Source organism: Kocuria rhizosphaericola (genome assembly GCF_044462205.1).
GTDB classification, from domain to species: Bacteria; Actinomycetota; Actinomycetes; order Actinomycetales; family Micrococcaceae; genus Kocuria; species Kocuria rhizosphaericola.
The window spans coordinates 1-42,027 of the sequence record NZ_JBISWK010000003.1 but is presented as its reverse complement, the minus strand read 5'-3'; the positions used below and the strand labels follow the sequence as shown (position 1 = coordinate 42,027).

Genomic DNA, 42,027 nt, shown 5'->3' with positions numbered 1-42,027 from the left:
GGGAGGCCCGCCTCAGTCATGCCGCACCCGGGACGCTGCCTGAGCAACGGAGCACCTGGACGCCGATCAGTGGTCGAGGCGTTGACCGTCGTGTCCCCGAATCCCGACGACAATTGGTCTTCGATGGCCTTCAGCGACATTCCTTCCCTGCCGGCCCTCTCAGCTACGGGATCTCTGGGACGGCCGCGGCCGCAGTACCACCGGATCACCCAGATATCGTGCGAGCCGTCCACGAACGGTGTCGTCGATCGGCCAGGCACCACCGGTGCCGCGGTCCACCAGCACCATCGTGGCCTCCGACGTGACCACAGGGGCGTGCCCCACCCGGGGGCTGATCGTGGCCGCGAGGGAGAAACTGGAGGTCCCGATGTGGGTGACCCACATCGTCACCGCCACCGGCTCAGGCGAGTACCAAAGCTCATCGTGGAACTCGACGGTCTGCTGGCCCACCAGCCTGTCGACCTGCTCATCGAGGACACCCAGCACGCCGTGGCGGTCTCCCGGTCGACCCGGTTCCGGGTAGCCGAGGAAGATCATCCGCGCCTCGTCGATCAGGCGCGCAATCGCGGTGTTCCCGACATGACCGGCCAGATTGACGTCGTCAAAGCGCAGCTGCAGGGACACGATCTGCTCATCGGCGAGAGGCATGCGGCGAGGCTACCAGCGACGAAAAAAGCGCCCAGGCAACCCCGAGGCCGAACACGCGCGAAGGTGCGGAGCGGCTCTCACTGCACGGTAGAGAACGTGTTGCACAACATCGGATCCCGAGTCCACCGCAACCTCAGATGGCAGGCATGGGGAGTTCACGGATGCGGCGGTAGAGGGTGGCGCGGGACATGCCGAGGTCGCGGGCGACCTGGGTAGCCGGCTCCCCACCGTCGATCAGCCGCAGCGCGTTACGGATCTGGGAGTCGGTGAACGTCTGCCGACGCCCGCCGAGGTCCTTGCCCGCGGCCCTGCGCTTGGCCACCGAGTCGGTGACCCGTTCGCGTTTGATTTCCAACTCCATCTGGGCCAGGGCGGCCATGACGGTGAACACCATCGAACCCATTGGGGTGGCGGTGTCCACGTCTCCCCCACCGAGGTTGAGCACCCGCAGCCCCGCTCCCCTCACCCGCAGTGCTTCGGCGAAGGCCAGCATGTTCTGCGTCGAGCGTCCCAGTCGGTCCAGTGTCGTGATGACCAGAGTGTCCCCCGACTCGAGTGCAGCGACCGCTCGGTCGAACTGCGGACGCGAAGCACGGCCTCCAGACACTCCACTGTCGACATAGATGTCATCGCGCCGCACGCCGGCACCCAGGAGGTCAGACACTTGACGGTCTGCGTACTGCTGCCGCGTCGACACTCGCGCGTACCCGATCAGCTTCCCCATATCCACCTCATCTGTCTCGCAACTGACGTTGAGTATCCGATTCTAGGGGCATGGATAAAGCACAAGGATGCGAGACAGGCCGAACCGCAGAAACATGCGGCCGCGAATTTCCCGGACGAGACGTCTTGCATCCCATGGGATGTGAGACATTCACACCAGTCGAAGTAGATCCCTGGACGTTCCACATACGGCAGACTGAGAGGCATGGCCCAATTTGAACCAGAAGACATTGCGAAACAGCTACGAGACCGCCTTCTCCACACCAGCGAGGATTCGATTGCTATCGAAGAAGTCGACCTACGAGAGGTGGAGGATCCGGACGGCACGACCTCATGGAGGGTGACTCTCTACCTCACCGCCCCTGAATCGACTCAAGAAGGATGGCCCGTTGAGGTCACCCAAAAGCTGAAAAGGAAGGCGCGACTTGCACTCGACGAAGTTGCCTCGGCCAACGATGCTTTCCTTTCCGGACCCACAGCCGTCGAAGTTTCGATGAAGGATGCCCCCGTCGACCAGGTAGCCCCCGACGATATTCCTGAAGCTTTTGACTCGCCGGAAAACTCGTCGTCAGAGGACCACAAAGCATGAGTTCTCCGATCTTGCCATCTGGGCTTATCAAAACTGCATATAAGCTTGCTGGCCGAGATGCAGGTCAAGGACGCCCCGCCCTCTCCGATCTACGCCGATCTACATCCACCGCCTATTACGCTCTTTATCACCAAATTCTGCGACATGGTGTTCTTGCAGCCGTTCCCAATGCTTCAGAGGATGATGTGGCTAACATTACGCGTTGGTTCACCCACACAGGAGTTGCGGATGCAGCGGCGTGGGTGGTTACTGCAGCTTCAAACAAACACCCGCTTAGCAAATCGGAGCGAGGACCCGTCCTACTGCTTCGCCGCGACCCCAGGCAACCCATCCAAAACGAGCTCCTTCTCGTGGCAGAGACCTTCATTGACCTCCAACGAGCCCGCCACGAGGCCGACTACAGCAGTTCATACGACCCCGTAAGGTATGCCACTGTGGACCACGTCAACTCCGCTCAAGCTGCATTGAAGGCTACGGAATCCATGTGGAGAGCACAGGAGTCCTCTAGGGTTGAACGCCAGGAATTAGCCAACTCGTACAAGCGTTTTCTCGTACTTTGCTTGAGTGCTTCGGGTGGACCTAAAACACGCTAGATGGCTTGAGTATCACGACTTAGGGAAAGACGGTGACAACCCCAAAACTAGACATGCCGGAAATGGCGGTTTGTACTGCACCCATATTCCTTACACGAGCCTGCATACCTGAAATAGAGTCCTTGGTGGTACTTCGCCGCAGAGGTAATCACCTCCCCAAGATTGATACCGTCTGCACACCGTTGATTCGGGCAGCCGATTCACCTCGTAACGCATGCCTTACGCGACTCCACGGAACCGGGGTACACCAGTCCCCCTGATGCTGGTCTCCTCAATCAGCGGTCTGGTTACGTCCCACAAAATGGTAGAGCTGGCTAGGCACGTCAGCCCGCCCCGAGCACCCCCGTGGTTGAGGTGACAACGGGTGATGGACAAACGGCCGGTAGGGGCAGAAGTGCATAAACGTGAGTCGCCAACGAACTCTCTCGCGTCGGATACCCTCTGTAAAAGACACCGTCTTGAATGGAGTAGCTCGCTCCTAATCAATCTTCAGCTAGAGAAAAAGGGAGGGGTGTGCAGTGGATGAAGGGTCGTTCGCCCTTATCGGCGCAGTGATTGGAGGCGCTGTCGGCGTTGCGGGAACTCTTCTCGCTACGCTTATCCAGCAACGAGGCGAGGACCGACGCGCCATCCGTCCAGAACTTAGAGATCTCATAGTCTCGTTTTCTGCGAATGCTAGGCGCGCATGGGACGCCGAGATATCAATGGCACATGCTTATCAACAATGGTCGGTCGGACCGGACGAAGGGCAAAATGAGCTCAAAAGAGCAGGACGACGGTGGTCAGACGCTCAGCAGGCCGCATGGGACCAACTAGCTCTTCTGCGGATTACGCATATGGGGTTGGCAGAACCAGCGGAGGCGCTGCTTCTAACCTGTCGCTTAATTACGGACCCCGAACCTGAACAAGAGGAAATTGAGATAGAAGAAGTCTATACACGAAACGCAGATGCGCGGCGTAAATTTGAGAAAGCAGCACGAAAAGTACTAAGAATCGATCAATAGCTTGTTTAAGTTAATTATAACCAGTATGCGATTGACTCCCACACTGAAATCTTGTGTGCCACAGACCTTTTAGTCGTCGACGACTTAGTGCGTCGAAATGTTTAGTTTCGGCAACTGTGAGGTCAACCTCACCGTTTGGACACTGACGGTCGTCACGCGCTTAATCAGGTCAAGGATGTAGCGGGGTTCCCCGTGTTCGGCTGCCCAGTCGTTCGGATCGTTGGTGATGCCGGACTTCTTGTCGACCTTGACCTGGTAACGGTCGATCAACCAGTCAATCCCTGACCGTGGCCCGAGCATGTACCCGTGGGACTCTGCGGGGAGGCGCTCGAGGGTGATCCAGGGGTTGTAGACGAGTTTCGACTTATCTTTGCCAGACCCGTACTTCATCTTCGTCACACGGTAGAGAGCAGCAGCATCCGTGGGAGCTCCGTCCCTGATTAGCTCCGTGAGCGGATAAGGCTCCACCATCTCGTATCCGAGGTGCAGACTGGCAAGTTGCCGACCCGTTTCGGCGAAGGCACTGAAGTCCTCGGCACTGGCGACCTTAGGGATGCGCGGAAGCATTTTCGTCAAGTCCGCGGCGTACGTGGAACGGTAGTGGGGGGAGTGCAGGATGCCGTATACGTAGTAGAAGATATCGTCCTTGGTTACTTCGTCTCCGTAGGAGGCGCGGTAGTCCGCAAGTATGTCGCTAGTAACGTTGTCGACCCTTCGGTACCCGTACTCATCGATATCGCTGGAAGAGCCGCCGAGGGCGAGCTGTCCCTCGGGCACCGTGATCTTCTCGTATGTCCAGCGCGGGAAGAACTGGGCGGTGTCCAAGGTGTGGAGGTTCGGGAGGGCATCGACGATGAACGGCGTGAATTCGAAGTGAGATGAGGGCCCTGTGAGGATGATTCCAAGGTTCTTATGCTCCGATGTTGGGAACATGGAGGGCATCAGCAGGACCATCTCGTTGAGGCCACGATCGAAGTACACGTGTTGCTTGCAGAACGGCCGGTACATAGCTAGACGAACGGCTGACGTCTTGAAATCGTGCTTCTTGTGCAAAGACAGGTCCTTGCGGAGAGCACGACTCCAATTGATGATTTTCGGATCTGCCTCAATGGCCTCGAGGGACATGGCCCCCGTTTGCACCTGTTCCACCTGGGCGTTGTAGACGTCGATCATCCGGCGCATGTTGGTTTCGACTGCGGTGCGCGAGGAGTTGTAGCACCAGGCGTCACGATTGGTGGATAGGCCGAGGCTGTAGGTCTTGAAAACAGTCGTTGCCCCGGTCGTGGATTTTTTGTCGCCTAAGGGTGTGTAGGTGGTGAACTCGGTGTTGCGTTGGCTGGTCCAGTCCCCTGCCTCGTTGGGTTCGATGACATCCCAGTCGATGGTGTTCAGGGTGGACTGCTGGATGCCGTCGAGCTTTTCTTCGCGGGTGAGGTAGTCGCCGATATCCCTGTAGTGGATACGGCAGGGACCAGTATGGGCCGGGTTCTTCACAGCCACCAGGATGGCGACGGTGTTGCGGCTGCCCGAGCCGAAGATCTTGCCGCCCTCCTTGCGGGACTGTTCTCCAGCACTCCGTTGGTTGCCCCGCAAGTTGAAGACATAGAGGCTCGAGAAATCCTCTGCCAAGGTGAGACGCAGGCCGTCGGCGGTGTTGGCGTCGATCCAACCGCCGTTGGTGACATAGGCGATGACGCCGGAGTCACCGATACGGTCGGTGGCCCAGCGGATGGCACGGATGTAGGAGTCGTAGAGGTTGCGCTTGAGGCCGGCTGAGGACCGAGCCGCGTAGGTCCGTTCGATTGCCGTGTCCAGGGTGGGGTAGGCGAGGTTGGCGTTGTTGTCGTTGGCACTGGTTTGGCCTACCGAGTAGGGCGGGTTGCCGACGATGATCTTGATCGGAGCCTCGAGCTGGACCGCGGCGCGGTCGTTATTGGCGGTGAACATCGCCGTGTCCAGCGTGTCTCCGTGCTCGCTCATTTGAAAGGTGTCCGTGAGGACGATGCCTTCGAAGGGCCGGTAGCCGCCGCCGGCGATGGCGTGGTAAGTGGCTTCGATGTTCACGGCTGCGATGTAGTAGGCCAGCAGCATGATCTCGTTGGCGTGCAGCTCGGAGGCGTACTTGCGGGCCAGGTCGTGTTCGCTGATGATCCCGGACTGCAGCAGGCGGGTAATGAAGGTCCCGGTGCCAGTGAACGGGTCGAGAATGTGCACGCCTTCGTCCGTCAGTCCACGGCCGAACTCGGCGCGGGAGACGTCGTCGGCAGCCCGAAGGATGAAGTCGACGACCTCGGTGGGGGTGTAGACGATGCCCAGGGCGTCGGCCTGCTTGCGGAAGCCGAGCTTGAAGAACTTTTCGTAGAGCTCGGCGATGATGCGTTGTTTGCCCTCGGCGTTATCCACTCCAGCCGCGCGCATGCGCACGGATTCGTAGAAGCCGGCCAGCTTCTCGGTCTCTGCGTTCAGGCCACGGCCTTCGAGGGCGGTGGCCATGGTGTCCATGACGATGGAGACCGGGTTGTGGGCGGCGAAGTCGTAGCCCTCGAAGAGGGCGTCGAAGACCGGTTTGGTGATCAGGTGCTGGGAGAGCATCGAGATCGCTGACTCAGCATCGATGCTGTCGTTGAGGTTCTCCCGCAGACCTTTGACGAATACCGCGAACTGCTCGGCTACCTCATCATCGGCCTGGTCTACGAGGGCGCGGATGCGGGTCTGCTGGGCGCCGGCGATGTCGGCGACATCCTTGGCCCAGTCCTCCCAGTAGGTACGGGTACCGACCTTGTCCACAATCTTCGCGTAAACCGCATCCCGCCACTCCAGCTCGAGATTGAGCATCCCCTGGACGCCGCGGCGCAGCGCGTCCTCCTGCTCCCGCTCCGTGGAAGTGGAGTCGGTGTACTCGTCCTCGCCGTCTCCGGCGCCGACGTGGCCGATCATCAGCTTGTCAGTGGCCTGGGACTTGTTCAGGTCCAGCTTGTTGACCATGGCGTTGAACCGGTCATCGTGAGCCCGCAACGCTTGCAGGACCTGCCAGACGACCTTGAACCGCTGGTTGTCCGCCAATGCCTGTTCCGGGGCCATTCCGGCCGGCACGGCCACGGGCAGAATGATGTACCCGTAGTCCTTATCGGGTGCTTTACGCATGACCCGGCCGACGGATTGGATGACGTCAACCACGGAGTTGCGCGGGTTCAGGAACATCACCGCGTCCAAGGCTGGGACGTCCACGCCCTCGGACAGGCACCGGGCGTTGGACAGGATCCGGCACTCCCCCTCCGGGACCGGGGCCTTGAGCCAGTCCAGGCGGTGGTTGCGTTCCAGGGCGTTGTAGGTCCCGTCCACGTGCTCCACCGAGCACCGCAGGATGTTGTCGCCGGCCGCCTCGTAGGCGTCGATGACCTCCTCGAAGGTGCCGGCCAGGCGCTTGGAGGTCTTGATGTCGCGCAGGAATGCCACGGCGCGCTGCATCGGCTTCTCCCCCGCTCCGAAGCCGCCGGCGCCGTTGTGGCCGGTGCGCTTGGCCAGTCCGTTCCAGCACCCCACGATGCGGGTGGCGTCATCGAGGGTGAGCTCGTGGTTCTCATCGGCCAGCTGTTGTTGCAGAGGCCCGGCGATGTACTCCTCATCGACCGTGAGCACCAGCACCTTGTAGTCGGTCAGCAGACCGCGCCCGACAGCGTCACCGAAGCCCAGCCGGTGGAACTCCGGGCCGTACACGGTCTCGTCGTCCATAGAGGTGAGCACCGCGGCATTCTCATTCGCCTTGGCCTTGGTCTCCTCGGCGAAGATCCGCGGGGTCGCCGTCATGTACAACCGCTTGGACCCGGTGATGTAGGACCCGTCGTGGATCTTCACGAAGTTCGACTCGTCCACCCCGGCCAGGGTGGCCCCGGTGGTGCGGTGGGCCTCATCGCAGACGATCAGATCGAACCCCGGCGCCCCCTGGGCTTGGGCGTCGTGGATGACGGGCAGGGACTGGTAGGTGGAGAACACCACCGAGACCTCTGGGTCCCCCACCTCCCCGGTGATGGCGTGGGCGAGCTTGGTGGCATCGGTGGTCACCGGGATCACCACGTCCACCGTGGAGATGTCCTCGGCCGCCCTGGAGGCCTTGGTGTCCGAGCACACCGCGTAGGAGGCCATGGGCATCGCGGTCTGGCCGGTCCACTCCCGCAGCGTCTGGGACATCAAGGAGATCGACGGGACCAGGAACAGCACCCGGAACGCCCCGGCCCTCCCCTGCTCTCGAGCGGTGACGGCCATGGTCTCCACCAGCTTCAGGGAGGTGAAGGTCTTGCCGGTGCCGCAGGCCATGATCAGCTTGCCCCGGTCGTGGGCGGTGAAGCCGGCGGTGACTTTCTCGATCGCCTCTTGCTGGTGCGGGCGCGGCTGGTGCTTGGCTGCCGGCTTGAGATCGACCTCGAGCTGGTCCTCGGCCGGCCAGGCCACGTGCCAGTCGATCGGGGCCGCGGCGATCTCCGAGAGCCCGATCCGCTGCACCGGAATGGTCTGCTTCTTGATCGTCTCCTCCGCGTTGCCGCCCCAGTGCTCGGTGGTGGAGACGATGATTCGGTTGGAGAAGTCTTCCTTGCCCGAGGCGGCTAGGAAGGAGTCGATGTCGGCCTTGGACACGTAGTGGTGGGGTTCGTAGAACTTGCACTGGATCGCCGTCCACGACCCATCACCCCGATGCCGAGCCACCAGGTCGATCCCGGTGTCGGGCTGGCCGTTACGGCCCTCCCAGTCCGACCAGCGCAGCACCCGATCGAAGGTCGAGGAGTAGATCGGGTCCAGCTCGAAGTAGCGGACCATCAGTTCCTCGAACTTCGCTCCCCGGTCGTAGTTGGTGCGCTCCTGCCGGAACGCTTCCATCACTTCATGGACCGACGTCGTCACCGGGCTCAACTCCTACAACTGGACTGCACTGGGGGCACCGACGAATCTACCGGTCAGAGGCCTCCAGCCCGTCCAAGGACCGCAGGATCGCCCCGGGCAACTGGAGCGGGCCAAGCCGGTACGGCGACCACTGGTCCTGCGTTCCCGGCTTCAGGGACGCAGAGAAGCGATACCGCCCCTGTGCGGTGGGTGTGCCCTTGCGCTGGTCGAACTCATCGCTGGGCACCAACCATGCCTGGCGCAGCTGGCCGTGTTCGTCGTCCACGGCCACGAACAGCAGCGCCAGGTCACTCCGAGGCGTGAAAGTCTGGGACCGCACGAACGCCTGGAAACGTCCACGTGCGGCCACAGTCCCGGAAAGCATCCGAGCCTTGACCTGCACCGCCAGCGTCGCGGTCCCGCCGCGCTGGTGGAACACCAGGTCCACGCCTTCGTCATCAACCATCGAGGTGGAGACGTTCAGCCGCCCTTGGGAGACCAGGATGCAGAACGAGGCGACCAGATACTCCGCGGCCTTGCCCATCCGACCCGCATTCGGCGACTTCTCCAGGTAGGAATCCATCACGCGATCCTATGGGCCGGCACAACAGGCGGCCTGTACCAGCGGCCCCCGCTGCACCAAAGGTGTCGGCTTGGCCTGATAGGACAACACCATGGACGTCAGCAGTCACGCCTTCAGCGCAGAGCCCGAACCGATCCGTCGAGTGTTCGATGACATCGTTCGCACAAATTCGTCCCCGGCCGCTCATGCGGAAAGCAGCGCGGAGTTCCTCAACCGCGTTCAGGGAACGTACTGGGATCAGGTGCGGCAACTGGTTGAGGACTGGGCGTCCCACCTGGACCGTGAGTCGTTTGCTGATCTGTCCAAACGGCTGAGGTCACCGGACCACCGGCAGTCCCAGGGGGCATTTCTGGAGCTGTACCTGCACGAATCCTTCCTCCGAGCTGGATACCGGGTCGAACCCCACCCCGTCCTGGAAGGCACCTCACGGCGTCCGGACTTCCTGGCCACCAAAGACGGGCACGGCATTTATGTGGAGGCCCGCTCCATCTCCCCCAGCAATGCCGACGTGGCCGACAGCAACCGGCTCAAGCAGGTGTACGACGCCCTGGACCAACTCGACAGCCCGAACTTCTTCCTGTGGGTCAACGTCGGAGAACAAGGGCCTCGCCCCCTACCGGCCAAGCCCCTGCGCCGGGAACTGGAGCAGTGGTTGGAGACCTTGGACCCGGACGAAGTCACTCAACAAGCTCAAGACGATTGGGGTGACGAGGGACGTCCCACCCTGGAGTGGTCCCGCGACGAGTGGACGCTCCATTTCGAGGTCATGCCGAAATCCCCCGAGGCCCGTGGTGAACCTGGCCTCCGGGCTCTTGGAGCCTTCGGCGGCAGATCCGCCGGGGTGATCGATGACGCACCGTCGATCAAACGCGCGCTATCCCGCAAAGGTTCCGCATACGGGACGCTGGCTTACCCCTTCGTGGTAGCACTGGGCACCTACATGTTTGACGATGACCACTTCCACGTCATGAACGCTCTTTACGGACGGGAAAGTGTGGAAGTCCAATATCTGCCCGACGGCCGGTCGACGACTCGATCAGTCCGTACACCGGATGGGTACTGGCGTTCTCCTGCCGGATGGCGGCGTCAGAACGTCGCTGGGGTACTGATGGTGAATCAGTTGCAGCCCTACTCCATAGGAAACTAAATACCCAACCTGTGGGTTCACCCCGACACCCGCCATGAGCTCGACGCTCTCCCCACATGGAATATGTCCATCTTGATCGGCACCGAGATCCGGAACGAGACACCTCGCACGACGCCCCTGAGCTTCTTTGATCTTCCCTCCCCCTGGCCCGCAGGAGTTCCCTTCCCTGAGCGCTGAAATCTGCATGAACCTCAGGGTTTTACGCAACAAAGGCTGAAACCTTCCTGCCAAGCCAGCGTATGGACTTCTTATAACCGCTGCACGAACCCTGCATATCAAGGTGAGGTGAGACCAGCGGTGGGAGCCGCTCTCGATAATCTCTATGTGGTCGTGTCCGTTGCCTCCTAAGTCGTTTTTAGAGTGAGTGCTTTTTCGGTAAGGTGAGTCCGCGCCTGGAAACGTGCAGCACAACAGGCGCCACCTTAGCTGCCCTCAAAGGCATGCGAGGAAGTGATTCGGTGCTGGAGATTCCGCTTGTGGGCGTATTTCAGCGAAAGACATGATGAAATCAGGGAAGGTGCCGTGATGGCCCAGAGCGTGCAAATCATTTTGGAGGACGACCTCGAGGGTGGTCCTGCTGAAGAGACCGTCCAGTTTGGCCTGGACGGCCGACAGTACGAGATCGACCTCTCCACTGCTAATGCGGAGAAGCTGCGGGAGGCCCTGCGCCCCTACGCCGCCGCTGGCCGACGAGCCCAGAGCAAGCCCACCCGAGCTACCGGGACCCGTTCCTCTTCGGGTGGTAACCCGGAAACGGCGAAGATCCGGGCGTGGGCGAAGGAGAACGGGTACGAGGTCTCCGACCGCGGCCGGATTCACCAGTCCGTCAAGGACGCCTACTACGCCGCCCAGTAGCCCTCCCCTCCCCAACGGCCAGCACTCGGCCTTCCTGACGTTCGTGACGGCGGGCCCGGTGCTGGCCAGCTATCGCTGCGACATGGCCATGGAACGTTTCGGGGCAGGACTCGAACACGGAGGCCATCACGGCGGTTCCTCCGCACGGCGAACAGCCGGTGACGAGTTGCTCGCCGTGATCGGGCACGGGGCCGCCGGCTCGACTGCGTAGGTATTTCCCCAAAAAACCCCATTTACTCCATTTTATTAATGGAGTAAATGGGGTTTTGTATGTTCGGCTAGTACTTGGGAGGGCGGCCCCGGGTCACGGTGCCTGCACCACCGAAGGGCCGCCCGTCGTTGACCTCGTCGCGGTATTGGTGGATCCGGTCGGTGATGATGCCGGCGACGAAGTCGCTGAGGGTCTGCCCGCGCTGGGCGACGTGGTTGTAGGCCGAGCGCAGTTCGGCCAGGTCGTCGATGTCCATCTGGACCTGGAGGCGACGGCGGGTGTCCGTGGCGTTCCCCTTCTTCTGCTCGGCCGCAGGCGCCGGCGCCGTCTCCTGTGGTGCGGCGGGTGCTGCGGCCTCCGGCGCCGGCGCAGGGGCGGTGGTGTCGGTGATGGAGGGGGCGACGGCGTCTTGGCCGGTGAGGAAAGTAGATTTCCGGCGGCGTCCTGCGGTGCTCATGCTGAGGGTCGTTCCTTTCGTGCCGGCCGGGTTCACCGGCGGCTGATCCTGGCCAGGTGGCGGGTGTAGAGCTCGGCCATGGACTGGCCGCCCTTGATACGGTCCAGGGCGTCACCGGTCTCGATGGCGTCGCGGATCACCGCGCGCTTGGGGATGGGCGGGTCCAGCAGCTGTTCCCCCAGGGCTTCTTGGAGGGTCAGTCGCCATTCGCGCCCGGCCAGGGTCGCCGGCTCCCACTTGTTGAGCAGCACCCCGCGGATCGTGAGGTCGGGGTTGTAGTGCTGCTGGACGGAGCCGATGGTGTCGCGCATCAACGCCACCCCGTCGGCGGCGAACAGGCCGGCCTCGGTGACCAGCACGGCCCCGTGGGCGGCCACCAGGGCGTTGACGGTGAGCATGCCCAGATTCGGCGGGCAGTCGATGATGACCAGGTCGTAGCGCTCCCCCACGCCTTGAAGGGCGCGTTGGAGGGTCCGGGCGCGCTCCTCGGTGCGGGGTGCCTGGGTGAGTTCTTGCTCGATGATCGCCAGGGCCCGCCCGACGGTGGGGGCCAGGTCCACACCGGGCCAGATGGTCGACACGATGACGTCGGCCAGGGTGACGGGCTCCTCCCCCGGCGCCTGCTGCGGGTTGATGACATCGGCGAGGCTGACCTCATCCAGGGGCAGCCGCTCGGGGGTCAGGGCGGTGGTGAGGTTGCCCTGCGGGTCCATGTCGATGGCGAGCACGCGCTTGTCCACGCGTTGGGCGGCGCGGATGAGGTGGTAGGCCGTGGTGGTCTTGCCCACGCCACCCTTCTGCAGCACGGTGGCAAGGATGTCCATACGGTGCCTCCTTTGAGTGTTTGCCTCAGTTTAGTAAATGGAGTCGTTGAGTAAATGGAATGCAGAGGTGTGTTGGCGGGTCTCAGGCGGTGATGGAGAAGTACACGCGGTAGAGGTCGTCCCGGGCGCGACAGGCGGTGGTGGTGACCTCCACCAGGTGCTCCCCGTCGAGGTGGCCGGCGTTGAGGCACGCCTCGGTGGCGGCATCGGCGAGGCGCTGGGCCTTCCGCGCCAGCACCTCGAGGCGCTGGGCGTGGCGGGTGAGCCACTGGGTGCACTTCTCGCTGTCGGCAGCGGCTTGGGCGGCCGCGCGCAGCTTCTCGATCTCGGCCAGGACTTCCTGGGCGGCGCGGGCCGCTTCTTGGGCGGTCGCCCGGAGCTTGCTGGTTGGGTGTTCGGGCTGGATGGTCATGGCGTCCTCCTGGGGGGCGGGTGGACTTCGCGGGGTCCGGGCGTGGGGGGCGCCGTGGATCTGCGGGCGACGGGTTAGTTCAGCTGGGTTCGCTGTCGCACCAGGGCGTGGAGCTTGTCCGGGCGCAGGCCGTGCCAGTGGTCGCAGACGGTGCCGTCGTCGTCGCGGACGACGGTCACGGGCACTCCCTGGTATCCCAGGCCGCGGAGGAAGTCGGCGGCCGCGGGCAGGGAGGCGACATTGATCAGGCCGAAGGGGATGTCCTTGCGGTCCATGGCCTGGCCGGCAGCCTGGCAATCCACACACCCGGGGAGGGTGTAGAGGGTAATGGTGGTCATGATGCCCTCCTGGGCTCAATGGAAGAGCAGGTCCTGGACGTAGAGGCTGTGCCCGGCGACCGCACCGTCGTCGTCGAGTACGGCAACGACTCCGGCGGTGCCGGCACCGGGAACACCGTGCGGGTAGAGCACGTGGGCGATGTCGAAGTAGTGAGGCCATCCTCGCCAACCGGTCTGACTTCGATACTTTTACCCTCAGTTTGCTCCATTACATGAATGGAGTAAATGGCGTTAATGGATGCTTTTGAGGAATAGATTGGGAACGGTCGGGCGGACAAAAACCCCCACCAACGAGCAGTCGGCTGGGATCGTCAGCATCCGCGTGGACATCACGCGTAAGGGCGGCCGTCTAAGAACCCCTGCGGACGCGGAGTAGCTCGGATCCCTCGGAGATGGACACGAGCAGCTGCTCGCGGGCGGCAACGTAATCCTTGCCCTCCGCCTCAACCTCCTGGGTCGCCGTGGATTTGATCATGCAAACGATCTTCATGCTGGGTTCCTTCTTCATGCCCACCCTGCTAAAGCTTCAGCGGGGTGGGCATGCGTCGAAGCGCGCGGATGCCGGCTCACCCCAGCCTGCTACTTCTCGTGGACCCCAGTGCTCAGAGGACGACTGAGTCGTCGGAGCTTAGAGGGCTAAGCGGACACCCAAAGCTCTCATTCTCCCTGGACACCTCTACCACTCACACCACCGAATCGGAGTATTAGCCTCAATTTACTCCAAAACATCCTTTTACCCCATCACAGTTGTACGCCACCTCGACCGCAAACAAGGTGCTGGTAGTGATCGCGGTCCAGTCCGGGCTCGTAGGTTCCCGCAGCTTCCCTTGGGCAATCATTTTGGAGGCCCGCCAGGGCCGAGGAAATGTGCGGCAGCCATCGTTCGCCAACCCGGCCCCAGGGAGGACTGTCGCCTTGGTCAGCTGGGGGAGTAGGTCAGTCCTAGTGCGGCCCAGCTAAGAAGTGCGTGTTCAGGAGACGGTGCGGAGCTCGTTCCAGTCGGTGGTGTAGCGCGGGGAGAGATCGGCTTGGCGGTTGGTCCAGGGGGCAGGGGAGTGGGCGCCGAGCCTTCCCAGGGCGAGGGTGCCGGTGCCGAAGCGGCGGTTGACCGCGTCGATGAGCTCCCCGATCTGGGCCGGCTGCTCGAGCACCCCCGGCAGAACGGGCACGGCGCCCTCGGGGGCCAAGTCCGCGCAGAGGATGCCGGCGCGCATGTAGGACATCCCGTGCATGAGCTTGGGCACCAATGCGGCCCGGGCCGCGGCCACCAGCGGAGTGGGCTCGTTGGTGGGCACCGCCAGGCGCACCTGGGCGGAGACGTTGTGCGCGGGCCCGGGCCGGTGGGGTGACGTGCTGGCGAAGACGGTGATCCGCCCGGTGACCTCGCCTTCCTTCCGGAGTCGGCGAGAGGCGCGTTGGGCGAACTCGGCCACGGCTTGGCCCACGATCTCCGGATCCCAGATCGGGTCTGGGAAGGATCGGGAGACCAGGATCTGCTGCTTGGTGGCCACCTCGTCCTCCACGGGGATGGCGGGGAACCCGTTGAGCTCCAGGACGGTGCGCATCTGCACCACGGAGAACCTGTGCCGGATGGTCACCGGGTCGGCATCGCGCAGGTCGGCGATGGTCTCGATCCCCATCGCCTCCAGACGCTTGGCCAGCCGTCCGGCAATGCCCCAGACCTCGGTGACGGGCAGGGCCGCCATGAGCTTCTCCCAGTACCCCGCCGGGGCCTGGTCCCAGTGGACGACTCCACCGGTGGCGGGCAGCTTCTTCGCGGCCTCGGTGGCGATCTTCGCCCGGGTCTTGGAGCTGGCGATCCCGATGCTCACGGGTAGTCCGACGTTGCGGGCCACGGTGGCTTTGAGCCGGCGCGCCCACCGGACCTGCTCCTCGGGTGTGCCGTCGGGTGGGAGGAGGAAGCACTCGTCGATGGAGTACACCTCCTGGCCCATCGCGTGGCGGGCCAGGAGCAGCATCACCCGCTCCGACAGGTCCGCATAGAGCTGGTAGTTGGAGGAACGCTTCTCCAGCCGCCACCGCTTCGCGTCGGCGCGCAGCTGGAACCAGGGATCGCCCATCTTGATCCCTAGGGCCTTGGCCTCCGCGCTGCGGGCGACGACACAGCCGTCGTTGTTGGAGAGCACCACCAGTGGCTTGCCGGCCAGGGAGGGCTCGAAGAGCGCCTCGCAGGAGGCGTAGAAGTTGTTCACGTCGACCAGGGCGATCACCGCAGAACACCGTCCTAGTGCAGCTTCCGCTGGTTGATGTGGCGGATTCCGTAGACCACGACACCCCAGATGTGCAGGGTCGACAGCGACGGGACCTCCACGTCGGGGTAGGCCGGGTTCTCCGGGTGCAGCACGACCCGGTCGGGGTGGACGTGGAGGGTCTTGATGGTGAAGTCCCCGTCGAGGACGGCGATCACGACATCGCCGTCTTGGGGGGTGAGGGAGCGGTCCACGAGGACTTCGTCGCCGGAGTAGATCCCGATGCCTTCCATGGAGTCTCCGGTGACGCGGAGGATGAAGGTGGACGTCACGTCTCTGATCAGGACCTCGTTGAGGTCGATCCGGCCGTCGTCGAAGCTGTCCTGGGCAGGGGAGGGGAAGCCAGCCGGGACTCGGACCAGGACCGCAGAGACCAGCGCGGGGCGGTCAATGGTGAGCGGTACTGGGTGTCTCATGCCGCCAGGATAGAACACATATTCTAAAGCTCAGCCCATAAACACAATAGACCCGTACAAATATACGGTTTGGCTGGTGCCGATGACGCGGATTCTTCCCCGCCGACCGGACACGCCAAGGGTCCGGCTACGGAGCCGAGGCGGGCGCACCAGCCGCTTCGTTTTGGCCGGCGGCGATCTGGGCGGCCCAGCGTTGCCGGAACGGCCGGCGGGGGCCAGACGCGGGGGCCGACGCGGGGACGGCCTCGGCGGCAGCCGTCCGGGCCGCGTAGCGTTCGGCGGCCGCCCGTGCTGCCGCGCGGCGCTGGGCGGCCTCGGCGGCGACACGCTGGTCGCGGGACCGCAGCGGGGTGCCGTCGGGGTGGGTCCAGGCGCGCATCCGGGCGGTGAGCCAGGCTCCGGGATTCTCGATGCCCGCTACGGTGAGGAAGCCGTAGCGGGTGCCCTGAGGCGTCCAGTCCAGGGCGGTGAGCACGTCGGCGATGGTCCATCCGGCCTCGAAGAACGGCTTGCACACGCTCACGACGTGGGCGGTGGTGAGCTGGCGCAGCACGATGGCCTCGTGCTGGAGCTCCAGGGCAGCCGCGCGCTGAGTCTCCTTCCGCGCCCGACGGATCCCCCGCCTCGTCAAAGGCTCCGTCGTCGCATGACGAGGCCACAGCGGGGCTGTACGACGGCTTAGGGCGGCGACCACCTCGCGCCGCTGCGCGGCGCGCTTTCGGGTGGGTCGCGGCGAAGCCGCGTCCTTCGGGGAAAGCTCTTCGCGCGCGTGCGGGGAAAGACTCTCCCACTTCGTGGGGACCGGGGTGTCAGTTAGTTCCACAGGCTCACCTGCCGGCTGGACGGTGTTGTGGATGAGCGCGTAGACGGGCGCCTCGCCCTGGGTGCGGCCGGTGGAGCGCGGGGTGCGGGCAGCGCTGCGGCCGGTGGCCACCACGGCCAGCAGCCCGCACTCGCGCAGGTGACGGATCACCCGCGCCACGGTGGAGCGGGAGCGGTCGATCTTCGCAGCGACCCAGTCCCAGGTCGTGCGCCAGGTGCGCGAGGCGGGGTTCTGCTGGCAGCAGATGATCTCCACCACGGCCAGCAGGTTCGCCCGGGCATCGGCACGGATCAACTCCAGGCTGGGGTGCTCCAGCACAGCCCGGCGCCAGGCGGCGACGTGCTTGGCGAGCTGGCAACCCTTGGGCACCGCCCGCAGCACGACGGCCTTGGACTGCTCGTGTTCCACCCGCACCCGCCGGCGATGTGAGGGGAACTCCCCAGCGGCCTCGAGGGCAGCGTCAGGGGTGGAATGTGACCGAAAATCGGCGTGACTGAGTGAAGAGGGGTCCATTTGCGGACGCGCCTCAGGTACACTAGGGGACACAACAGTCCCCTGGTATTGGATTCATGACAGGTTCCGATTCAGTTAGCTGTTGGAACGGCTGTCGCGAGTTTGGCGACCTGAGACAGCCGAATGACTTCGACGGCCCGCCCTGCCAGGCGGGTCGTCAGTCGTTTAAGCGGAATTAGCCAGCGGTAGGCGCGGCTCCTCCCTGTTGTCGAGCTTGTTGGACCTTCCAGCGTCGCGGTCGATCAAGGCGCCGATGTATTCGGCCATGCTGAGCCCCGCCTGGTGCGATGCTTCGATCGCCGCGCGGTGCTGTTCTGGAGACACACGCGCCATCAGGGCCACCTTGTGGCCCTGCAACTTCGGCTGCTGGTACTCGGTCATGGGTCGATCATGGCATATCGACACTGCTACCGATAGCGGTATCAGGTGTGTCTCGGTGATTTTTCATCCCTCCGGTACACGAGGCAAGCAGCGATGGCCTGAGTCATCTACGGCCAGGCGCAAAGTGCTGCGCGGCATGCATCCACCCTAATACATGTTGAACATGTTCAACATAAACATGTTCAAGTTCCGGGTAGCCTGGAGGGCATGTCTTGGCTAGGGGGAACTGGTTCCTGTTCCGACTCCGATGTGCTGGCTGAGCTGCCGGACTATCTCACCTGGGAGGGTCTTCATCTGGAGGTGCAGCGTCGGCACGGCAAGCCCATCCACATCGAGCCCGCCCCTGCGTGGTTGGGTCAGGACGTCACGGGGTTGTGGTTGGAGAAGGCTGAGCGGTCCTGGATTTTCCATGCTGCCGGTGAGAGCGAGCTGCTGCGCCGGCACGTGATCCTGCACGAGTACGGACACATCCTCCTCATGCACGGTGGGTGCGAGCTGACGCTGGGGAATGCCTTCGCCCACATCGGGGGCTCCCGGCGGATCAAGACCCTTCTCGGGCGTTCCTCGACCTGGACGGCCCAGGAGATCGCGGCAGAGAACGCCGCCACGCGGTTGGCCGCCCGGCTGACCCAGCAGGTAGATCCTCTGCTCGAGGCCTTCTGATGAGCCTTGGAGCGGTGTTGAGTCTGCTCAAAGCTGTGGCGTGCCTCTTCGCCGCCGTGGCAGTGGTCGTTCGTCTGCCACGAGTGGCGCGGCGATGCCGAGTGGACTTCGTCTGGGTGGGCACGGCGTTGGCGGCGCTGGCCTTCTCGGCCAACGGGGTCATGGTTCCCGAACGGACCGTGGATGCGTGGCTGGGTGGGGAGAACATCTTCCATTTGGTGCGCAACCTGCTCGCGCTCAGCGCCGTATGGTGCCTGCGGGCGGCCCTGGTGCAGTCCCTGCAGCGCAGGGACTGGAGCCGGTCGCGGACCATGCGGGAGGCCGCCATAGGTGGTGCCTTGCTGCTGGGGCTGACGGCAGCGTTCTTCTCGATCGACCGGGGCCCGACCTCGGGAGCGTTCATCCCGGACCATCTTGCCCAGGGCGGCACACTGGTCTACACGCTGCTCATCATGGCGATGGGAGCCTGGAACGCCGCCGATGTAGCCCGTGTCGCCTTCCGGGAACTCACCCTGCGCCGGCCGGGGCACGACCGCCTGCTGTGGCCGGCCCTGCTCGGCCTGGGTGTGGGAGGTTCTCTGCTCGTGCTCGGCTGCACGCTCGAGGCCGGCTACGCAGTCCTGGGGTATTCAGGCACGTGGGATGCTGTAGCTGTGGCCCTGCGGGCCTCGTTCGGTCCGGTCTTCCTGCCCGGGGCCGTGCTGGTGTGCTTGGCCGTGGCGTGGCTGGGTCTCTACGCCCAAGGCCGGCGCCTGAAGATGGGTCTGCGCATGGACATCCTGAGGATCGCCCCGGTGTGGGCCCAACTCGGCGCGGACCGGTGGAGCCCTGGTGGGCGCCCTCCGGGCTGGTCCAGCGCTCTGTCGGCTGATCCCCAGAAGGTTCTCTATAGTGCCGTCATTGCCGTCGAAGACGCCCTGCGGGCAGAGAACGTAGGCCTGTCGGACAAGCAACGGTGTGCCCTGCAGGCCGCCGAGAGGAGATTTGCACTCACATCATGAGCACCTCGATCGTCGTCCCCCGCTGGGAGAGAACCGCCACGGAAGCCTTCCAGCCTCCGGTGCTGCTGGCGGCACTGCTCATCGCGTTGCCCTGGGGGGCGAACCCATCTGCCGCCTCGCTGTGGTGGGGAATCAGCGCGGCCCTGATCGTGTGCGGGGTTCCGCTGGCCGTGGTCCTCATGCTGGTGCGCCGAGGGGTGCTCACTGACCACCACGTGAGCGTGAAGGAGCACCGCCGACCGGTGATGGCCGGGGTGCTGGTGCTGGTCCTCAGCTACCTCACGGCGGCGATCCTGCTGCAGGGACCGATCGAGATCGTGGCGCTGCTCGTGGCCACGTTCCTGGCCGGGCTGGTGATCGCTGTGGTGAGTCCGTGGTGGAAGATCTCCGGGCACGGCATGATGATGGGCGGAACCATTGTTGCCCTGACAACATCCTGGGGTGTTGTCGGGCTGCTGTTTGTTCCGGTGGGCCTGGCGGTGTGCTGGAGCCGCATCCGACTCCAGGACCACACCGGTCCGCAGGTGCTTTCAGGCTTCATCTACGGGCTGGCCTTCCTGGGCAGCATCTACGCCTGGATCGTGACATGAGGAGAAACCACGTGGGGGACGCCAACCGGGAACGCTCAGCCCAGATCTTGGCCGACAAGATCAACCTGCTGTTGGATACCCTGCGCACCGAAGCCGGCCAGCCCTACGACTTCACCACGATCCAGCAAGGCCTCAAAGACCGCGGCGTGGCCATCTCACGGACGAAATGGCATTACCTGAAAACAGCCGACATCCGGGTGCGTCCCGACGAGAAACTGCTCCGGGCGCTGGGGGAAGTGTTCGGGGTGGACCCGAGATACCTCGTGCAGGAAGATGGGCCGCTCCCTCAGCAGGTTGAGCAAGAACTCCACACGGTCCGTGCCCTCCGGCGAGCCGAGGTCCGCAACTTCGCCGCCCGGGCCCTCGGTCAGATCGATCCTGAAGGGCTTCAGGCGATCCTGGACGTCATCGAGAAGAAGGAAAGTTCCTCTCAGGACGACTCCACACAGTAGGTAAAAGAGGCTGGCCCCGCCACAACGGCAGGGCCAGCCTCCTTCGTTCATCTACCTACTCGGCGTCACCCATGTCGCGGGATTGATGGCCGACGACTTCCCACTGGCCGTCGTGCTCCTCGAGGTAGAGGGTGACCTGCCGACGACCCGTTTCGTGGACGGTGGCCCCGTCGCGGGTATTCCAGGTCCATTCCACGGTGTAGGCGCGGATGGCCTTGTCCGGAGCGACGTCCTGATTGACGTCGCCGTGGACGGGGACGATGGTGGGTGCGCTGTACCCCTGGTGCTCAGCGGCCGCGAGCCACGGGGCACCTGCTGCGTTGCGTTCGGGCTCGACCTGATGCGCGGCCCAGTCGGCGGACATTAGCGGCTTGGCCCGGATCGCGGCAGCGGTCTCGGTGCGGTCGGTGGCGGTGTCCCAGAAGTGGAGCATCAGGGCGGCGACCTCGGCGGTGGAATCCACGTCGGTTCGGTCGGCGTCGTCCGGGGTGGCGAAAGTTCCCTCGCCCAGTTGTAGCGGCGCGGTAGAGACGGTGGCTTCTGGGGAACTTTGCTGGGCCTCGCTGGGCGAGTCGCAGGCGGTAAGCGGCAATGCGCACAGCAGCAGGGTTGCGGCGAGGCTGAATGAGTGGCGCATCATCTCGGCCACGCACCTTTCTCTTTGAGGATGGGCTCGGGGTCGAGGTTGTGCCCTTGGTAGGGGAAGACGAGGTCGGGGGCGCCGGGCTTGTAGATCTCAAAGTGCAGGTGGGTGGCCATGCCGAAGCGTCCGCGGTTGCCCTCGACGCCGATGATGTCCCCGCGTTTGAGCTTCTGGTCCTTGGTCACGTCCCAGGAGTGCAGGTGACAGAACGCGAAGCCGAAGTCGGGGTCGGACCCGTTCTCTTTGGCGATAACGCAGCCATCGGCGGCGTTGAACCCGGTGATTCGCAGGCTGGTGGGGGCAACGACGACTCCGCCGCTGCCGTTGCCGGCCCCAGGGGTGGCGATGTCCACGCCCACGTGCTGGTTGGCCCAGGACGGGACACCGGCCAGGGCGCGGCCGCCGTACCCGGAGGTGAAGACACCGCCGGGCAACGGGGTCGTCCATTGCCCGTCACCGAGGTCACCGTCCCAGGACCTCGCGCCGGTAGGAGCCTTGCAGCCGACGGAGAAGTTCCCCTGGGCGCCGTCGAGGATTTTCTCGATGTACTGCTGGGTCTCCGGGTAGGGCGGGACGCCGTGGTGCTGCTGCACCGCACCGGGTCCGGCGTTGTAGGCGGCCAGGGTCAGCCGCACGAGCTCATCCGGATCGTCCCCGGCGATGGGCTGAACTTGGCTTTTCAGGGCTGCCATGTAGCGGCCCAGGGCAGCGATGGCATCTTCGGGATCGAAGGGGTTGCCGCCGTCGCCGTAGGTGTTCCAGGTCGAGGGCATGAACTGGGCCAGGCCCTGGGCGCCGACGGGACTGGTGGTGTCCGGATTCCACCCGGACTCCTGCGCCAGTTGCGCGGCGACCAGACTGGCCGACAGTCCGGCTTGTCTGGCGGCCGCGTCCACGAGCGGCCCCCAGCCGTTGGGAACGGACACCACATTGGCCTTCTCGTTAGTGCCGACGGCGGTGGCCGTGCAGCTGGTGGACAGGCCCGCGGCGTCTTCCTCCTCGGCCAGGGTGGCCACGAGCATGGTCACGGTCATGATCAGGCCCACCAGCAGTCCGGGAAGAAGCAGCGCCGCCACGCCGAGGGTTCGGGGGCGGGGCCCTGCCATCAGAAGCCTTGGGAGACCAGGGCCGCGGCGTGCAGCCAGGCCCGGCGGGTGGCTGGACGTAGTTGTCGGTGGTGGATGCGGCCCTGCACCAGGTGTGGGTCGAAGGGGACGATGGCCACCTCACGCACGAACGGGGCGTACTCCTGGGCAATGGCGTGGGCCTTGGTGCTGTGCGAGGGCATCAGCTCGGAGATGACCACGACGGCGTTGCGGGCCAGATCGGCTGCTTGGGCGCCTCCTGCGTGCAGGGCCTTGAGGGCGTTGACTCCGCCCTGGGCCTTGTCGGACTCGGTGGTGGTGGCGATGACGATCTGGTCGGTGTGGGCGATCATGTGCGCCCAGTTCTCGCCCCGGGTGGAGTTGCCGCTGTCCATGATGACGAGCCGGTAGTACTTCTCGGCGACCCGGTGCAAGGCGTCCACCTCGGCCCCGGTGATTTCGTGGGTATTGGACGGCGATTCGTCGGAGCGCAGGACGTCGTAGGCATCCTGGGTTTGGTGGTGGACGAAGGCGGCCAGCTCGGCCGCTTTGGCTTCGGCGGTGAGGAAGTGATCGGCGTGGTGGAGAAGGTCCAGTGCGGTGGAGTCGTGGCCGGCGCCGTCGGTGCGCCAGCCCAGGGAGCCCATGGCTTCGTTGTTGTCCCAGGCGAGCACGCCGGCCCCGCCGTGGCGGGCGAACTGGGCGGCGAGCAGGGCAACGGTGGGGGTCTTGTTGGCACCGCCCTTCTGGTTGACGACCGCGATGGTGCGGGAGCCGATCCAGTGCCGTGAGACCGCGGCCAGGTCTTCTCGTTCGGCTACTTCCGCCGGCCCGGGGGGCAGGTGCATCCCGATGCGGTTGAGCATTCTGCGCCACCCGTGGGTGGCTGGTGCGTCGGTCAGGGAGCTGTCGGTGGCGATGAAACTGGGGGCGGAGTCGATGTCCCAGACGGTCGTGTCCGATGGTTGCAGCGCCGGGGCGCTGGAGGGCATGGACTTTGCCTGCATGGAATGGGGCTGCGACGCGTTCTCGAGAGTCGGCACGACGAGGGTGGAAGGCATCGGCTCGGCTTCCTCAAAAGAGGAACTCTCGGGCTCGGTCAGCAGTGGCTCCGGGGCCGACTCGGCGGGCACGAGCTCATCGAGGCTGACCGCACGGCTGCCTCGACGCCCGGTCCGAGAGGGGCGGGTGGCCGTCCCGTCGGTGGAGACCTCCCCGTCAGGCCCAACGACCAGGTAGGTCTCGAGTTCGCTTCCCGAAGACGGGTCGACGGCTACGACCTTGACGGGCCGACCCAAGATACGCGCGGTCTCGGTTAGCTGGGCAATGGCGTCGTCCATCGAGTTCAGGGGGGTCACCACACCGTCGATGGAGACTTCAACGGTGTCGTCGTCGGTGATCGTTGCGGTGCATCGCGGACGGTCGAGCGCCTGCGCCATGGGGATGCCTTTCGTATCAGTCGGTATCCCCCACTCCGAGGTTGGGCTGCTGAGAGACGTTGTAGTGAGCACGCAGGTGCTCTTTCACGTCGTCCCGGAGGATGATCCAGTGCGAGCCCAGCTGTATGGCTGGCACCCGCCCATCCCTCAGCCACCGGTAGGTCACCGTGGTGCTGGACAGCCCCAGAACCTCGGTCAGCTGGGCCACGGTGAGTCGCTCGGGCAGCCCGTTGAAGAGTCTGTCCAGCGACTCAGTCATGGAGAGCGCTCCAGCGATCACGGCGGCTCCGGTACATCGAAGTGGGAAAAAGTTGCTTACGGTTGCACACCATAGCTCGAAACCGCCTATAGTTGAACATGTTCAATTCGTTTCCGTGGGTGACCCATGGAGATGCACCTCGGTGCACTGGATTCAACTTAGGAGCCTAGATGGGCAATCGGTGGGCGGGGTTCGTCGCACCCGGCACGGGGACCCAGACGGTCTCGCTCCTGGAGGCGGCCCACCCTGAGTCGCCCCCGGTGCTTCGTGGGGCGCAGGCGCCCCAGCAGGGGGTTTCCGCACCGGACGGCGACCGACGGCTCGAACGGTTCCCCACGTCCTCTGCTGGTCCGTACTGGTTAGGCGCCCATGGCGGAGCGGGAGAGACCACCTTCCGGGAGCTGCTGGGCGGTGTCGAATGCCATCACCGTTGGCCTTCTCCCACCCCAGAGGCACCGTCTGCTGTCGTTGTCCTTCTCGCCCGACAGACGCATGGCGGGTTGGAAGCAGCTCGACGTGCCGCCCAGGACTGGGCCTCCGGGCAACACCCGGAGGTAGTGCTCGCGGGGTTGGTGATCGTAGCCGGCACCCCGGGCAAGACCCCGAAACCCCTGGCAGCAGCGACCCGCGTGATCTCCGGTGGTGTCCCCTCCACCTGGGTGGTGCCGTGGATCGAAGAACTCCGACTCACCGGAGCCACGGACTGGGAGTCCATGGCCCGTGAGCCGAGGAAAGTCCTCACCGCCCTCGGTGAGGCAGTCGATGAACTCATCTCCGAGAGGACCCCCCAATGATCGACCTCGTACTTGCCGCCCAGGACACCGCGCTGGCGCTGCCGGCCAACCTGCCCGACTCCAGCCCTCTGGCCCCTCCCGGCATCGGCGACACCTGGAACCGCATGGTCGGTGTCGGCAAATGGATCGCCCTGGGCATCGCTGTGCTGGGCCTGCTGGTGGTCGGCGGAAAGATGGCCTTCGACGCCCGCCGTGGAGAGACCACTGAAGAAGTATCCGGGATCATCAAGATCGTCCTGGCCGTGGCTCTGATCTCCGGTGGAGCCTCGATCCTGACCTTCATCGCCGGGGCATAACCACCACCAGACGCAGCCCCCCACACACGAGGAGCAAGACGTGACAGACCACATCGAGACCGACGACAACAGCACCTGGTGGAAGACCCCCCGCTTCCTCATCTCAGCCGTTCTCGTCGCGATGCTGATCGTGCTGGGCGTGGTCCTGTGGCTGTGGCCCGACGGAGAAGAGCCCACCCAAGCCGCCCCGGCGCCAGCCACCACCGCCGAACCGGTGGCGGGCGGGGAGTCGGAGTGCGGTTTGGACGCCACCGGCGGCACCACTCTCACGAAAGCGCCCGAGGACGTCGAGTGGACCGCTCTCGGGGCGATCTACGCACCGTCCTCTGAGGAGCACGGACCGGGCACCGTGGACGAGTCGACGGGTGTGCGCTCCTGCTACTCCCACACTCCTGAAGGGGCGTTGCTGACGACGGCGAACATGCTGGCCTCGAGCAACGATCCCCAGCTTCTGCTGGACACCCTCAAGGAGCTTGCCATTGAGGGCCCCGGTAAGGACATCGCCGTGGGGCAGGTCCAGCAGCGGGTCTCCGCGGGGGATGCTTCCACGGTCCCGGTCGAGGTTGCCGGCTTCCGACTGCTTTCGTACACGGGCGAGCGAGCCACGGTCGAGGTCGTACTGGCAGGAGACGACGGGACCGAGAAGACATACATCACCAGTAGCGCAGACCTCATGTGGCAAGACGGCGATTGGCGCTTCGCCCTGCAGGACAACGGCGACACAGGCCCCGTCTCCGGCCAGGTGTCAGACCTGAACGGGTACATCGAGTGGGGACCCCACGATGGCTGAGGAAGAGAAGTGCTTCGCACTCGATGGCTTCTGCAAGGTCAAGGAAGGAGTCAGCGACGCACTCACCGGAGCGGCCGGTGATGCGCTGGATCAGATCGCCGACGGTGTGACCGCTGCCGTGGTCGACACGATCGCCTCCCTGGGCTCCATGTGGACTCGGATCGGCAGCGCCAACCTCACCAGCAACAGTGCACCCACCTCCCAGGCTCCGGCGCGTGGGGAGTTCAACGCCTACATCGACCTGCTGCTGAGCTACGCGAGCTGGATCGGGCTGGGAGTGTGCGTGTTCGGGGTGCTGTTCCTGGGCATCGTGCTGGCCGCCAACGCCCGCCGCGGCGACGGGGCCGGGCTGGTGAACACCGCCACCGTGCTGGCCTCCGGGGCGGCCCTGATCGGTGGGGCCACCAGCCTGATCGGTTTCCTCGTCCCGGCCCGGGCGGGGAACCTGTCCGGGTCGGTGGGCTTTATCCAGGACCAGACCTTCTACCTCACCCTGGCCGTAGCCGCACTCAGCGTGATGATCGCCGGGGCTCAGATGGCCTGGACACAGCGCGCTGAACCGGCGAGGGACCTGCTGAAGAATCTGCTCACCCTGGCCGTGGTGACCGCCTCGGGGGTGACGATCCTCAATGTCCTGGTGGCCGGCACCGACGCCCTGGCCGTGCAGATCATCGACTCGGCCATCGGCGAGGACTTCCAGACCGATGTGCTCAAGCTCCTGGCCCTCGACAACGCCACCAGCGCCGGGGCGGCGGATCCAGTGTGGTTGGGCGGCAACGTCATCCTGATCATCGTCGGCGGGATCGTGGCGATCATCGTGAACCTCATCCAGTTGATGCTGATGGTGCTGCGCACCGGGATGCTGTTTTTGATGGCCGGGATCCTGCCGCTCTCAGCCGCCTTCTTGAACACCGAGACGGGGAAGAACTTTTTCCAGAAGGTCATCGCCTGGACCCTGGCCTTCGCCTTCTACAAACCGGCTGCGGCCCTGATCTACGGGTTGGCGATCAAGATGTCCACCACCGGGGTGTGGGAGGACTCCGGCAGCGGGCTGATCCAGTTCGCCGCCGGGCTGATGATGATCGTCGCCTCCGTGTTCGCCCTGCCCGTGCTCATCGGCTTCCTCAGCCCCGTACTGGGCTCGATGTCCTCCTCCGGCGGTAGCAGCGGCGGGGCGCTGGGGATCGCGGCGATGGGCGCGGCGATCCCGCAGGGCGCCTCCCATCTGGCCCGGTCCGGGCGCGGCTTCGGCTCCGACAGCTCCGCTGCCCAGCCGCCCAGCAAGGCCAGCGCCCCAACCACATCGAGCCCCGCTCCCATCGGCGGTGGGGGCGCGGGAACGACTGGGGCCGGTGCCGCAGGGACCACAGGAACGAGTGCCGCTGGCACCGCAGGCACTGCCGCCGCTGGTGCGGCCGCGGCCCCGGTCGCGGCCGGAATGATGGCCGCGGACGCGGTGAAGAAGACCGGGGAAACCGTCTCCGAGGCCACGCAGTCCAGTGCCGGAGGCGGCACTTCGACTGGGAGCTCCACCTCGCCCAGCAGCTCGGCAGGTGCAGCCTCCGTCGCCGCGCCCGGCAACGACGGAGCCGGAAAACCCTCCACGGGCACCGGGGCGCAACCCGCCCCGGGTCCTGGTGCGGGTGTGGCAGCACCGGGCAGCGGGGCCCGCCCGACAACGAGCACAGGGGCCAGCCCGCCCCCAGGCAGTGGCTCCGGTGCGACACCGCTGCGTACCGGGGCGCAGCCGACTGGCCCCGCCGGTGCGGGACAGCTCGGGAAGGCCGCACAGCAACAGGCACGTGCGTTCAAGGCGCAGATCGCCAACGAGACCGGAAACGAGGCCCGCCCTGATGGCGCAGACCGAAGCTAAAACCGAGAACCGTCCGCGGGTGTACGGCAACTTCCGCACCCCCACCTCCAAGGGCCTGGCCGGGCTCTCGACCGCCGGTACCGTGCTGCTGATCGGTGGGGTGGTCGGCGGGATCCTGTTGATGATGCTCAATCTGTGGTTAGTGGCCCTGGGTTTCGAAGCGGTGATCCTGGTCCTGATCGCGCTGTCCATGAGCAAGAACAAGCACGGGCGCACCCTGATCGAGCGCATCGTCCGCCGGGCCGGGTGGGCCAACGCCGTCTACGCCGGGGCCAACGTCTACCGGGCAGGGCCGGTGTCCCGGGTCCCGGAAGGCACCACGAAGCTGCCCGGGGTCTCAGCCCGCTCCAGGATCACCGAGAACGTCGACGGCTACGGCCGCCCCTTCGCCCTGCTCGAGGTCCCGCAGAAGCACCACTACACCGTGGTGTTCTCCTCCGAGCCCGACGGTGGCGGGATGGTCGATCAGGAGCACATCAACCGGTGGGTGGACCGCTGGGCGCACTGGTTGGGCATGCTCACCGACGAGCCCGGCCTGACCGCCGCCTCGGTGACGATCGAGACCGCCCCGGACTCCGGGTACCGCCTGGCCCGGAAGATCGAGGCCCGCATGGCCGAGAACGCCCCGGCCTTCGCCCGCGACGTCATCAACGAGACCGTGCAGATGCTGCCCACCGGGGCCACCGTCACCCGGGCCTACATCGCGGTGACCTTCAAAGCCTCCGTGCGGGCCGGCGGGCGCATTCGCAACGCAGCCGAGGTCGCCGATGACCTGGCCGCCCGGCTGCCCAACCTCACCCTGTCGCTGAACGACACCGGGGCCGGGGTGGCCGCCCCACTCACGGCCCAGCAGCTGTGCGAGGTCATCCGGGTGGCCTACGACCCGGCCGAGGCAATCCTCTTCGACCGGGCCCACGCCCAGGGGGTGGCCCCGGAACTGAACTGGGACGAGGTCGGCCCCCAGGCCGCCGACACCTTCTGGGACTGCTACCACCACAACAACTCCTGGTCGAAGTCCTGGGCAATGTCGGTGCCCCCACGCTCCACCGTCCAGGCCAACGTGCTCCAAGCCCTGATCGCCCCGAACCCCGAGCTGGTGCGTAAGCGCGTCACGCTGCTTTACCGGCCCATCGACCCGGCGAGGGCGGCGCAGATGGTGGAGAACGACATCAACACCGCCACCTTCAACGCCTCCTCCCGCAACCGCGCCACCGCCCGGGACACCCGCGAAGCTCGCGCTGCCCAGGCCACCGCCGCTGAGGAGGCCGACGGGGCGGGGCTGCTGAACTTCGGGCTGGTGGTCACCGCCACCGTCCGTTCCAAGGGCGAGCTCGATGAGGCCGAGGCCATCATCGAGAACCTCGGGACGTCGGCGAGGATCCGCCTGGAGGAGGCCTACGGCGCCCAGGACTCCACCTTCGCCGCCGGCCTGCCCCTCGGTGTGGTCATCCCGGACCACCTGGCCCTGCCTTCGACCGTGAGGAACGCCCTGTAGATGAGCACCAAGGCCCGTAAGCAGATCATCCTCCCGGCCAGCCGGGGCAACGCCTCAACCACCGTCCTGGACCGGGCCTTCGCCCGGACGAAGCTGGGCAAGGTGTTCGCCAAGCCCAAGCGCACCGGCAGCACCTCGGTGACTGCCTCCTCCACCCGTCGCCCGGGCCCGCGGGGTCACAAGGGCCGGGGGCTGGGGGAGGCGCAGCTGCTGCACCCGATCCGGGAGATGCGTGGCACCAACTACCAGGTGTGCGGGCTGTTCCCCTTCCCCATGGGCGGGGGCTCCCCGTTGGAGGGGGTGCCGTTGGGGCGGAACCTGCTCTCGGGGGAGCCGGTGTGCTGTGACCCGATCTCCTGGTTCCAGAAGCTGCGGGTGATCGCTAACCCCTCGGCCTTCATCATGGCCAACCCGGGGCTGGGCAAGTCCTCCCTGCTGCGGCGGATGGCCATCGGGCTGGCCGCCTTCGGGGTGTGGCCGATGGTGCTCGGCGACATCAAGGGCGAACACGTCGTCATGATTGAAGCCCTCGGCGGGGCCGTCTTGCCGCTGGGCCGCGGGGTGGGGCACATCAACCCGCTCGATGACGCCGGCGCGGTCGCGGCGGCCAAGCTGCTCTCTGCTGCGAAGGCGGAGGAGCTGTTGGCCGATCTGCACACCCGGCGGTTCGACCTGATCCGGTCGCTGATCGCGATTCTGCGCAAGAAGCCGCTGGATGAGCGTGAGGATCAGATCCTGGATCGGTGCCTCACCGTCCTGGAAGCCCGCCACGCTGAGTCCGGCACGGTCCCGGTCATGGCGGATCTGCGCCAGGTGCTCAAGGACAAGCCGGTCGAGGTGCGTGAGGTCTCCTTGGATCGCGGCAATGATGCCCGCTATGACGAGATCACGGAGGGTCTGGAGTCCTCGCTGAATTCCTTGTGCGGGACCGGGGCGTTTGGGCAGATGTTCGCCCGCCCCTCCACCAACAAGATCGACGCTTCCCGGCCGATGGTCTTCGACCTCTCGCGCATCTCTCAGTCCGAGTCCGATCTGCGGGCGGCCACGCTGTTGGCGTGCTGGTCGATTGGGACCGGAACGGTGCGGACCTCCAACATGCTGGCCGACGACGGGGTGATCGCCCGGCAGCGGTTCCTGCTCATCCTTGACGAGCTGTGGAACACTCTGGCGGCCGGGCCCGGCATCGTCGATCAGGTCAACGCGCTGACCCGTCTGAACCGGGAGATGGGGGTCGGGCAGATCATGGCCTCCCACACCCCGTCTGACCTGATGGCCGTGCGGGGCGAGGAGGACCGGGCGAAGGCCAAGGGCATCATGGACCGCTGCGGGATCAAGATCCTCGGCGGGTTGGCCAGATCGGAGATGCCGCTGCTGACCGAGTCCGTGCCGCTGTCGATGCGCGAGCAGGAACAGCTGGCCGCCTGGCAGGACCCGCCCGCTTGGAACCGCCGGGGTGATGAGGAGATCCAGTACACCAACGATGACGTGTACGCCTCCACCGACCGGCTCACGGTCAATGAGGCCGAGCTGCGGGCCTGGTTGGAGGACCCCGAGAACCGGGAGTGGTACTTCGACGATCGCACCACCTCCCCGCCGCCGGGTCAGGGGAAGTTCTTCATCAAGGTCGGTGCGAGGGCGGGGATTCCGTTCTCGATGGAGTTCACTCCCACCGAGCGCCAGTCTCAGGTCCACGACACCGAGAAGAAGTGGCACGAGGCCAAGTTCCGTGCCGCTCAGGAGAGGGGCGAACGATGAGCTCCCTGGACCGTAAGTACAAGGCCGGCGGCGGGGAGGTTGCCCTGCTGCTCACCTTGCTCTTTGCGCTGGTCGGTATCCCCGCGATCCTCTACGTGGTGAACACCGCCGGACATGCCCTCACCCCGCGCACCGACCCGCTGCCCACCGGGTACTGGGAACGGTCCCTGGGTGTCTTCACCGGAGACCTTCCGTGGCGCACCACTGAGATTGTCCTGGCGGCCGCCCTCGGGTTGGTGGCGGTAGCGTTGTTCGTGCTGTGGGGCTTCAAGCGCCATCAGAAGGCGAAGAAGGTCGTCAAGCACGACCGTGCCGCACCGCGCATGGCCACCGTACGTGACGTCGCCCCCTTCACCGAGAAGCTGGCGCGCGCCAAAGCGGCTCGCTTTGGCGTCGACACCCCGGGGGTGATGCTCGGGACGATGGTCCGCGGCGGGCACACGCTCTACGCCTCCTGGGAGGACACCCTCCTGCACATCTGGGGCACCCGTACCGGCAAGACCACCTCCCAGGCGGCCCCGGCGATCATCGAGGCCCCGGGCCCGGTGATCGCCACCTCCAACAAGCGCGACCTCTCCGACCTGACCCGCGACCTCCGCGCCGCTGACGGCGACGTGTGGGTCTTCGACCCGCAAGGAGTCGCCGGGGAGAAGCCCACCTGGTGGTGGAACCCGCTGACCTACGTCACCGACAGTGAGCGGGCGGCGGAGATGGCGAACAACTTCGCCGCTGGCTCCCGAGACGTTGGCGCCAAGGGCGATGGTCACTTCGACTCCGCCGGCAAGGACCTCTTGGCCGGGCTGCTGCTCGCGGCCGCGGTGGGCGGGGAACCGATCGAGCGGGTGCACTACTGGCTGACCCGTTCCACCGATGAGACCCCGGCACTACTGCTGGATGAGCACGGGTGGACCAAGGAAGCCGACTCGGTGGCCAGCACGATCCAGCAACCGGAGAAGTACCGCGGCAGCGTCTACTCCACCGCCCTGCAGATGGCCGCGTGCCTGAAGAACGAGAAGATCGCCGCTTGGGTCAACCCCACTGGTCCGGACGACGATCGCCCGCAGTTCGATCCCCAGGCATTCGTGCGCGGCAAGCACACCCTCTACGCGCTATCGAAGGAAGGGGCCGGCACCGCCGGCCCCCTGGTCACCGCTCTGACCGTGGCCACCGTGACCGCCGCCGAGGAGCACGCCGTCACCCAGGCCGGGGGCCGACTGGCCACTCCCATGCTCTGCGTGCTGGACGAGGCCGCCAACGTCTGCCGATGGATGAACCTGCCCAACCTCTACAGCCACTACGGCTCCCGCGGCATCGTGGTCTCCACGTTCTTGCAGTCTTGGTCCCAGGGCGTGGACGTGTGGGGCGAGTCCGGGATGCGCAAGCTGTTCTCCACCGCCAACGTCGTCACCTACGGCGGCAACGTCAAGGAGGAGGGCTACTTGAAGATGCTCTCGGAGCTGATCGGCAAGTACACCTACACCTCCGTCTCCTCCTCGAGGCAAAAGGACTCCGGGTCCACCTCCCGACAGGACGCCACCGACGACATCCTCTCCGTCGCGGATCTGGCGGCCCTGCCCAAGGGCCGGGCCGTGATGTTCGGCTCCGGAGCCCGGGCCGTGCTGCTGCGCACCATTCCCATTGACCACCGCCCCTACGCGGATGCATCCAGGGCCTCCGAAGAAGCCCACAACAACCCGACGGCGGCCACCGTCGACCAGGGCGACGAGCCCGCGAAGCCGGCTGCTGGGGCAACCGCGGCCGCACCTGCCGGGAACCGGTGGGCGGCGCTGGTGAAGGAGTAGACATGAACTGGGAAGAGGAAGCCGAGGAGGGCAACGAGGACGTCGAGGAACAGCCTCCTGCACAGCTGTTCTACGCGAACGTGGCGGAGTTCGTGACCGAGCAACTGGCGCCCGTGTACCGACGTCAGCTGGACCCTGCGGGTCGCTCGACCACGTTCACCTGGTGCGCCCAGTGGTGGCGCCATGAGGAAGCGGTGAGCCGCCTGACGGGGCTGTGGCGGGCGTGGGAGCAGCTACGCACCGACCCGTCCACGGGATTAGCCGTGTGGTGGCGTGACTACGCCGACCCCACGATGCGCGTGCTCTTCGAGGAGAAAGGACCCTTCCACGGGTGCACCCCCAGGGAGCACAGCCCCAAGGGAGTGCCCCTGACCCTGGACCCACCGCCGGAGTGCCTGTTCGACTGAACTCCACAGCGAAAGGGACGCAACCTGTCACAGGTTGCGTCCGGAGCGTGAAGAATACAGGGATGACTACCGAGCAGTTCAACGAGGACGTGGACGCAGCCATCGCAGCGTCGAGGCCGACCCCTGAGATGTCGATGGCACGCGAGGCCGGCGAGGTGATCAGCCACATGCTCGGAGACGGTAGATCGGTAATCGATCCGGCTACAACTATTTGGACGGCTGGGGCTGCTGAGGATCTTCGCGCCAGGATCGAGGATAACGCGCTGGTCGGGACGGATCAGGGGCAGTGGGACAAACTCGACCTACAACTCCGGGATGCCCCCCGGGAGGTGGTGCTCCTTGCCGCCGAGCTCGTCTTCTTGCGCGAACATCCTCTTCGGCCAGCCCTACCAGAGACTCGTCGGGCCCACATCGAGGGGGTCCTATCCCATCTCGAGGTGCCGTCGACCATCCCGGAGCTGATGGCGTCCTGGCTCTCCCGTCCTGCGGGAACTGCTGGATTTAATCCGGGGTCTCCGTACAACAAAGCACTGTGGTTACACGTCATCTGGGCTTCGACCTTTGTGCGTCATTGGAACAGCCTGCCCGAGGCTGAACGCGAGGCAGCGCGGACCAATCCGTGGGAGCTGCAGCGCGTCATGCTCGCTTCAGGTAACGACCGCCCCGACATGCGCAACACGTTGCAGTTCCTTGCTCGACCAGACGTATTCGAACCCATTTCGGCAACGGGGATGAAAGTGAAAATCCGCGATGGCCTTGCCGATCGGATCGGCGGGTCGACGGGGGAGACCCCGGCATCGATCGACCGTGATCTGCTGACGATCCGCGCCGCGTTGACTCGCGAGATCGAGGGGCCTTTCCAATTTTGGTCACCGGGTGTGAGAGAGCTCTGGGATTCATCTTCGGCCAAGACCCCCTCGACAACAGGTGAAAGTTCCGAGCTGAACGAGCCTCGTCCGCGCCACTACTGGCTGTACTCTCCCGGCGCGCAGGCGTCTGAGTGGGGGGATTTTTCAGCGAACAGCATCATGGCAATCGGCTGGGATCAGCTCGACGACCTTGCGACGTACCCGAGCCGGGAGGCGATTCGTCAGGCGCTCGATGTCGGGGAGACCGGCGGGTCGATGAGAAACGCCGTTCTCGCAGTATGGGAGTTTCAAAATGAAATTGCTGTGGGCGACATCGTCTACGCCAAGCGCGGAAGACGGGAGATCGTCGGACGCGGTGTAGTCACCTCCGAGGCTCGGTTCGAGCCGGCCCGGGCCTCGTTTCGACACGTCCGTTCGGTGACGTGGACCCACACCGGGTCTTGGGAGCACCCCGGGGACGCCGCAACGAAGACCCTCACCGACATCACGACGTACCACGACTACGTCGAAAAACTCGAAGCTCTCGTCACCGATGAGGTGGAGGCGGAGGAGCCCGCCATATCCACGCCGCTTCCGGGCTACGACCAGACGGCGTTCCTGAGCGAGGTCTACCTGGCTGAGGAGCGATACGGACGCCTTCGCGCCTTGCTGACGCGTAAGAAGAACGTGATCCTCGCCGGACCTCCCGGTGTCGGGAAGACGTTCGCGGCCAAGCGCCTGGCGTATTCGATCATGGGTGTAAAAGATCCGAGCCGGGTCCAGATGGTCCAGTTTCATCAGAGCTACTCATATGAGGACTTCATGATGGGATACCGACCCACCGAAACCGGTGGCTTCACGCTCACCGAGGGACCGTTCTATCGATTCTGCGAGGCGGCCCGCGCCGACGATGCTGACCGGCCGTACTTCTTCATCGTGGACGAGATCAACCGCGGCAACATCTCTAAGATCTTCGGCGAGCTGCTCATGCTCATCGAAGCCGACAAGCGTGGACACGAACTGCGCCTCCTATACAAGAACGAGACGTTCTCCGTTCCCCCGAACGTGCACATCATCGGCATGATGAACACTGCCGACCGTAGCCTTGCCGTCCTGGACTACGCGTTGCGCCGCCGCTTTGGATTCTTCGAGATGGCCCCAGGCTTCGACTCGGCTGGGTTCACACGCTGGCAGCAGGATGCCGATAGCCCCACACTCGACCGTCTCGTTGATGTCGTGATCAACCTCAACGCTGCGATTGCGGACGATCCGGCGCTCGGCCAGGGGTTCGCCATCGGACACAGCTTCCTGTCCCAGCCCACAGACAGCGACAGGGACGACGCGTGGTTGTACTCGGTCGTCGAGGACGAACTCGTTCCCTTGCTCGACGAGTACTGGTTCGATGAGCCGATCAGGGCCGAGGAGTGGGCAGGTAAGCTCCGGGCTGCTGTCGCGTGACCGACCGATCAATCGCTATCCGCAATGTGTATGTCATGTTGGCGTACGCGTTCCGGGCGATGCATAGCGAAGGCAGTGACCGGATCGCGGCTGAGCAATTCGATCATCTCCATGATCTCCTTGCGGAGATCCTGGTGCGTGGTGTCGGCACCCAGGTGAAGCGTGGTCTTCACCGTGACTACCTATCACGCGGCGATGAGCTGGCTACCGTCAGGGGCCGCATCAACATCAGTCGCACTGTCGCCACCCGCTCTATGACCCGGGGGCGGCTGGTATGCGAGTTCGACGGGTACGAGCCGGACACGCCTCACAATCGGGCGCTGAAGTCAGTCATCGTTCTCCTCATCCGCCATGGCGAACTCTCCACATCGCGGAAGGGTGCATTGCGGCGCCTCCTCCCCTACCTCGATGCCGTGACGTTGGTTCCCCCGACATCAATCCGCTGGAGCGCACTCACCTATCACCGCGCCAATGCCACCTACCGGTTACTCCTTGGGGTCTGTGAACTGATCGTCCGCGGACTCCTGCCCACAGAGGACTCCGGAACCACAAAACTCACTTCCTGGGTCTCGGACGACGCCATGAACGCTTTATACGAGCGGTTCTTGCGCGGGTACTACTCCATCCACTACCCGGAGCTCTCGCCAGGCGCGGCATCCGTAGCCTGGGATTACGACGACGCAAGCGCTCTTGGAGCCGAACAGCTCCCGGCGATGCGCACCGACGTCACGCTGCGTCGTGGGAAGCGAAAGCTCATCATCGACGCGAAGTACTACGGGCAATCGATGCAGGCCGGTATGTGGGGCAAGGCGACGGTCCACTCGGCCAACCTCTACCAGGTGCTGACGTACACGAAGAACGCCGACATCAATCGTGACGGGTCCGTCAGCGGCATGTTGCTCTACGCACGCACTGAGGCTCCCCAGCAGCCCGACCTCGACGTCGTCGTCCAGGGGAATCGCATCGGCGCTCGAACCATCGACCTCAACCAATCGTGGGAGCTCCTTCGTGCACAACTCGACGACGTAGCCACATGGCTTGACCCGTGACATACCGTCGTGCTCGCCGTTCGCACAGCTGACAGGAAGTCAGGCGCCCACTTGTCTGCCGTCCGGAACCCTTCAGCCCAGTTCCAGGCCCCTCTCTCGTCCTCCTGCACGCCCGGTGTTCTTCCGCGCCTTGGGGCCGCGTTGGGTGGATCGCACGGCGTCGATTGGGGGCGTGCCCTGGTCCCGGTCGGCCGCAAGGCGTGCGCGCACGCCATCACGGCCTTCCTCGGTGCCACCGAGGGCGTCCATAAGCCTCTTGGCCAGGTTGGCGCGCCGGTCCCCGGAGTCCCACAGCTCCTCAGCCTCAGCGGCCGCATTGCGGGCATCGGTGTCGTTCTGGAGATCGCCACGGCCAGCCTCAGCGGCGTTCAGAGCGGCTGCGGCGTGGTCACGCTGTGCGTCCACCGTCTCGCGGGTGGCAGTCTCTTGCTGCACGGAATCCGTGCGCTGACTCTCCGGAGTACGTTCCTCGAGGTAGTCCTCCACGCTCAACCCGTGGCGCTCCTTCACCTGAGACTCGATCCGTCCTCGCGCGGTGCGGGCGACCTCGTCGTGCTGCTCCCACTGCCGGGCCAGCCCGTAGTGGGCAGCGATGTCTTCGGGCTTGGCGGTCTCCCAAAACCGGTCCTGGTCCACCGGCGCGAGCTCGGTGCGCATCACGGCGCGTTCGGCCTCGAAGCGCTCCTGAAGCTCACGCCGTCGGTGCTGCTGCTCCGTGACACGTTGGCGGAGTTGTTCGGCGCGCTGGCGGGCCATCATCTCGCCCCAGCGGCCGGCCACAGCCATCGCCGCCTGGAGATCTCGGGAGAGCAGGTCATTCACGCCGTCGGGTTGTGTGCTCATCTCTACAGCTCCATTCCGTGGTCCGTGCGGGGGGTGTGGTCAACGTAGGGGTGCTCAACGGTCGGGCCTTGGGTCTCACGCAGCGCACCACGGTGGCGGGTGGGACCGGCGTGCGCGGCACCCTGCCTCGCCTCACGCTTCACATCGGGCAGGGGCTCCGCCACGACCGAAAGGTGCTGCTGGAAGGCGTCCACGATCAGCTGTGTCTCGCGCAGCTCCTTGTTGGCCTGGTGCATGTCCTGGAACGCCCGAGTCATTCGCAGCATCTGCTGCATGATGAGCGCCTGCGACATCGGGGACGGCGCGCGCGTGGCCGCCAACAAGAAAGCCGTGGTGCCGCTGGTACGCAACGGCGCCTCCAACGGGGTGGTGATCTTCACCCCGGAGCGGTGCGCGGACCTCGCCAGCACCCGGGCAGTCCGTCCCAGCGGCCCTTGGCCGTCCTCGGTCGCGTGCGACCAGGCTGCGAACACCCCGGAGGCTTCACGAGCCGCGTGCGCCCACGCCTGGTGATCGTCCGGGGCGATGGTGACCAGCCGCCGGCGCACCTCTTTCAGTTCCCCGGCCAACCGCCGGGCGGTCTCCTCGTCCAGGGCCGCACCGGGGGCGTCGGGGTGCACGATGCGGCGGTGCCGCTTGGCCGCCATCCACTCCTCCGACGCCTCCTGCGCCGAGCCTGGAGTGTCCGGCCAGCGGGTCCGCAAGGACGGGAGCGTGAGGTCCTGGGCGAGCTTGCCGCCACCGAACCACAGCGGCCGCATCCCCTTCGGCGGACGCTCCGCCACCGAATACCCGGTCACCACCGAGTCGGTGCCGGCGGCGAAGCGTGGGTGCACCAGCAGGTTTGCCCGGCGCATCTGCCGCACGAACTGAGCCTCGGTGTCGGCGGCCACCGCGCACGCCCGCACGGTGCGTTCCAGCGCGAACCGGGTCGGCTCCCGCGTGCTGTCCCGCCGCACCTCGCCCTGCTGCAGCCACCGTTCGGAGTGGTTGCCGAGCTGGATGAGATGGAAGTCCTTCTCGATGCCCCGGGCGACCTTCTGCGCCCGGGAGAAGTCATTGCCGTCGGCCCACTTCGTGCCGTCCTCCCGGATCGTGGAGGCCATGATGTGGATGTGGTCGTTGCCCTTGGTGGAGCGCCCGTGATGCACCGCGACCCACTGGCACGGGGACTTTGCCCCGGCCTCGGTGAAGTCCATCTCGTCCATGAATCGAGCGGCGATGTCGGCCCATTCCTGGTCGGTGACCTCACGGTCCTGGTACGGGATCGACAACGAGCAGTGCCAGATGTGCTTGGTGTCTGCCTCAAACCCCAGCATCCGCCGGTTCAGATCAACCTCGCGCGCGATCCCCACCGCGGCGTCCTCGTTGAGCTGCGCGTCGTCGTACCAAGACATGATCAACGGCGATCCATTGATCAGGTGCGGGTCCGTGTGCTCATTGGCCCGGCCCGGACCCACGAGATACTTCATCAGCCCGATCGGCTTGTCACCCTTGGTGATGTTCGGGATCACGGCGCGAGCTCCTCGAGCTTCGCCAGCACTTCCTCACCGAATCGCCGAGCCTCACGCATCGTCTCGACCGTCTCGGGCAGCACCTCGCCGGTGCTGTTGGCGTGCCGGGCGATCTGGTTCACGTTGTTCGAGATCGTGGCCATCAGCCGGCGCATCGCCAGCAATTCGACCAGCTGGTTCCGCCGCAGCTGCACCGCCACCGGATCGGCCGAACCGAACACCGCCTCGACCATCAGCGCCGAGGGTGAGAGCCCGGTCTGCTGCTCCAGCACCATCAACTGAGCACGCTCGGCCTCGGACATGGACACCCGGACGTACTGGGTCTTGCCCTCGATCCGCTTCCGACGGGACTTCCACACGTGGCGCGGATTCTCCTGCTCCACCACAGCACCTCCTCTCCTTGCCGGCCCAGCGCAGCGCCCCCACTCCGTGGGCCCCACACGTCCAGTGTGCCACCGCAAAACCGGCAGGGCCAGCGGTGCACCCGTTTTATGGCACATAAAACATAGCTTTGCTCCGCTGGGGCACCACGGGTGCGGAGCGCCGGCGGAGCACCCGTGGTCTGTGAAACGGACGGTGTGCGTCCGTTAATGTGGGGGCATGGCTAAGCTCACTGACCCCCAGCAGGCAGAAGAAGCCGCCCAGCGGCTGCTCAACGACCGGATGGACTACGTCCGCCGGGCGATTGCTACTCGTGGTGCCCTCGACGAGGCGCGCGAAGCTCTCAAGGAGGCGGAGAAGAACGACGCCCAAGCCTTCCAGGCCGCCGTCAACAACGGCGGCTGGACCGAGGACGAGCTACGCAAGATCGGACTCTCCGCACCCGAGAAGGTGCAGCGTGTGCAGCGTCGGCGGAAGGCCGCTCAGCCCACCCCAGACACGTCCAACTCATCCGCGCAGAACGGTGGCGGCACCGAGCCGGAGCAGTGACGGCCAGTCGCTGGGTTATCGCAACCAGCTACGGCGTGCTCCTAATCGTCTCCATCGTCCTAGTGGCCCGGGGCTCGAAGATCGGATTGATCTCTGGCCTGTTCCTGGTGGTGTCCTTGCTCGTCATCTGGCGTGAAGCGTGCCAGGGTCGAGCGGACCGCGAGTTGGGCAACCGTGGCTGAGTTCCTGGCCCCGTGCCCACATGTGCACGGCAAAAGCTCTCCTCGCTCCGCGGCTTTTCCCGCACCCATGATGGACACGGGGACCCCCACCGACCACCCGACCACAGCCGGCAGGTCACCTCCCCCGCGACCGTGGCACTTCCGTAACCGCCGACTGTGGACGGCTTCCCGCACACGTAGTCACCACGCAACAACGGTGCCCGCTCCCCCACCAGGGAGCGGGCACCGTCCATCTGAACAGGCCAAACAGAGCGAGTATTTACAGCTCCAAGCCGCCCTGCTGGGAACGCTGCTCGTCGTACCGCCGCGCCACCTCGAGCGGACGCCCGGAGCCGTTTCCACCACGCCCGGCACTGCTGCGACCCGCAGCAGGGGCGTCGGGGAAGTTGATGCGCATCCGCTTCTTCAACGCCTCCAGCTCCGGATCCAAAGTCGGTTGCGGCGTCTCTTCCCCGCGCATCGCGCGCCCGATCCGTTCGACCTCCCACCGGGCGGCTTCCAGTGCGTCCTGGTGCTTGAAGGGCACGTCCAACGCCTCCCGGGCGTCCTCGACTTCCTGATACGCGGCTACCAGCCGGGCTTCGCGTTTGGTCACTTCCTCGGGCAACTTCATCACCTGGTTCTCGAGCCGCTGGATCATCCCCACGCTCGGGTTCAACGACGTGGCGCGGGTGACTTCCACGGCGATACCGGGGGCGTCATCGATGCGCAGCTCGACCGGCGACGCACTGAGGTCGGCCAGGTTCCCTGGACGCTGCACGACCCGGATGTCGTGGCCACCGATGCGCCCGGCAACCCCGAGGTCGCTCTCCCCGCCCCGGGGCGGGCGCGAGGTGGCGTGCACCCCAGCCCACCGCTGCCACGCCTCCGCCGCGTCGGCGCGCTTGTCGTAGCTGGCCCCGTCGATGGTCATCCGGAACCGTTCACCGCCCACCTCATCGGTGGTCCGCTGCGCCGCTGCGCGGAGCACGGAGATCTCCTGTTCCAGCGCATCGGCGCGCGCCTGGGCGGCGTCCTTGCGGAACACCAACGAGGACTGGTTGCGGTGCCAGGCCCGATTCAACCGCTCCAACCGGGCGAGCTCCTGATCGGCCTTCGACTTCTCCAGGATCAGCGGATTGCCACTGGAGATCGCCTTCACCTCGGCGAAGGACAAGGTGTTGTCCCCGACGTCTTCGATCTCACGCACGTCCAGGCGCCCGCGCATGATCTGGTCGATGAACTTCGACTTCCGCTCCAACGTCTGCCACATGAAGGTGTCGAAGGACCCCTTGGTCACCATCTGGGAGATGGCGACCTCCGGGTTCTGGTTGCCTTGGCGGATGATCCGCCCGTGGCGCTGGGCGATGTCGGCTGGGCGCCACGGGGCGTCCAGGTCCACCAGGTGCACCGCCCTGGCCTGGATGTTGGTCCCCACCCCCATCTTCTGGGTGGAGCCCATCAGCACGGCGATGTCTCCGGAGCGGGCGGCGGAGAACAGCCGGCCCTTCTCGGCGTCGTTCTTGGCCTCGTGCATGAACCGGATCTTCTCCGCCGGGATGCCCCGGGCCACCAGCTGGTCCTTGAGTTCGTCGTAGACGTTCCACTTCTCCGATGACGGGGTGCTCTGGTCGCAGAACACAATCTGCAACGCACCCCGGATCGGGTGCTCCTCGCCGCTGGCCGGATCCAGGAACACGTCGTCCTGGTGCTCCTCGTGCACTCGGCCGATCAGGTCCGCGGTCACACTGACCTTGGTCTCCGAGACGATGGACCCCAGCTCGGGATCGACCAGGCGCATGTCTAGGGCGGCCTTACGCCCATCGGAACTGACCTTGAGCATGTTGTCCTCGGTCCGGTCCACCAACCGCGCCTGGATCGCTTCGGCCCGCCGACCGATGTCCTCGATGTACGCCTCGAGCTCGGCCGAGGCCTCCACCGGGACCATGCGCGGCAGCCGCTTCCCGTCTTCGCGCTCGACGAGGTCCGGGGTGGGCAGATGCAGGTCCTCGGCGGTCTTCACGTCGGCGAACGTGTGGAACATCTTCAACAGCTCCGGGACGTTCTGGAACTTCGCGAAGCGCTCTTTCATTTTGAAGTTGTCCCCGCCGGCCACCGACAGTTCCATCTCGGAGACCACCTGACCGAAGGTCGCCGCCCACGAGTCGAAGTCGTGGATCCCGGCCCGCTCCAACAACTCCGGGCCCAGATAGCGCTG

The 42,027-nt window shown here is 65.3% G+C and carries 39 protein-coding genes; 18 read left to right on the top strand and 21 right to left on the bottom strand.

The window, feature by feature from the left end:
- Positions 1-159 precede the first annotated feature (159 nt).
- The gene (locus ACH9D2_RS00320) at positions 160-648 is read right to left on the bottom strand and encodes a thioesterase family protein (RefSeq protein WP_396360712.1); all 489 of its coding nucleotides are present in this window, start codon (positions 646-648) and stop codon (positions 160-162) included.
- 133 nt (positions 649-781) lie between these two features.
- Positions 782-1,372, bottom strand: a complete 591-nt coding sequence (locus ACH9D2_RS00315) for a recombinase family protein (protein ID WP_396360711.1) — start codon at positions 1,370-1,372, stop codon at positions 782-784.
- A gap of 204 nt (positions 1,373-1,576) precedes the next feature.
- Between ACH9D2_RS00315 and ACH9D2_RS00310 the strand changes: the two genes are divergently transcribed.
- Positions 1,577-1,960 carry a hypothetical protein gene (locus ACH9D2_RS00310; protein WP_396360710.1) on the top strand — a complete coding sequence of 128 codons (384 nt, stop codon included), beginning with the start codon at positions 1,577-1,579 and terminating at the stop codon, positions 1,958-1,960.
- Positions 1,961-3,641: 1,681 nt separating this feature from the next.
- Here the strand turns inward: ACH9D2_RS00310 and ACH9D2_RS00305 are convergent.
- On the bottom strand, positions 3,642-8,453 hold the full coding sequence (locus tag ACH9D2_RS00305; protein WP_396360709.1) for a DEAD/DEAH box helicase: 4,812 nt from the start codon (positions 8,451-8,453) through the stop codon (positions 3,642-3,644).
- Positions 8,454-8,499: 46 nt separating this feature from the next.
- Positions 8,500-9,015: a hypothetical protein gene (locus tag ACH9D2_RS00300; RefSeq protein WP_396360708.1), complete on the bottom strand. Its 516-nt coding sequence runs from the start codon at positions 9,013-9,015 to the stop codon at positions 8,500-8,502.
- Positions 9,016-9,106: 91 nt separating this feature from the next.
- On the opposite strand from ACH9D2_RS00300, the gene ACH9D2_RS00295 reads away from it, so the two are divergent.
- Positions 9,107-10,162 carry a hypothetical protein gene (locus ACH9D2_RS00295; protein WP_396360707.1) on the top strand — a complete coding sequence of 352 codons (1,056 nt, stop codon included), beginning with the start codon at positions 9,107-9,109 and terminating at the stop codon, positions 10,160-10,162.
- Between the two features lie 525 nt (positions 10,163-10,687).
- Complete coding sequence (locus ACH9D2_RS00290; protein ID WP_396360706.1) at positions 10,688-11,017, top strand: Lsr2 dimerization domain-containing protein; 330 nt, start codon at positions 10,688-10,690, stop codon at positions 11,015-11,017.
- Positions 11,018-11,295: 278 nt separating this feature from the next.
- Here ACH9D2_RS00290 and ACH9D2_RS00285 read toward each other — a convergent pair whose 3' ends face one another.
- From ACH9D2_RS00285 to ACH9D2_RS00245, 9 genes are all read right to left on the bottom strand, one after another.
- Positions 11,296-11,685, bottom strand: a complete 390-nt coding sequence (locus tag ACH9D2_RS00285) for a hypothetical protein (RefSeq protein ID WP_336650707.1) — start codon at positions 11,683-11,685, stop codon at positions 11,296-11,298.
- A gap of 32 nt (positions 11,686-11,717) precedes the next feature.
- Entirely contained in the window at positions 11,718-12,509 is a 792-nt protein-coding gene (locus tag ACH9D2_RS00280) for an AAA family ATPase (protein WP_396360705.1), read from the bottom strand.
- An 82-nt stretch (positions 12,510-12,591) separates the two neighbouring features.
- The gene (locus ACH9D2_RS00275; RefSeq protein ID WP_396360704.1) at positions 12,592-12,921 is read right to left on the bottom strand and encodes a hypothetical protein; all 330 of its coding nucleotides are present in this window, start codon (positions 12,919-12,921) and stop codon (positions 12,592-12,594) included.
- Between the two features lie 74 nt (positions 12,922-12,995).
- Entirely contained in the window at positions 12,996-13,259 is a 264-nt protein-coding gene (locus ACH9D2_RS00270) for a glutaredoxin domain-containing protein (RefSeq protein ID WP_396360703.1), read from the bottom strand.
- A 349-nt stretch (positions 13,260-13,608) separates the two neighbouring features.
- Positions 13,609-13,767 carry a hypothetical protein gene (locus ACH9D2_RS00265; protein WP_396360702.1) on the bottom strand — a complete coding sequence of 53 codons (159 nt, stop codon included), beginning with the start codon at positions 13,765-13,767 and terminating at the stop codon, positions 13,609-13,611.
- A 463-nt stretch (positions 13,768-14,230) separates the two neighbouring features.
- The gene (locus tag ACH9D2_RS00260; RefSeq protein WP_396360701.1) at positions 14,231-15,490 is read right to left on the bottom strand and encodes a Y-family DNA polymerase; all 1,260 of its coding nucleotides are present in this window, start codon (positions 15,488-15,490) and stop codon (positions 14,231-14,233) included.
- 14 nt (positions 15,491-15,504) lie between these two features.
- The gene (locus tag ACH9D2_RS00255; protein ID WP_396360700.1) at positions 15,505-15,945 is read right to left on the bottom strand and encodes a translesion error-prone DNA polymerase V autoproteolytic subunit; all 441 of its coding nucleotides are present in this window, start codon (positions 15,943-15,945) and stop codon (positions 15,505-15,507) included.
- A 127-nt stretch (positions 15,946-16,072) separates the two neighbouring features.
- Positions 16,073-17,176, bottom strand: coding sequence for a hypothetical protein (locus ACH9D2_RS00250; RefSeq protein ID WP_396360699.1), 1,104 nt, complete (start codon positions 17,174-17,176; stop codon positions 16,073-16,075).
- A gap of 270 nt (positions 17,177-17,446) precedes the next feature.
- Positions 17,447-17,662: a hypothetical protein gene (locus ACH9D2_RS00245; protein WP_047802221.1), complete on the bottom strand. Its 216-nt coding sequence runs from the start codon at positions 17,660-17,662 to the stop codon at positions 17,447-17,449.
- 249 nt (positions 17,663-17,911) lie between these two features.
- Between ACH9D2_RS00245 and ACH9D2_RS00240 the strand changes: the two genes are divergently transcribed.
- Genes ACH9D2_RS00240 through ACH9D2_RS00225 form a run of 4 tightly spaced genes read left to right on the top strand, consistent with a single transcriptional unit; the run spans position 17,912 to position 20,368 of the window.
- Complete coding sequence (locus tag ACH9D2_RS00240; protein WP_396360698.1) at positions 17,912-18,325, top strand: hypothetical protein; 414 nt, start codon at positions 17,912-17,914, stop codon at positions 18,323-18,325.
- Positions 18,326-18,339: 14 nt separating this feature from the next.
- Positions 18,340-19,326, top strand: coding sequence for a hypothetical protein (locus ACH9D2_RS00235; RefSeq protein ID WP_396360697.1), 987 nt, complete (start codon positions 18,340-18,342; stop codon positions 19,324-19,326).
- On the top strand, positions 19,323-19,916 hold the full coding sequence (locus tag ACH9D2_RS00230) for a hypothetical protein (RefSeq protein ID WP_396360696.1): 594 nt from the start codon (positions 19,323-19,325) through the stop codon (positions 19,914-19,916). The genes ACH9D2_RS00235 and ACH9D2_RS00230 overlap by 4 nt, the downstream gene beginning before the upstream one ends.
- A gap of 11 nt (positions 19,917-19,927) precedes the next feature.
- Complete coding sequence (locus tag ACH9D2_RS00225; protein WP_290468094.1) at positions 19,928-20,368, top strand: hypothetical protein; 441 nt, start codon at positions 19,928-19,930, stop codon at positions 20,366-20,368.
- Between the two features lie 55 nt (positions 20,369-20,423).
- Here ACH9D2_RS00225 and ACH9D2_RS00220 read toward each other — a convergent pair whose 3' ends face one another.
- From ACH9D2_RS00220 to ACH9D2_RS00205, 4 genes are all read right to left on the bottom strand, one after another.
- Complete coding sequence (locus tag ACH9D2_RS00220; protein ID WP_396360713.1) at positions 20,424-21,008, bottom strand: hypothetical protein; 585 nt, start codon at positions 21,006-21,008, stop codon at positions 20,424-20,426.
- On the bottom strand, positions 21,005-22,117 hold the full coding sequence (locus ACH9D2_RS00215) for a transglycosylase SLT domain-containing protein (protein WP_396360695.1): 1,113 nt from the start codon (positions 22,115-22,117) through the stop codon (positions 21,005-21,007). The genes ACH9D2_RS00220 and ACH9D2_RS00215 overlap by 4 nt, the downstream gene beginning before the upstream one ends.
- Complete coding sequence (locus ACH9D2_RS00210; protein ID WP_396360694.1) at positions 22,117-23,157, bottom strand: MinD/ParA family ATP-binding protein; 1,041 nt, start codon at positions 23,155-23,157, stop codon at positions 22,117-22,119. The genes ACH9D2_RS00215 and ACH9D2_RS00210 overlap by 1 nt, the downstream gene beginning before the upstream one ends.
- A gap of 394 nt (positions 23,158-23,551) precedes the next feature.
- Positions 23,552-23,794: a helix-turn-helix domain-containing protein gene (locus ACH9D2_RS00205; protein WP_251356605.1), complete on the bottom strand. Its 243-nt coding sequence runs from the start codon at positions 23,792-23,794 to the stop codon at positions 23,552-23,554.
- 170 nt (positions 23,795-23,964) lie between these two features.
- Between ACH9D2_RS00205 and ACH9D2_RS00200 the strand changes: the two genes are divergently transcribed.
- The 10 genes from ACH9D2_RS00200 (at position 23,965) to mcrC (ending at position 36,361) form a co-directional block, all read left to right on the top strand.
- Positions 23,965-24,588, top strand: coding sequence for a DUF6668 family protein (locus tag ACH9D2_RS00200; protein WP_396360693.1), 624 nt, complete (start codon positions 23,965-23,967; stop codon positions 24,586-24,588).
- A complete protein-coding gene (locus ACH9D2_RS00195) occupies positions 24,585-24,884 on the top strand; it encodes a hypothetical protein (RefSeq protein ID WP_396360692.1) in 300 nt (99 codons plus the stop codon). Before ACH9D2_RS00200 ends, ACH9D2_RS00195 begins: the two co-directional genes overlap by 4 nt.
- 40 nt (positions 24,885-24,924) lie before the next feature.
- The gene (locus ACH9D2_RS00190; protein ID WP_396360691.1) at positions 24,925-25,674 is read left to right on the top strand and encodes a hypothetical protein; all 750 of its coding nucleotides are present in this window, start codon (positions 24,925-24,927) and stop codon (positions 25,672-25,674) included.
- The gene (locus ACH9D2_RS00185; RefSeq protein WP_396360690.1) at positions 25,667-27,547 is read left to right on the top strand and encodes a type IV secretion system protein; all 1,881 of its coding nucleotides are present in this window, start codon (positions 25,667-25,669) and stop codon (positions 27,545-27,547) included. The genes ACH9D2_RS00190 and ACH9D2_RS00185 overlap by 8 nt, the downstream gene beginning before the upstream one ends.
- Positions 27,528-29,042 carry an SCO6880 family protein gene (locus tag ACH9D2_RS00180; RefSeq protein WP_396360689.1) on the top strand — a complete coding sequence of 505 codons (1,515 nt, stop codon included), beginning with the start codon at positions 27,528-27,530 and terminating at the stop codon, positions 29,040-29,042. The genes ACH9D2_RS00185 and ACH9D2_RS00180 overlap by 20 nt, the downstream gene beginning before the upstream one ends.
- On the top strand, positions 29,043-30,797 hold the full coding sequence (locus tag ACH9D2_RS00175) for an ATP/GTP-binding protein (protein ID WP_396360688.1): 1,755 nt from the start codon (positions 29,043-29,045) through the stop codon (positions 30,795-30,797).
- The gene (locus ACH9D2_RS00170) at positions 30,794-32,599 is read left to right on the top strand and encodes a TraM recognition domain-containing protein (protein ID WP_396360687.1); all 1,806 of its coding nucleotides are present in this window, start codon (positions 30,794-30,796) and stop codon (positions 32,597-32,599) included. Before ACH9D2_RS00175 ends, ACH9D2_RS00170 begins: the two co-directional genes overlap by 4 nt.
- A gap of 2 nt (positions 32,600-32,601) precedes the next feature.
- Positions 32,602-33,006, top strand: coding sequence for a DUF4913 domain-containing protein (locus tag ACH9D2_RS00165; RefSeq protein ID WP_396360686.1), 405 nt, complete (start codon positions 32,602-32,604; stop codon positions 33,004-33,006).
- 62 nt (positions 33,007-33,068) lie between these two features.
- Entirely contained in the window at positions 33,069-35,312 is a 2,244-nt protein-coding gene (locus ACH9D2_RS00160) for an McrB family protein (RefSeq protein ID WP_396360685.1), read from the top strand.
- Complete coding sequence (gene mcrC, locus ACH9D2_RS00155; protein WP_396360684.1) at positions 35,309-36,361, top strand: 5-methylcytosine-specific restriction endonuclease system specificity protein McrC; 1,053 nt, start codon at positions 35,309-35,311, stop codon at positions 36,359-36,361. Before ACH9D2_RS00160 ends, mcrC begins: the two co-directional genes overlap by 4 nt.
- A gap of 72 nt (positions 36,362-36,433) precedes the next feature.
- Here the strand turns inward: mcrC and ACH9D2_RS00150 are convergent, their stop codons facing one another.
- The 3 genes from ACH9D2_RS00150 to ACH9D2_RS00140 are packed head-to-tail and all read right to left on the bottom strand — an operon-like array spanning position 36,434 to position 39,104.
- Complete coding sequence (locus ACH9D2_RS00150) at positions 36,434-37,204, bottom strand: hypothetical protein (protein WP_396360683.1); 771 nt, start codon at positions 37,202-37,204, stop codon at positions 36,434-36,436.
- Between the two features lie 2 nt (positions 37,205-37,206).
- Entirely contained in the window at positions 37,207-38,718 is a 1,512-nt protein-coding gene (locus ACH9D2_RS00145) for a relaxase/mobilization nuclease domain-containing protein (protein ID WP_396360682.1), read from the bottom strand.
- Positions 38,715-39,104 carry a MobC family plasmid mobilization relaxosome protein gene (locus ACH9D2_RS00140; protein ID WP_396360681.1) on the bottom strand — a complete coding sequence of 130 codons (390 nt, stop codon included), beginning with the start codon at positions 39,102-39,104 and terminating at the stop codon, positions 38,715-38,717. Before ACH9D2_RS00140 ends, ACH9D2_RS00145 begins: the two co-directional genes overlap by 4 nt.
- A gap of 214 nt (positions 39,105-39,318) precedes the next feature.
- On the opposite strand from ACH9D2_RS00140, the gene ACH9D2_RS00135 reads away from it, so the two are divergent.
- The gene (locus tag ACH9D2_RS00135; RefSeq protein ID WP_396360680.1) at positions 39,319-39,648 is read left to right on the top strand and encodes a hypothetical protein; all 330 of its coding nucleotides are present in this window, start codon (positions 39,319-39,321) and stop codon (positions 39,646-39,648) included.
- A 441-nt stretch (positions 39,649-40,089) separates the two neighbouring features.
- Here ACH9D2_RS00135 and ACH9D2_RS00130 read toward each other — a convergent pair.
- Positions 40,090-42,027, bottom strand: a 1,938-nt coding sequence (locus ACH9D2_RS00130; RefSeq protein ID WP_396360679.1) for a helicase-related protein, incomplete at its 5' end; no start/stop codon positions are given.

What these genes read in the sequence shown, in the direction of transcription:
- ACH9D2_RS00295 (WP_396360707.1), top strand. Translation starts at nt 9,107, where the DNA reads ATGGACGTCAGCAGTCACGCCTTCAGCGCAGAGCCCGAACCGATCCGT.
- ACH9D2_RS00270 (WP_396360703.1), bottom strand. Translation starts at nt 13,259, where the DNA reads ATGACCACCATTACCCTCTACACCCTCCCCGGGTGTGTGGATTGCCAG.
- ACH9D2_RS00180 (WP_396360689.1), top strand. Translation starts at nt 27,528, where the DNA reads ATGGCGCAGACCGAAGCTAAAACCGAGAACCGTCCGCGGGTGTACGGC.
- ACH9D2_RS00165 (WP_396360686.1), top strand. Translation starts at nt 32,602, where the DNA reads ATGAACTGGGAAGAGGAAGCCGAGGAGGGCAACGAGGACGTCGAGGAA.
- ACH9D2_RS00300 (WP_396360708.1), bottom strand. Translation starts at nt 9,015, where the DNA reads ATGGATTCCTACCTGGAGAAGTCGCCGAATGCGGGTCGGATGGGCAAG.
- ACH9D2_RS00285 (WP_336650707.1), bottom strand. Translation starts at nt 11,685, where the DNA reads ATGAGCACCGCAGGACGCCGCCGGAAATCTACTTTCCTCACCGGCCAA.
- ACH9D2_RS00280 (WP_396360705.1), bottom strand. Translation starts at nt 12,509, where the DNA reads ATGGACATCCTTGCCACCGTGCTGCAGAAGGGTGGCGTGGGCAAGACC.
- ACH9D2_RS00170 (WP_396360687.1), top strand. Translation starts at nt 30,794, where the DNA reads ATGAGCTCCCTGGACCGTAAGTACAAGGCCGGCGGCGGGGAGGTTGCC.
- ACH9D2_RS00310 (WP_396360710.1), top strand. Translation starts at nt 1,577, where the DNA reads ATGGCCCAATTTGAACCAGAAGACATTGCGAAACAGCTACGAGACCGC.
- ACH9D2_RS00320 (WP_396360712.1), bottom strand. Translation starts at nt 648, where the DNA reads ATGCCTCTCGCCGATGAGCAGATCGTGTCCCTGCAGCTGCGCTTTGAC.
- ACH9D2_RS00185 (WP_396360690.1), top strand. Translation starts at nt 25,667, where the DNA reads ATGGCTGAGGAAGAGAAGTGCTTCGCACTCGATGGCTTCTGCAAGGTC.
- ACH9D2_RS00210 (WP_396360694.1), bottom strand. Translation starts at nt 23,157, where the DNA reads ATGCCTTCCACCCTCGTCGTGCCGACTCTCGAGAACGCGTCGCAGCCC.
- ACH9D2_RS00265 (WP_396360702.1), bottom strand. Translation starts at nt 13,767, where the DNA reads ATGAAGAAGGAACCCAGCATGAAGATCGTTTGCATGATCAAATCCACG.
- ACH9D2_RS00220 (WP_396360713.1), bottom strand. Translation starts at nt 21,008, where the DNA reads ATGATGCGCCACTCATTCAGCCTCGCCGCAACCCTGCTGCTGTGCGCA.
- ACH9D2_RS00230 (WP_396360696.1), top strand. Translation starts at nt 19,323, where the DNA reads ATGAGCACCTCGATCGTCGTCCCCCGCTGGGAGAGAACCGCCACGGAA.
- ACH9D2_RS00160 (WP_396360685.1), top strand. Translation starts at nt 33,069, where the DNA reads ATGACTACCGAGCAGTTCAACGAGGACGTGGACGCAGCCATCGCAGCG.
- ACH9D2_RS00245 (WP_047802221.1), bottom strand. Translation starts at nt 17,662, where the DNA reads ATGACCGAGTACCAGCAGCCGAAGTTGCAGGGCCACAAGGTGGCCCTG.
- ACH9D2_RS00215 (WP_396360695.1), bottom strand. Translation starts at nt 22,117, where the DNA reads ATGGCAGGGCCCCGCCCCCGAACCCTCGGCGTGGCGGCGCTGCTTCTT.
- ACH9D2_RS00275 (WP_396360704.1), bottom strand. Translation starts at nt 12,921, where the DNA reads ATGACCATCCAGCCCGAACACCCAACCAGCAAGCTCCGGGCGACCGCC.
- ACH9D2_RS00150 (WP_396360683.1), bottom strand. Translation starts at nt 37,204, where the DNA reads ATGAGCACACAACCCGACGGCGTGAATGACCTGCTCTCCCGAGATCTC.
- ACH9D2_RS00255 (WP_396360700.1), bottom strand. Translation starts at nt 15,945, where the DNA reads ATGAGACACCCAGTACCGCTCACCATTGACCGCCCCGCGCTGGTCTCT.
- ACH9D2_RS00205 (WP_251356605.1), bottom strand. Translation starts at nt 23,794, where the DNA reads ATGACTGAGTCGCTGGACAGACTCTTCAACGGGCTGCCCGAGCGACTC.
- ACH9D2_RS00195 (WP_396360692.1), top strand. Translation starts at nt 24,585, where the DNA reads ATGATCGACCTCGTACTTGCCGCCCAGGACACCGCGCTGGCGCTGCCG.
- ACH9D2_RS00200 (WP_396360693.1), top strand. Translation starts at nt 23,965, where the DNA reads ATGGGCAATCGGTGGGCGGGGTTCGTCGCACCCGGCACGGGGACCCAG.
- ACH9D2_RS00135 (WP_396360680.1), top strand. Translation starts at nt 39,319, where the DNA reads ATGGCTAAGCTCACTGACCCCCAGCAGGCAGAAGAAGCCGCCCAGCGG.
- ACH9D2_RS00290 (WP_396360706.1), top strand. Translation starts at nt 10,688, where the DNA reads ATGGCCCAGAGCGTGCAAATCATTTTGGAGGACGACCTCGAGGGTGGT.
- ACH9D2_RS00175 (WP_396360688.1), top strand. Translation starts at nt 29,043, where the DNA reads ATGAGCACCAAGGCCCGTAAGCAGATCATCCTCCCGGCCAGCCGGGGC.
- ACH9D2_RS00315 (WP_396360711.1), bottom strand. Translation starts at nt 1,372, where the DNA reads ATGGGGAAGCTGATCGGGTACGCGCGAGTGTCGACGCGGCAGCAGTAC.